The 56,596-nt window shown below is 72.3% G+C and carries 47 protein-coding genes and 2 pseudogenes (1 of these 49 cut by a window edge); 21 read left to right on the top strand and 28 right to left on the bottom strand.

Annotated features, from left to right (window positions below; genetic code table 11):
• From cydD to ACZ4Z1_RS09110, 3 genes are all read left to right on the top strand, one after another.
• A protein-coding gene (gene cydD / locus ACZ4Z1_RS09100) for a thiol reductant ABC exporter subunit CydD (protein WP_468485936.1) crosses the window boundary here: on the top strand, positions 1 to 1,542 show its 3' end. 2,133 nt of this gene lie to the left of the window's left edge; the window shows 1,542 of its 3,675 coding nt (coding positions 2,134-3,675); the start codon falls outside the window, past its left edge; the stop codon is at positions 1,540 to 1,542.
• Positions 1,543 to 1,832: 290 nt separating this feature from the next.
• On the top strand, positions 1,833 to 3,512 hold the full coding sequence (locus tag ACZ4Z1_RS09105; RefSeq protein ID WP_468486298.1) for a GAF domain-containing sensor histidine kinase: 1,680 nt from the start codon (positions 1,833 to 1,835) through the stop codon (positions 3,510 to 3,512).
• Between the two features lie 409 nt (positions 3,513 to 3,921).
• Entirely contained in the window at positions 3,922 to 5,205 is a 1,284-nt protein-coding gene (locus ACZ4Z1_RS09110; RefSeq protein ID WP_468485937.1) for a M23 family metallopeptidase, read from the top strand.
• A 100-nt stretch (positions 5,206 to 5,305) separates the two neighbouring features.
• On the opposite strand, the gene ACZ4Z1_RS09115 is transcribed toward ACZ4Z1_RS09110, so the two are convergent.
• Positions 5,306 to 6,199: a Cof-type HAD-IIB family hydrolase gene (locus ACZ4Z1_RS09115; protein WP_468485938.1), complete on the bottom strand. Its 894-nt coding sequence runs from the start codon at positions 6,197 to 6,199 to the stop codon at positions 5,306 to 5,308.
• Positions 6,200 to 6,570: 371 nt separating this feature from the next.
• Here ACZ4Z1_RS09115 and ACZ4Z1_RS09120 point away from each other — a divergent pair, with 371 nt between their 5' ends.
• The 4 genes from ACZ4Z1_RS09120 to ACZ4Z1_RS09135 all read left to right on the top strand — a co-directional run bounded on the left by ACZ4Z1_RS09120 (position 6,571) and on the right by ACZ4Z1_RS09135 (position 10,082).
• Positions 6,571 to 7,464 (top strand): LLM class flavin-dependent oxidoreductase, encoded by an 894-nt coding sequence (locus ACZ4Z1_RS09120; RefSeq protein WP_468485939.1) that lies wholly within the window; start codon positions 6,571 to 6,573, stop codon positions 7,462 to 7,464.
• Between the two features lie 264 nt (positions 7,465 to 7,728).
• Positions 7,729 to 8,628, top strand: a complete 900-nt coding sequence (gene htpX / locus ACZ4Z1_RS09125; protein ID WP_468485940.1) for a zinc metalloprotease HtpX — start codon at positions 7,729 to 7,731, stop codon at positions 8,626 to 8,628.
• An 85-nt stretch (positions 8,629 to 8,713) separates the two neighbouring features.
• Complete coding sequence (pspAB, locus tag ACZ4Z1_RS09130) at positions 8,714 to 9,286, top strand: PspA-associated protein PspAB (protein ID WP_468485941.1); 573 nt, start codon at positions 8,714 to 8,716, stop codon at positions 9,284 to 9,286.
• A 109-nt stretch (positions 9,287 to 9,395) separates the two neighbouring features.
• A complete protein-coding gene (locus tag ACZ4Z1_RS09135; protein WP_468485942.1) occupies positions 9,396 to 10,082 on the top strand; it encodes a TetR/AcrR family transcriptional regulator in 687 nt (228 codons plus the stop codon).
• An 82-nt stretch (positions 10,083 to 10,164) separates the two neighbouring features.
• Here the strand turns inward: ACZ4Z1_RS09135 and ACZ4Z1_RS09140 are convergent, their stop codons facing one another.
• Positions 10,165 to 10,800, bottom strand: a complete 636-nt coding sequence (locus ACZ4Z1_RS09140) for a PadR family transcriptional regulator (protein ID WP_468485943.1) — start codon at positions 10,798 to 10,800, stop codon at positions 10,165 to 10,167.
• Positions 10,801 to 10,902: 102 nt separating this feature from the next.
• Between ACZ4Z1_RS09140 and ACZ4Z1_RS09145 the strand changes: the two genes are divergently transcribed.
• The 3 genes from ACZ4Z1_RS09145 (at position 10,903) to ACZ4Z1_RS09155 (ending at position 13,319) form a co-directional block, all read left to right on the top strand.
• Entirely contained in the window at positions 10,903 to 11,493 is a 591-nt protein-coding gene (locus tag ACZ4Z1_RS09145) for a hypothetical protein (RefSeq protein ID WP_468485944.1), read from the top strand.
• Complete coding sequence (locus ACZ4Z1_RS09150; RefSeq protein WP_468485945.1) at positions 11,490 to 12,884, top strand: carotenoid oxygenase family protein; 1,395 nt, start codon at positions 11,490 to 11,492, stop codon at positions 12,882 to 12,884. The genes ACZ4Z1_RS09145 and ACZ4Z1_RS09150 overlap by 4 nt, the downstream gene beginning before the upstream one ends.
• Before the next feature lie 216 nt (positions 12,885 to 13,100).
• A complete protein-coding gene (locus ACZ4Z1_RS09155) occupies positions 13,101 to 13,319 on the top strand; it encodes a hypothetical protein (RefSeq protein WP_468485946.1) in 219 nt (72 codons plus the stop codon).
• A gap of 28 nt (positions 13,320 to 13,347) precedes the next feature.
• Here ACZ4Z1_RS09155 and ACZ4Z1_RS09160 read toward each other — a convergent pair whose 3' ends face one another.
• The 4 genes from ACZ4Z1_RS09160 to ACZ4Z1_RS09175 form a co-directional block, all read right to left on the bottom strand.
• On the bottom strand, positions 13,348 to 14,514 hold the full coding sequence (locus ACZ4Z1_RS09160) for a MerR family transcriptional regulator (protein WP_468485947.1): 1,167 nt from the start codon (positions 14,512 to 14,514) through the stop codon (positions 13,348 to 13,350).
• An 11-nt stretch (positions 14,515 to 14,525) separates the two neighbouring features.
• Positions 14,526 to 15,449, bottom strand: coding sequence for a metal-dependent hydrolase (locus ACZ4Z1_RS09165; protein ID WP_468485948.1), 924 nt, complete (start codon positions 15,447 to 15,449; stop codon positions 14,526 to 14,528).
• A gap of 92 nt (positions 15,450 to 15,541) precedes the next feature.
• On the bottom strand, positions 15,542 to 17,338 hold the full coding sequence (locus ACZ4Z1_RS09170; protein ID WP_468485949.1) for an SDR family oxidoreductase: 1,797 nt from the start codon (positions 17,336 to 17,338) through the stop codon (positions 15,542 to 15,544).
• Positions 17,335 to 18,213, bottom strand: a complete 879-nt coding sequence (locus ACZ4Z1_RS09175; RefSeq protein ID WP_468485950.1) for a M24 family metallopeptidase — start codon at positions 18,211 to 18,213, stop codon at positions 17,335 to 17,337. Before ACZ4Z1_RS09175 ends, ACZ4Z1_RS09170 begins: the two co-directional genes overlap by 4 nt.
• A 316-nt stretch (positions 18,214 to 18,529) precedes the next feature.
• Here ACZ4Z1_RS09175 and ACZ4Z1_RS09180 point away from each other — a divergent pair, with 316 nt between their 5' ends.
• The 4 genes from ACZ4Z1_RS09180 (at position 18,530) to ACZ4Z1_RS09195 (ending at position 22,363) form a co-directional block, all read left to right on the top strand.
• Entirely contained in the window at positions 18,530 to 19,672 is a 1,143-nt protein-coding gene (locus ACZ4Z1_RS09180) for an ABC transporter ATP-binding protein (RefSeq protein WP_468485951.1), read from the top strand.
• Positions 19,662 to 20,573: an ABC transporter permease subunit gene (locus tag ACZ4Z1_RS09185; protein WP_468485952.1), complete on the top strand. Its 912-nt coding sequence runs from the start codon at positions 19,662 to 19,664 to the stop codon at positions 20,571 to 20,573. Before ACZ4Z1_RS09180 ends, ACZ4Z1_RS09185 begins: the two co-directional genes overlap by 11 nt.
• A gap of 70 nt (positions 20,574 to 20,643) precedes the next feature.
• Positions 20,644 to 21,555: an ABC transporter ATP-binding protein gene (locus ACZ4Z1_RS09190; RefSeq protein WP_468485953.1), complete on the top strand. Its 912-nt coding sequence runs from the start codon at positions 20,644 to 20,646 to the stop codon at positions 21,553 to 21,555.
• A gap of 16 nt (positions 21,556 to 21,571) precedes the next feature.
• Complete coding sequence (locus ACZ4Z1_RS09195; protein WP_468485954.1) at positions 21,572 to 22,363, top strand: ABC transporter permease; 792 nt, start codon at positions 21,572 to 21,574, stop codon at positions 22,361 to 22,363.
• Between the two features lie 79 nt (positions 22,364 to 22,442).
• On the opposite strand, the gene ACZ4Z1_RS09200 is transcribed toward ACZ4Z1_RS09195, so the two are convergent.
• The 5 genes from ACZ4Z1_RS09200 to ACZ4Z1_RS09220 form a co-directional block, all read right to left on the bottom strand.
• Positions 22,443 to 22,895, bottom strand: a complete 453-nt coding sequence (locus tag ACZ4Z1_RS09200) for a VOC family protein (RefSeq protein WP_468485955.1) — start codon at positions 22,893 to 22,895, stop codon at positions 22,443 to 22,445.
• A gap of 645 nt (positions 22,896 to 23,540) precedes the next feature.
• Positions 23,541 to 24,821 carry a CynX/NimT family MFS transporter gene (locus tag ACZ4Z1_RS09205; RefSeq protein ID WP_468485956.1) on the bottom strand — a complete coding sequence of 427 codons (1,281 nt, stop codon included), beginning with the start codon at positions 24,819 to 24,821 and terminating at the stop codon, positions 23,541 to 23,543.
• Positions 24,822 to 25,034: 213 nt separating this feature from the next.
• On the bottom strand, positions 25,035 to 25,745 hold the full coding sequence (locus ACZ4Z1_RS09210; RefSeq protein ID WP_468485957.1) for a FadR/GntR family transcriptional regulator: 711 nt from the start codon (positions 25,743 to 25,745) through the stop codon (positions 25,035 to 25,037).
• A gap of 157 nt (positions 25,746 to 25,902) precedes the next feature.
• Positions 25,903 to 27,267: a diaminopimelate decarboxylase gene (gene lysA, locus ACZ4Z1_RS09215; protein ID WP_468485958.1), complete on the bottom strand. Its 1,365-nt coding sequence runs from the start codon at positions 27,265 to 27,267 to the stop codon at positions 25,903 to 25,905.
• A gap of 19 nt (positions 27,268 to 27,286) precedes the next feature.
• A complete protein-coding gene (locus tag ACZ4Z1_RS09220; protein ID WP_365836862.1) occupies positions 27,287 to 27,604 on the bottom strand; it encodes an SAV_915 family protein in 318 nt (105 codons plus the stop codon).
• Positions 27,605 to 27,999: 395 nt separating this feature from the next.
• Here ACZ4Z1_RS09220 and ACZ4Z1_RS09225 point away from each other — a divergent pair, with 395 nt between their 5' ends.
• Positions 28,000 to 28,824 (top strand): MerR family transcriptional regulator, encoded by an 825-nt coding sequence (locus ACZ4Z1_RS09225; RefSeq protein WP_468485959.1) that lies wholly within the window; start codon positions 28,000 to 28,002, stop codon positions 28,822 to 28,824.
• Positions 28,825 to 29,053: 229 nt separating this feature from the next.
• Here the strand turns inward: ACZ4Z1_RS09225 and ACZ4Z1_RS09230 are convergent.
• Positions 29,054 to 29,962: pseudogene (locus ACZ4Z1_RS09230) on the bottom strand (LysR family transcriptional regulator); the annotation flags it as partial.
• A 195-nt stretch (positions 29,963 to 30,157) separates the two neighbouring features.
• The gene (locus ACZ4Z1_RS09235) at positions 30,158 to 31,672 is read right to left on the bottom strand and encodes an MFS transporter (protein ID WP_468485960.1); all 1,515 of its coding nucleotides are present in this window, start codon (positions 31,670 to 31,672) and stop codon (positions 30,158 to 30,160) included.
• A 129-nt stretch (positions 31,673 to 31,801) separates the two neighbouring features.
• On the opposite strand from ACZ4Z1_RS09235, the gene ACZ4Z1_RS09240 reads away from it, so the two are divergent.
• Both ACZ4Z1_RS09240 and ACZ4Z1_RS09245 read left to right on the top strand, forming a co-directional pair.
• Positions 31,802 to 32,857: an Lrp/AsnC family transcriptional regulator gene (locus ACZ4Z1_RS09240; RefSeq protein ID WP_468486299.1), complete on the top strand. Its 1,056-nt coding sequence runs from the start codon at positions 31,802 to 31,804 to the stop codon at positions 32,855 to 32,857.
• Positions 32,858 to 32,911: 54 nt separating this feature from the next.
• Complete coding sequence (locus ACZ4Z1_RS09245; protein ID WP_468485961.1) at positions 32,912 to 33,607, top strand: rhomboid-like protein; 696 nt, start codon at positions 32,912 to 32,914, stop codon at positions 33,605 to 33,607.
• Here the strand turns inward: ACZ4Z1_RS09245 and ACZ4Z1_RS09250 are convergent.
• The 10 genes and pseudogenes from ACZ4Z1_RS09250 to ACZ4Z1_RS09295 all read right to left on the bottom strand — a co-directional run bounded on the left by ACZ4Z1_RS09250 (position 33,489) and on the right by ACZ4Z1_RS09295 (position 45,250).
• On the bottom strand, positions 33,489 to 34,229 hold the full coding sequence (locus ACZ4Z1_RS09250; RefSeq protein WP_468486300.1) for a hypothetical protein: 741 nt from the start codon (positions 34,227 to 34,229) through the stop codon (positions 33,489 to 33,491). The two genes, ACZ4Z1_RS09245 and ACZ4Z1_RS09250, sit on opposite strands and share 119 nt — an antisense overlap.
• A gap of 333 nt (positions 34,230 to 34,562) precedes the next feature.
• Entirely contained in the window at positions 34,563 to 35,408 is an 846-nt protein-coding gene (locus tag ACZ4Z1_RS09255; RefSeq protein WP_468485962.1) for an HAD family hydrolase, read from the bottom strand.
• Positions 35,405 to 36,694, bottom strand: a complete 1,290-nt coding sequence (gene serS / locus ACZ4Z1_RS09260) for a serine--tRNA ligase (protein ID WP_365836876.1) — start codon at positions 36,692 to 36,694, stop codon at positions 35,405 to 35,407. The genes ACZ4Z1_RS09255 and serS overlap by 4 nt, the downstream gene beginning before the upstream one ends.
• 783 nt (positions 36,695 to 37,477) lie before the next feature.
• Positions 37,478 to 38,404, bottom strand: coding sequence for a prephenate dehydratase (gene pheA / locus ACZ4Z1_RS09265; protein ID WP_468485963.1), 927 nt, complete (start codon positions 38,402 to 38,404; stop codon positions 37,478 to 37,480).
• A 239-nt stretch (positions 38,405 to 38,643) separates the two neighbouring features.
• A complete protein-coding gene (efeB, locus tag ACZ4Z1_RS09270; protein ID WP_468485964.1) occupies positions 38,644 to 39,951 on the bottom strand; it encodes an iron uptake transporter deferrochelatase/peroxidase subunit in 1,308 nt (435 codons plus the stop codon).
• Entirely contained in the window at positions 39,951 to 42,098 is a 2,148-nt protein-coding gene (locus tag ACZ4Z1_RS09275; RefSeq protein WP_468485965.1) for a copper resistance CopC/CopD family protein, read from the bottom strand. The genes efeB and ACZ4Z1_RS09275 overlap by 1 nt, the downstream gene beginning before the upstream one ends.
• Positions 42,099 to 42,297: 199 nt before the next feature.
• A pseudogene (locus ACZ4Z1_RS09280) lies at positions 42,298 to 42,738 on the bottom strand (copper chaperone PCu(A)C); the annotation flags it as partial.
• Positions 42,735 to 43,385 (bottom strand): SCO family protein, encoded by a 651-nt coding sequence (locus ACZ4Z1_RS09285; RefSeq protein WP_468485966.1) that lies wholly within the window; start codon positions 43,383 to 43,385, stop codon positions 42,735 to 42,737. The gene ACZ4Z1_RS09285 and the pseudogene ACZ4Z1_RS09280, both read right to left, overlap by 4 nt.
• A gap of 80 nt (positions 43,386 to 43,465) precedes the next feature.
• Entirely contained in the window at positions 43,466 to 44,266 is an 801-nt protein-coding gene (locus tag ACZ4Z1_RS09290) for a YcnI family copper-binding membrane protein (RefSeq protein ID WP_468485967.1), read from the bottom strand.
• A gap of 138 nt (positions 44,267 to 44,404) precedes the next feature.
• Positions 44,405 to 45,250: a hypothetical protein gene (locus tag ACZ4Z1_RS09295; RefSeq protein WP_468485968.1), complete on the bottom strand. Its 846-nt coding sequence runs from the start codon at positions 45,248 to 45,250 to the stop codon at positions 44,405 to 44,407.
• A 303-nt stretch (positions 45,251 to 45,553) separates the two neighbouring features.
• Here ACZ4Z1_RS09295 and ACZ4Z1_RS09300 point away from each other — a divergent pair, with 303 nt between their 5' ends.
• Complete coding sequence (locus ACZ4Z1_RS09300) at positions 45,554 to 46,045, top strand: ATP-binding protein (protein ID WP_468485969.1); 492 nt, start codon at positions 45,554 to 45,556, stop codon at positions 46,043 to 46,045.
• A gap of 293 nt (positions 46,046 to 46,338) precedes the next feature.
• Positions 46,339 to 46,980 carry a TetR/AcrR family transcriptional regulator gene (locus ACZ4Z1_RS09305; RefSeq protein WP_468485970.1) on the top strand — a complete coding sequence of 214 codons (642 nt, stop codon included), beginning with the start codon at positions 46,339 to 46,341 and terminating at the stop codon, positions 46,978 to 46,980.
• A gap of 97 nt (positions 46,981 to 47,077) precedes the next feature.
• On the opposite strand, the gene ACZ4Z1_RS09310 is transcribed toward ACZ4Z1_RS09305, so the two are convergent.
• Both ACZ4Z1_RS09310 and ACZ4Z1_RS09315 read right to left on the bottom strand, forming a co-directional pair.
• On the bottom strand, positions 47,078 to 48,550 hold the full coding sequence (locus ACZ4Z1_RS09310) for an aminopeptidase P family protein (protein ID WP_468485971.1): 1,473 nt from the start codon (positions 48,548 to 48,550) through the stop codon (positions 47,078 to 47,080).
• A gap of 227 nt (positions 48,551 to 48,777) precedes the next feature.
• Positions 48,778 to 50,574 (bottom strand): PP2C family protein-serine/threonine phosphatase, encoded by a 1,797-nt coding sequence (locus ACZ4Z1_RS09315; protein WP_468485972.1) that lies wholly within the window; start codon positions 50,572 to 50,574, stop codon positions 48,778 to 48,780.
• A gap of 647 nt (positions 50,575 to 51,221) precedes the next feature.
• On the opposite strand from ACZ4Z1_RS09315, the gene ACZ4Z1_RS09320 reads away from it, so the two are divergent.
• Both ACZ4Z1_RS09320 and ACZ4Z1_RS09325 read left to right on the top strand, forming a co-directional pair.
• The gene (locus ACZ4Z1_RS09320; RefSeq protein ID WP_468485973.1) at positions 51,222 to 51,941 is read left to right on the top strand and encodes a bifunctional DNA primase/polymerase; all 720 of its coding nucleotides are present in this window, start codon (positions 51,222 to 51,224) and stop codon (positions 51,939 to 51,941) included.
• Positions 51,942 to 52,165: 224 nt separating this feature from the next.
• On the top strand, positions 52,166 to 52,861 hold the full coding sequence (locus ACZ4Z1_RS09325) for a hypothetical protein (RefSeq protein WP_468485974.1): 696 nt from the start codon (positions 52,166 to 52,168) through the stop codon (positions 52,859 to 52,861).
• A gap of 436 nt (positions 52,862 to 53,297) precedes the next feature.
• Here the strand turns inward: ACZ4Z1_RS09325 and ACZ4Z1_RS09330 are convergent, their stop codons facing one another.
• The 3 genes from ACZ4Z1_RS09330 to ACZ4Z1_RS09340 form a co-directional block, all read right to left on the bottom strand.
• Positions 53,298 to 54,266 carry a DUF5926 family protein gene (locus tag ACZ4Z1_RS09330; protein WP_468485975.1) on the bottom strand — a complete coding sequence of 323 codons (969 nt, stop codon included), beginning with the start codon at positions 54,264 to 54,266 and terminating at the stop codon, positions 53,298 to 53,300.
• Positions 54,267 to 54,738: 472 nt separating this feature from the next.
• Positions 54,739 to 55,437, bottom strand: a complete 699-nt coding sequence (locus ACZ4Z1_RS09335; protein ID WP_468486301.1) for an ATP-binding protein — start codon at positions 55,435 to 55,437, stop codon at positions 54,739 to 54,741.
• A 216-nt stretch (positions 55,438 to 55,653) separates the two neighbouring features.
• The gene (locus tag ACZ4Z1_RS09340) at positions 55,654 to 56,496 is read right to left on the bottom strand and encodes a glycerophosphodiester phosphodiesterase (RefSeq protein ID WP_468485976.1); all 843 of its coding nucleotides are present in this window, start codon (positions 56,494 to 56,496) and stop codon (positions 55,654 to 55,656) included.
• Positions 56,497 to 56,596 lie beyond the last annotated feature (100 nt).

Here is a 56,596-nt window from a genome sequence, read left to right on the forward strand (position 1 = left end):
TTCCGGATGCTCGCGGACGTACGCGTGGCCGTCTTCCGGCGGCTGGAGCGCCTGGCACCCGCCGGGCTGCGGGAGCGCAGCCGCGGTGACCTGCTGTCGCGCCTGGTGGCCGATGTCGACGCCGTACAGGACTACTTCCTGCGGTGGCTGCTGCCGGTCGGGTCGGCCGTGGTGGTCGGCGCGGGTTCCGTCGGGTTCACCGCGTGGCTGCTGCCCGAGGCGGGTGCCGTCCTCGCCGCTGGACTGCTGCTCGCGGGTGCGGGGGTGCCCGCGCTGTCCGCCGTGCTCGCGCGTCGCGCCGAGCGGCAGCTCTCCCCCGCCCGTGGTGCGCTCTCCGCGCACGTCCTGGACCTGCTCACCGGCACGGCCGAGCTGACGGTGTCGGGCGCGCTCGCGTCCCGCGTCGACCGGACCCGGCGCGCCGACCGCGACCTGACCCGGATCGCGTCCCGTTCGGCGGCCGCGGCCGGTGCCGGGTCCGGGCTGTCCGCGCTGCTGTGCGGACTGACGGTGGCCGCGGCGTCCGCCGTCGGTGTCCAGGCCGTTCATGACGGGCGGCTGGCGGGCGTGTGCCTGGCGGTCGTGGTCCTCGTCCCGCTCGCCGCGTTCGAGGCCGTCGCGGGACTGCCGCTCGCCGTGCAGTACCGGCAGCGCACGCGCCGGGCGGCCGAGCGGGTCTTCGAGGTGCTGGACGCCCCGGAGCCGGTCCGCGAACCGGCCGGCTCGGTGGCCGTACCGGTGCCGGACACCCCGTTCCCGCTGGTCGTCGAAGGGCTCACCGCGCGGTACCCCGGGCAGCGGGTCCCTGCGCTGGACGGGGTCGGATTCACCCTGCCCGCCGGGCGGCGCCTGGCGGTCGTCGGCCTGTCCGGTTCGGGCAAGACGACGCTCGCCCAGGTACTGCTGCGCTTCCTGGACCGGGAGGCGGGTTCGTACACGCTGGGCGGTGTGGATGCGGCGGCCGCAGACGGTGACGCCGTACGCCGGCAGGTCGGCCTGTGCGCGCAGGACGCCCACCTCTTCGACAGTTCGGTACGGGAGAACCTGCGGCTCGCCCGTACCGGAGCGGGCGAGGACGAACTGTGGGACGCGCTCGCGCGGGCCCGCCTCGCCGACTGGGTGCGGGCGCTGCCCGACGGGCTGGACACGATGGTCGGTGAGCACGGCGCCCGGCTCTCCGGCGGCCAGCGGCAGCGGCTCGCGCTGGCCCGCGCGCTGCTCGCCGACTTCCCCGTCCTGGTGCTGGACGAGCCTGCCGAGCACCTCGACCTGGCCACGGCCGACGCGCTGACCGCCGACCTGCTGGCCGCGACCGAAGGCCGTACGACCGTGCTGATCACGCACCGTCTGGAGGGCCTGGAGGCCGTCGACGAGGTGCTGGTCCTGGACGGGGGGCGGCCCGTCCAGCACGGTACCTACGCGGAGCTGGCGGCGGCCGACGGCCCGTTCCGCCGGATGCGGGAGCGCGAGCGGGCCGTGGACGCGCGGGCCGGTGGCGTACGCGGGGTGGACACACAGCTGGCGGGTGCGGTGAACGGCTGAAGAACGACGGGTGCGGGCGGCCGCTGCGTACGGTGGCGGCGGACGCCCGGACCGGGGTGACGTGGCAGCCCGGGGCGGTCCGGGGTGGACCGGTCCGGCGTCCGAATTGCCGCATAGGAGGCTTTCCTCAGGAAAGCGACTATTAGGCTCGTCCCATGGCAGTCACGACAGGACCCTCCGACCCCATGGGCACCGAGGCGGACACCGGTACGGGCACCGGGGCGCGTACGGGCACGGACAAGGGCTCCGGGGTGCCCACCGGCCCCGACGCCGTGGCAACGCACGACCCCATGGAAGCGGCCACCGAGGCGACCCGCAGCCTCCAGGGCCTGTCGACCGAGCTGACCGCACGGGTCCCGCAGCTGCTGGAGGCGATGCGCACCGTCGGCGCGGGCCTGGACCTGCACATCACCCTGGACCGGATCGTGGAGACCGCCGCCGAGCTGGCCGACGCCCGCTACGCCGCGATCGGGATCATCGACGAGTCGCGCGAGGGCCTGTCGGACTTCGTGACGTACGGGGTCAGCGCCGAGGAGCACGCCCGGATCGGCGCGCTGCCCGACGGCCACAGGGGACTGCTCGGCGCGCTCATCCACGACCCGAAGGCGCTGCGGCTGGCCGACCTGACCCAGGACGTGCGGTCGGCGGGCTTTCCCCCGGGCCATCCGCCGATGCGGACGTTCCTCGGGGTGCCCATCCGCGTCCAGGGGGAGATTTTCGGCAACCTCTATCTGACCGAGAAGCGCGGGGGCGGCGAGTTCAGTGAGGGCGACCTGCACATGGTGCGGGTGCTCGCCACCGAGGCCGGCATCGCGATCGGCAACGCGCGGATGTACGCGGCGACGCGGCAGCGGGAGCGCTGGATCGACGGCGCGGCCGCGGTCACCACCGCGCTGCTGGCCGGCAGCGACGTGGACGACGCGCTCGCGGTCGTCGCCGAACAGGCCCGCAAGCTGGCGGACTCCGCGGCCGGTATCGTCCTGCTGCCCGCCGAGAACGGCGGCCTGGAGATCGTCGCGGCGTCGGCGGACGACCCCGCCGGCCTCATCGGCACCCACATGCCGTCCGAGAGTCCGGTGGCCGCGCGACTTCTCGCCGGGGAGCCGGTGTTCGTCGAGGACTCGGCCACCGACCCGCGGATGGTCACGGATGTCGCGCCGCGGTTCGGCCCGAGCATGATGCTGCCCCTCAAGAGCGGCGGCCGGGTACTGGGCACCCTGGCGACACCGCGGGAACGCGGCGCGCGTCCCTTCACCGCCGCCGAACGCACGCTGGCCACCCAGTTCGCGGCCCAGGCCGCGCTGGCGCTCGTCCTGGCCGACGCGCAGCGCGACCGCGAACGCCTCGCCGTCTACGAGGACCGCGACCGGATCGCCCGCGACCTGCACGACCTGGTCATCCAGCGGCTCTTCGCGACCGGGATGATGCTGGAGAGCGCCCAGCGCAGGTCGGTCGTGCCGGAGGTGCAGGAAGGTATCGGCAAGGCCGTCGACGAACTCGACGTCACCATCCAGGAGATCCGTACCGCGATCTTCGCGCTGCAACAGGGCCCGGCCGAGGCGCCGTCCGGGCTGCGGACCCGGGTCCTGCGGGAGATCGGCACCGCCGCCGTACCGCTCGGTTTCCAGCCGTCCGCGAACTTCATCGGCCCGGTGGACGCCCGGGTCGGCGAGCTGACCGGCAAGAACCTGATCGCCGCGCTGCGCGAGGCGCTGTCCAACGCCTTCCGGCACGCGAACGCCTCACGCATCGAGGTCGTCGTCGACTCGATGATCAAGCTGCCGGACGGCCGGGACGGCGTACGGCTGACGGTCGCCGACGACGGCGTGGGCATCCCGGACGGTGGCCGGCGCAGCGGCCTGCGCAACCTCGCGAAGCGGGCCGAGTCGCTGGGCGGGTCCAGCACGTACGGACCGGGCCTGGGTGAGGACGGGGCGGGGACGATGGTGACGTGGGAAGCGCCGCTCTGAGGGGCGGGGCGGGGCGATGGGGGAGGAGTGGCGGTCATGGGCGGTTCGTCGTGATGTGTCCGCACCCGTCAGATGTGCCGACGTCGTAGTGGTGTGCCCGTGCGGTTCGCCCGTACGCCCCAGCCTCGATTCGCCCGTACGGTTCGGCCGCTATTCGAGTATTCGAGTGATCTGTCTTGTTGCTGGAGCGGCTGATTCCGGCCATTCCGCGGGGGCCGGGTTGCTCCGTTCGGAGCCCAGCGGAGCGGAGTTGGAGAAACGTTTTCGTGGTTTTTGTGATGGTTCGGGCAACCATCCGACTATGTGTCCAGGTTTGCTGGATTGGTTGCGTAAGACGGTCCGGGGACGGTGGCGCCCTGCCCGGTGTACGTACGGGCGGGTCCCCCGCCGAGCCTCCTGGCGGCATGGAGTGCCGACGCGCACGGTGCGGGTGACGTTGTCGCTGGTGGTGGCGCTGACAGCGGCGGCGGGTACGGCGCCTGCCGTCGACGGGACGGCCCGTGCGGATGCCCCGGAGGTCGCCTCGGCCCCCGCCGGGCCGAGCGCCGTCGGCCACTTACCGTCGCTCCCCGCTCCCCGCCACCCCTTCCAGGCGCGCGGCCACGGCGCCGACCGGCTGGCCGACGCGAGCCTGGAGGTGCTCCGGCTCGGCAGCGCAGCGCACCGGACCGGCCGGTCGTACGCCAGGACCGTGCGCGAGGTACGGGCCGGCCGGGCACGAGCCGCACGGCTGCACACGGCACTGCTCCGGGAACGCCGCAAGGCCGGTGAACTGCGGCGGCTGGCGGGACGGATCGCCGGTGCGCAGTACCGCAGCGGCAGCCGCCTGCCGCTCACGCTGGGTGCCCAGGCACGTCACCGGGCTCAAGTACGCAACGGGGACCAGCCGAGCCAGGGAGCCCGGGCGGCAGGCCACGGTTCCCCGGCAGCAGGCCACGGGCCCCTGGCACATCTCGGCCCGGAGGGGGTACTGAACGCCTACCGGAAGGCCGAGCGCCGGCAGCGCCTGCTGGCGTCCCGCACGTACGAGGCGCTGCGGCTGAGCCGGTCCCTGGAGGCGGACAGCGCGGCCGTGCTGGCCCGTTCCACCGCGCTCGACGCCCACCGCTCCCGCCTCGACTCCGAACGCCGGCGCATCAGCCGCCGCCTGGGCGTGGTGCGCAGACAACTGCAGGCCCTGTCCTGGCAGGCGGCCCGGAGCGGGAACTGCGGCGGGCTGCCCGGCGCGGTGTCCGCGGCCGCGAAACGTTCCGAGCCCGTGGCGTCACAGGCGACGAGGCCGGGCGGCCGGTGGGCCCGGCCGGTGGAGCACTACGTGCTGTCCGCCGGTTTCGGCGGCTCGGGCCGCCGCTGGGCGCACGGCCACACGGGCCAGGACTTCGCGGTGCCGGTCGGCACCCCAGTACGGTCCGTGGGGTGGGGCCGCGTCACCAGTCTGACCTGCGGTGACGGCTTCGGGATCAGCCTGGTCGTCCAGCACGGCGCCGGTGCGTTCTCGCAGTATGCGCACCTGTCGGCGGCGTTGGCCCGTCCCGGGCAGCGGGTGCGGCCGGGCCAGCAGATCGCCCTCTCGGGTACGACCGGCAACTCCACCGGCCCGCATCTGCACTTCGAGGTACGCCGTACAGCACGGATGGGGTCGGGGGTCGATCCGGTGCCGTGGCTGGCGAGTCGGGGGGTGCGGCTGAGGTAAGCCGGGGCGGCTGGAGCGAATCGGCATGGATGAGGCGGTCTGGGCGGCTGAGGGGAAGCGGGACGGCTGAGGTGACGGAGCAGCGACCGGACGGGGACGGTCAGCGTTGCTCAAGAATGCGCTCGATGACGGCCGCGACCCCGTCCTCGTTGTTGCCGGCCGTGTGCAGGTCCGTCGCGGCCAGCACGGCGGGGTGCGCGTTGGCCATCGCGTACGCGGTGCCGGCCCAGGCCAGCATCTCGATGTCGTTGGGCATGTCCCCGAAGGCGACGACCTGGTCGGGGGTGATGCCGCGCTCCGCACAGCAGCGCGCCAGGGTGCCCGCCTTGCTGACGCCCAGCCCGCTGATCTCCAGGAGCGCGGTGGGGCTGGACCGGGTGAAGGAGGCGTACGAGCCCGCCCGCGCGCGGGCCAGGTCCAGGAAGGCGTCCGGGTCCAGGTCGGGGTGGTGGGCGAGGAGCTTGAGCACGGGCTGGTGCGGGCTCAGCGGGGAGTGACGTTCCTCCGGGCTCAGTTCGGCCAGGAGCTTTTCCGCGGGCGCGATGACGGCGGCCGGTTCGAGGTGGAAGGGCGGGTACGCCGGCTCGTAGTTGATGCCGCCGGTCCGCTCGACCGCGAACGTCGTACCGGGAGCGGCGGCGCGCAGCGCCTGCACGACGCAGAGCGCTTCCGGGCGTTCCAGGGGGCTGAGCTGGACGATGCGGCGGCCGTGGTGGAGATCGACGACGGCCGCGCCGTTCGCGCAGATCGCCAGCCCGTGCCCGTGCACATGGTCACTGACCACGTCCATCCAGCGGGCCGGCCGGCCGGTGACGAAGAAGACCTCGATGCCGGCCCGCTCGGCGGCGGCCAGCGCGGCGACCGTACGGCCGGACACCGTCTTGTCGTCGCGCAGCAACGTGCCGTCGAGATCGGTGGCGATCAGCCGGATCGTTTTACCGTCGGACCTGGGCGCCAGAGGTGGCTCTGCGGGGGCATCAGTCACGCAGTCCATCTTTGCGCATATGCGCGCACAGGCGTGCGGCGGGTCGCGCGCATGAGCTTGACGGAACCGGGGGGCGAGTCAAAGACATCGGGGCGTACTCCGGCGGGCGCTGGACGGCCGTACGGGAACGGGTACCCGGCCGCAGGGGTACGAGCGCAGGACCGTACAGGAGCGCATGCAGGATGTACCCGCCCAAGGACTGAGCCGGCCCCTGCACGGGTTCAGGCCGGCAGGCGTACGGATGCGGGGAGGGGCGTACGGCTGGGAGCGTGCGCGTGTGTACGGCGATGTGCACCCCGCGCGTACGGCTTGTGTCTCCCGCGTGCAGGTGTTCCCCACGGCTTCCGGGGCCGCCGTCGCGCCGCCGTAGGCTCGTACCCATGCGACTGAGCACCGTGATCCTTCCCGTCCGCCGCTGGTCCGAGGGTGGCCGGGAGGTGTGGCAGCGCGCCGAGGAGCTCGGCTTCCACACCGCCTACACCTACGACCACCTCTCCTGGCGGAGCTTTCGTGACGGGCCGTGGTTCGGCGCGGTGCCGACACTGACCGCGGCCGCCGCCGCGACGTCCCGGATGCGTCTGGGCACGCTCGTCACCTCCCCGAACTTCCGGCACCCGGTCACCCTCGCCAAGGAACTGATCTCCCTCGACGACATCAGCGACGGGCGGGTCACGCTGGGCATCGGAGCCGGCGGCTCCGGTTTCGACGCCACGGCGCTCGGCCAGGAGCCGTGGAAACCCCGGGAACGGGCCGACCACTTCGGCGAGTTCGTACCGCTGCTGGACCGGCTGCTGACGCAGGACGTGGTCTCGTACGACGGCGTGCACTACCGCGCCCACGAGGTGCGCAACATTCCCGGCTGTGTACAGCGGCCCCGGTTGCCGTTCGCGATCGCGGCGACCGGACCGCGCGGGATGCGGCTGGCGGCCGGGCACGGCCAGGCATGGGTGACCACCGGCGACCCGAAGGTCTCCGCGGCCGGCACTGCCGCCGAGTCGCTGGAGGCGGTACGCAGCCAGGTGGAACGTCTCGGCAAGGCGTGCGCCGAAGCCGGAAGGGACGCCGGCGAGCTGGACAAGATCATGCTTACGGGCTTCACGCCGGACCGCCCGCTCGCTTCCGTCGATGCCTTCGTGGACTTCGCAGGTGCACATGCCGAGGCGGGCATCGACGAGATTGTGCTGCACTGGCCGATCGCCGACTCGGTCTTCGAAGCCGATCTCGCGGTGTTCGAGCGAATCGCCGGGGAGGGGCTGGCGCAGTTGCGGCGGTAGGGCGACTGCGGGGCAGGCCGGTGCGGTACAGGGCGGCTGCCGGCCGGGGCGGTGAAGGGCGGGCGAAGGGCAGGCGTCGCCACTTTCGGGACAACGGCCCCGCCACTCTGACCGGCGGGGGCGTTCGCGGCTCCGCCGGCGGGCGGATCCATGGCCTGCGCTTTACGCCGTTAACAGCGGACAAGAGGGAGAATCGGGTCAGAGGCACCTACGCGGTTCCTCGGGTGGACTCCGTGGACTCTGCGGTTTGGAGGACTGAGAGGCATGGCACGAACCCGATTCGCCCCCGACCGCGGCCTGACGTCACGCATGGTCACGACGATGTTCTTCATCGGCCTGCTGTACGTGGTCGTGGTGGGCGCGCTGGTGGTGCTCCTCAAAGGCGCGTGGATCGTGGTGCTGCTCATCTCGGGCGCCATGTTCGTCGCGCAGTTCTGGTTCAGCGACCGGATCGCGGCCTTCAGCATGGGGGCCCGCGAGGTCACCCCGGAACAGGCGCCCGAGCTGCACGGCGCCGTGGACCGGCTGTGCGCGCTCGCCGACATGCCCAAGCCACGCGTCGCCGTCGCCGAGTCCGACGTACCGAACGCCTTCGCGACCGGCCGCAACCAGAAGAACGCGATGGTGTGCGCGACGACCGGCCTGCTCCGGCGGCTGGAGCCGGAGGAGCTGGAAGGCGTGCTGGCGCACGAACTGTCACATGTCGCGCACCGCGATGTCGCGGTCATGACGATCGCCTCGTTCCTGGGCGTGCTGGCCGGGATCATCACGCGCGCGGCCCTGTGGAGCGGTGTCGGCCGCAACAACCGGGACAACAACGCGGCGACCGCCGTCCTGGTCGTCACGCTGGTCAGCGCCGTGGTCTACGCCGTCAGCTTCCTGCTCACCCGACTCCTGTCGCGCTACCGGGAACTGTCCGCCGACCGGGCCGCGGCGGTCCTGACCGGCCGGCCCTCGGCGCTGGCCGCCGCCCTCACCAAGGTCACCGGGCAGATGGCGCAGATACCGACGCGCGACCTGCGCAAGGCGGAACCGTTCAACGCGTTCTTCTTCGTGCCGGCGTTCTCGAAGGAGAGCTTCGGGCGGCTGCTGTCCTCCCACCCGACGCTGGAGCAGCGGCTGGAACAGCTGGGTCGGATCTCGGCGCAGCTGGGGCGGCCGTAGGAAGGACGTAGCAGGGCCGTAGTAGGGCAGCAGGAAGACGGGACGACGAGACGGGTCGACGAGACGTTTCGAGGAGAGAGGTCGTATGGGATTCCTGGACACCATTCTCGGACGCAGCAAGCCGGTACGGCCCGACCTCGACCGGCTGTTCGCGCTCCCCTCCGCGGCCGTCACCCTCCAGGCCGCGGCCGGGTTCCGGCCCACCGGCCTGGGCTCGGTGTGCTTCGCGACCGTAGAGGGCGGCGCGTTCCGCGGCATCCGGGAGGAGGTACGCGATCTCCTCGGCACCCCGGCCGAGTTCAGCCAGGACGGGTACGGCTACACGTGGATGCTCGCGCGGCACACACCCGAGGACAGCGCGGGCCTGGTGAACGACCTGCACACGGTCAACAGCTCTCTGGAGAGCGCCGGTTTCGGCCCGCAGCTGCTGTGCTCCCTCATGGGCTTCCGGGACGACCGGGACAGGTCGCTCGCGCTGGTCTACCTCTACAAGCGCGGTACGTTCTACCCGTTCGCGCCGCAAACAGGACCGGGCGGGGCAGCCGAGAAGCGTGACAACGCGCTCGAACTGGAAGTACGGGCCATGCTCGCCGATGATCTGGGGATCGAGTCGGACCTGAGCCGGTGGTTCCCGGTGTGGGGGGCGCCGGGGTTGTGACGTTTTAGGGGTGCTGGGGCGGTGGGGCGCTGGGGCGGTGAGACGGGGTGCGGCGGGCCCGTAGGTGGTTGGTTCCGGTGTCGAGTGCCCGCTCGCGTACGTTGGCGGCATGGCTGAGGCAGTGGAGGCTACGGAAGCAGCGGGGACGCCGGGCCGGCGCCGCCGCGCGCCCGGGATGAGCGCCGACGAGCGCCGGGCGATGATCGTGAAGGCCGCGTTGCCGCTGGTGGCCGAGTGCGGCGCGGGTGTGACCACGGCGAAGGTGGCGCGCGCGGCGGGCATTGGCGAGGCGACGGTCTTCCGCGTCTTCGAGGACAAGGACGCGCTGCTGGCGGCCTGTGTGGCCGAGGCGCTCCGCCCCGACGCCCTGCTCGCCTCCCTGGCGGCCGTCTCCCTGCACCAGCCTCTCGCGGACCGGCTGGCCGAGGCGCTGGACGCGATGCGGGACCACCTGTCCCGCATCGGCTCGGTGATCGGCGCGCTGCATGCGACGGGACACCTACGAGGGCGTGCGGCACCGGCGGCGGGCGGCTCGGACCCGGGATCGCCCGCCCCCGGGAGCCGGGAGGAGGCGCTGGCGGCTCCGCTGGCAGCGGTCACCGCCCTCTTCGAACCCGAGCGAGAACGGCTGCGGATGGCGCCGGAAGCCCTGGCCAGGATCTTCCTGTCGCTGAGCCGGGCCACCGCGGTCGAGGCCGGGGCGGGGGACGATGGTCGCGCACGCGCGCCGGAGGCACTCGGCGCGCGGGAGATGGTGGATCTCTTTCTGCACGGGGCGCTGGGCGAGGAGTGCTAGACCGTAGAGCCGGAGCGGGCCTCTGACCCTTGCCGGGTCCCGTCTCCGCCTGCCCTGCCTACTTCTCGCCCTGCTCTCCGTCCTACTCCTCGGCCTGCTCTCCGCCCCGTGTCTGCTCCTGGGCCGGTGCCTGTGCCTGCTCCTGGGCCGGTGCCTGCTCCTGAGCCTGCCCTCTGGCCGACTCCCGGATCTTGCGGGCCTGGTCCGAATTGATCTCCTCAGCCGCCCAGCTGGCCCATTCCTCCATCATGGCGGTCTGCCGCAGGCCGAATTCCAGAGCCATCCGCCCGTACACCGCGACCATCTCGTCCTCCCAGTGCCCGGCGTTCGCCATGGCCTGGTAAGCGGCGTGCGCGCGGGCGGCCCGGTCGGCCTGTTGCAGGAGGTACGCACGGGCTTCCAGTGGCGTCAGGACGCCGAGGAAGAAGACGCGCAGCAGGCCGTCGTGGCGCTGCGGGCCGACGGGCTCCACTTCCGTCAGCCAGCGGTGCAGTTCGGCCCGGCCCGCCTTGGTGATGGCGTACTCCTTGCGGCCGCGGGGGCCGTGGGAGGCCACCTCGATGAGGTCGGCCGCGGTGAGTTTGTTCAGCTCCCCGTAGACCTGGCTCTGGGTGGCCGGCCAGACGTGCGCGAGCGACACGTCGAACGTCTTCATCAAGTCGTAGCCGCTGGCGGGTGATTCGGCCAACAGGCCCAGAACGGCATGGCGGAGACTCATGGCCGTCACTTTACCTTCCACTCTTGACACGTCAACGCAGGACCTTCTAACTTTGACATGTCGAAGTTGGAATGTCGCTGGATGGCGGGGGAGTAGAGAGTCATGACCTTCTTGCGGGGATTTTTCCCGTGGATCGCCTACGGAGCTGTGGCCTGGGCGTCGTGGCAGTGGGCCGCGCTGCTGGCCCTGGTGCTCAGCGGGGTGCTGCTCTACATGGACCGTGCCGACGGGTTGTCGCCGTCGTTCCAGGTGCTGGAGTACGGCAGTCTCGTGTTCTTCGCGGGCATCACAGCCCTGGCCTTCCTCCGCCCGGACAGCGGCCTGCGGGTCTATGACGGGGCCCTGTCCTCGGGCTGGCTGGCGCTGGTCGCCTGGGGATCGATGGCGGCCCGTCGGCCCTTCACCCTCGCCATAGCCCGCCGCAAGGCGCCGCCCTCGGTCTGGCGGACCCGGCTGTTCCTGCGGATCAACTACGTACTCACCGCGGCCTGGGCGGCGTCCTTCACGGTCGCCGCGGCAGGGCAGGCCCTGGCCACGGTCTACGGGCTCGGCCTGACCGCCATGATCTCCATCCACGTCGCCGCCTTTGTCATCCCGTTGCGCTTCACCGCGACCTATCCGGAGCGAGCGCGAGCGCGCTTCCTGGAGAAGGCCGGCGGACACCCCTACGTACAGGAGGCTCGTCCCGCATGACGACGACACACGCTGCCGGCTCCGCCGTGCCGGCGTCCGGCTCCAGTACCAATGCCAGCGCCAGTTCCGATTCCGGTTCCGCACCGGCCCCGCACCTGGCGGGGAACTTCGCCCCGGTGATGGAGGAGCTCACCACCTACGAGCTGCCCGTCACCGGCGCGATACCGCCCGAGCTGACGGGCTGGTACCTGCGCAACGGGCCCAACCCGCGGGACGCCGCGTCGGCGCACTGGTTCTTCGGTGACGGCATGGTCCACGGCGTCCGCCTGGAAGGCGGCAAGGCCGTCTCGTACCGCAATCGCTGGGTGCGCACGTCGACCTTCACCGACGGCGTACCGGCCCGTGACCGGTACGGGCGCCCCGACCTGACCGCCGGTGCGGCCAACACCCACGTCGTCCACCACGCGGGCCGCACCCTCGCCCTGGTCGAGTCCTCCTTTCCGTACGAGCTCGACCGCCGCCCGGGGCACGAGCTGGAGACCGTCGGCCCGTACGACTTCGACGGCCGGCTGACCACTGCCATGACCGCCCACCCGAAGACCTGCCCGACCACGGGTGAGCTGCACTTCTTCGGGTACGGAGCTCCGGAGCCGCCGTATCTGACCTACCACCGTGCCGACGCCTCCGGCGCGTTGGTGGTGAGCCGCCCCGTCGAGGTGGGGGCGCCCACGATGATGCACGACTTCCACCTGACGGCCGGGCATGTCGTCTTCATGGACCTCCCGCTCGTCTACGACCGCGGAGCACGCGGTATGCCGTACGTGTGGGACGCGGAGTACGGCGCCCGGCTCGGTGTGCTCCGCCGCGACGATCCGCACAGTGACATCCGCTGGTTCACCATCGACCCCTGCTACGTCTTCCACTCCCTGAACGCGTATGACGACGGCCAGGGGCGCATCGTCCTCTACGTCTGCCGCTATCCGGCGCTTGAGCTGAAGTCGCTGCCCACCCTGTGGCGGTGGACCGTCGACCTCGCTTCGGGGAAGGTCGTCGAGGAGCAGATGGACGACCAGTCGGGCGAGTTCCCGCGCATCGACGACCGGCTGGCGGGGCTGGACGCCAGGTACGGGCACATCACGCGGTCCGGGGGCCCGGGCGCCGGTCCGACGCCTGGCGCACTGATCCGGTACGACCTGCACACCGGCACCAGCACCCGCCACGACTTCGGCCCCGGCCGGACACCCGCCGAAGCGGCGTTCGCCCCTGCGGACGACCGGCCGGGCGGACCGGGATGGTTGCTCACCTATGTCTACGACGCCTCCAGCGACACCAGCGATCTTGTGATCCTCGATGCGGACGACATACCCAAGGGGCCGGTGGCCACGGTCCACCTGCCCCAGCGGGTGCCCTACGGCTTCCACGGCAACTGGATCCCGGACCCGGCCCGGTAGCGGACGCTACGGGGCGTCCCCGGGGCCGGTCCGGTACCGGTCCTGGTATCAGCCCCGGCTCCCGAGTGGACCGAGTGGATGCGGCTGAATGGCGGTCGGGGGTGCGGCGGTATCGGATGAGGGAGTCAGGCCCGGAGGTTCGTACGGGCCCGTCGGCTCCAGCAGCTCCAAAGGTTCCAGAAGCTCCAGCGGCTACAGATGAGGAAAGAAGCCCCCATGCGCATACGTACCGCCACCGCCCTCGGCGCACTGTCCCTGACCGCTGCCGCCGCCCTGCTCGCCACCGGCACGGCCGTCGCGGACAGTCACAGTGGCCGGGGCCCCGGTGCCGTCACCTTCGGCAAGCACACCTACGCACCGTCCGCCGCTTCGTACAACTGGGGAGGGAACAACTGGAACAGCAAGGTCGTCTTCGGTGACATGATCCTCGACTGAGCCGGGGCGGGGGAAGGAAGTCCGGCGGTCAGCGGGGTGGGGTGCGGCGGGCGGTCAGCTCGTCCATGGTCCGGGCGTGGACCTCGCGTTGGGCGGCGGCGGCGATGAAGGCTGCCACGTTCTCCTGGCCGACCAGGTCGCTTACGGCATGGATGGTCTCGGCGGGGAGCGAGACCATGATCGGTTCGGTGCCGGTGCCGGTGCCGGTGCCGGTGCCGGTGCCGGTGCCGGTGCTGGGGGTGGCGCTGGCGTCGGCACCGATACCGGTGGTGCTGGGGGCGGTGGTCGCCGTGGGGCGAGGCGTCTGGGTACGGGCCGGTTCGGTGGCCGCACCAGCCGCTGGCCCCCGGGGCGGGCTCGCGTCCCCGGTTCGTGCGCCGACTGCCTCACCCACGCGTTCGCCCACTGGGCCGCCGGCCGGGCCATTCCCCGATACACCCAGTGCGCTGATGTCGCCGAGGTGGTGGTGGATGTAACGCGTGGCCAAGGTGCGCATCGCACGGGCCAGTTCAGCGTCGACGGTTTGCTGGGCGAGGGGGCGGAGGCGGCGTACGAGGCCGGCGGCTTCGGTGGCTTCGGCGTCGGTGGGCTGGTGGTCGAAGTAGGGGTGGAAGACGTATTCGGTGGTGAAGTCGAGGAAGCGGGCCGCTATGTGCTCGACTTGGCCGCGGAGTTCGCGCAGGTGGCCGGAGATGGCGGTGAGGGGGACGCCCGCGGAGTGCAGCTCGGCGGCGACGGCCAGTTCCTGGGGGCTGGGGACACGGAAGGCGTCGTCGCTGCCGGGGAGGCGTTCCAGGACGCCCAGTTCGACGGCGTCCGCCAGGGCCTCTTCGTCCGGTGTGCCGCCGAACGCGGCGTCCAGTTCCTCGCGGGTGATGCGGGCCGCTTCCTCGTCGCTCCACGGGCCGTCGATCTCGGCGACCAGGCCCAGTACGCCGCCGAGGCCGCGGCCGGTGTCCCAGGCTTCCAGGAGTTCCTTGATGCTGGCGAGGGTGTAGCCGCGGTCGAGCAGGTCGGCGGTGCGGCGCAGGCGCTCCAGGTGCGCGTCGCCGTAGACGTTGGCCCGGCCGCGGCGCTCCGGTTTGGGGAGGAGGCCGCGGTCCTGGTAGGCGCGGATGGTGCGGACCGAGGTGCCGCTGATGTGGGCCAGGTCCTCGATGCGGTACTCGGCCGGCGGCGGCGACTGGTCGGTCAATGCGGTGCTCCTCACGAGATGGCCGCGCGGCCCACCGCACCCGCCGCGGCGCGGGCAGCCGGGGAGGACGCCAGGTATGCGACGGCCTTGCGCAGCGACCCTTCCTGTGAGGGATGGTACGACCGCTTCAGGTAGCGCGGTACGGCGGCGCCCAGCTCGCGCCAGGTCGGCAGGAGCTGGGCGCGTACGGCCCGGTTGTGCGCGCGCAGGGAGTAGCGCAGGCGGCCGGCCAGTTGCGGGTCGTGGCGTATCAGGTAGCCGGCGCCCCAGGCCCACAGGTACAGGAGGACGGGCGCGGTGACGGCCATGCCCAGGACGCGGCGGGCGTAGCGGGGCAGGCCCTCGCCGCCGGTGTGCTCGTACATGTCGAAGGCCACGGCGCGGTGCTCGACCTCCTCCGCGCCGTGCCAGCGCAGCAGGTCGAGCATGACCGGGTCGGGGCCGGCCCGGTCCAGGCCCTCGGCGTGCAGCACCCAGTTGCCGAGGACGGCCGTGAACTGCTCGATGGCGGCTATGAGGGAGAGCCGGAAGCGCAGCCACTCCTGGGTGGGTATCGGGGCGGCGAAGGGGGGCCGTTCGCCGAGGAGGTATTCGAAGAGGAAGTCGACGTGCTGGGTGTAGGGGGCGGTGTCCAGGCCCTGGTGGGCGAGGTGTTCCAGGACGTGGGCGTGCTGGACGCTGTGGGTGGCCTCCTGGCCCATGAAGCCCTTGACGTCCTTGAGGAGCGCGGGATCGCGGACCAGCGGCAGGGCTTCCTTGAAGACCTTGACGAACCAGCGCTCGCCCGCGGGCAGCAGCAGGTGCAGCACGTTGATGACGTGGGTGGCGGTGGGTTCGTCCGGTATCCAGTGCAGCGGGGTTTCGCGCCAGTCGAACGAGACACGGCGGGGTGCGATCGTGTGGTGCTCCTCCGGTTCGGTGGGGTTCGTGCTCACGCTTGGGCTCCTGACGTGGGACGTGAGGGGGGAGGGAGGCGCCGGGGCGGTGGTGTGCCCGCCCCGGCCTGCCCGCACTGTGGCGCACGCACTCACACGGGCGGCTCGATACGGGCCAGCGCGCGCAGCGCACGCGGGGCGAAGCGGGACATCAGGTGGGCGCCGCGCGCCTCGGGCGCGACGGGGACGACCGCCTCGTTGCGCACCACGGCCCGCAGGATCGCGTCGGCGACCTTCTCCGGCGGGTAGTTGCGCAGCCCGTACATCCGGGACGTCTTGGCCTGGCGGCGCTTCTCCTCGTCCGCCGAGACGCCCGTGAAGCGGGCCGTCGCGGTGATGTTGGTGTTCACTATGCCGGGGCAGATGGCCGTGACGCCGATGCCCTGACCTGCCAGTTCGGCGCGCAGACACTCGCTGAGCATCAGCACCGCCGCCTTCGACGCCCCGTAGGCGGACAGGATCCTCGACGGCTGGAAGGCCGCGGCGGAGGCGGTGTTGACGATGTGGCCGCCCTGGCCGCGCTCGGCCATCTGCCGGCCGAAGAGCCGACAGCCGTGGATGACACCCCACAGGTTGACGTCCAGGACCTTCTTCCAGTCCTCGGAGGTCGTGTCCAGGAAGGAGCCGGACAGACCGATGCCGGCGTTGTTGACCAGCACGTCGACGGTGCCGTACTCGACGGCGACCTTGTCGGCCAGCTTCTCCATGGCGGCCTCGTCCGAGACGTCCACCACCTCGGCCCACGCCTGCGGGGCGCCGACCAGCCGCGCCAGGTCGGCCGTACGGGCCACGCCCTCGGCGTCCCGGTCGACGGCGACGACGCGCGCGCCCGCCTCGGCGAAGGCGAACACGGTGGCCCGCCCGATGCCGCTGGCGGCGCCGGTGACCAGCACCAGCTGCCCGCCGAACCGGTCGGCGTACGGGCCGGCGGCGACGACGTCCTTGGCCGGGTCTCCTTCGCCGTCCTCCTTCGACGTCACGAACTCGCCGATCCAGGCGACCAGTTGGTCCGGCCGCGTGCGCGGCACCCAGTGTTTGGCCGGCAGGGTGCGCCGCACCAGCTGCGGCGCCCAGTGGTCGAGGTCGTCGTAGAGACGCTGGGACAGGAAGGCGTCGCCGGTGGGCGTGATCAGCTGCACCGGGCAGTGGGCGTACGCGTCGGCGCGCGGGCGGCGCAGCCGGGCACGGACGTTGTCGCGGTAGAGCCACGCGCCGTGCGCCGCGTCCGTGGGCAGGGACCCTGTCGGATAGTCGCCCGCCGGTACCTTCTCGACCCGCTGGAGGATCTTCGGCCAGCGCTTGCCGAGCGGTCCCTTCCAGGCCAGCTCGGGCAGGACCGGGGTGTGCAGCATGTAGACGTACCAGGACTTGGCGCCCTGGTTGAGGAGCTGCGCGGCACGGCGCGGGGTGGGGCGGGACGCGCGCTTCTTGATCCAGTGGCCGAAGTGGTCCAGCGACGGGCCGGACATCGAGGTGAAGGAGGCGATCCGGCCTTCGGTGTGCCGGACCGTCGCGAACTCCCAGGCCTGCACCGAGCCCCAGTCGTGGCCGACCACGTGGACCGGCCGGTCCGGGCTCACCGCGTCCGCGACGGCGAGGAAGTCGTCGGTCAGCTTCTCCAGCGTGAAGCCGCCGCGCAGCGGTTCGGGCGCCGTGGACCGGCCGCAGCCCCGGACGTCGTACAGCACCACGTGGAAGCGGTCGGCCAGGCCGCGGGCCACCTCCGACCACACCTCCTTGCTGTCCGGATAGCCGTGCACCAGCACCACCGTGGGGCGCGCGGCGTCGCCCAGCTCGGCGACGCACAGCTCCACCCCGCCCGTACGGACCCAGCGCTCCCGGGCGCCTTCCAGCCCGGCCTGACCCTGCCCCTGACCCTGCTCGCTCATGCGGCCTTCTCCTCCTGCCAGCGCCGCACGTGCGGCAGATCGTCGTCCAGCCAAAAGGCGCTCTCCTGCGGGTCCGCGGAGTCCGTCACGACGAGGATCTCCTCGAACTTCGCTCCCGTGCCCCGGAAACCGAGGTGCGGTTCGACCGCCCACAGGCCCGGCTGCGGTGGGTGGTCGGAGAACTTGTACGGGCTCCACAGCGGCGACCAGCCGTCGCGGTGGCCGTGCAGCGCGTCGGAGGCCAGACCCTTGAGCGACTGTGTGCCGAACCCGAACAGGGTGGGTGACCAACGGCGGGCCGTCACCCGGTCGATCTTGTGGGCTATGACGCCGAAGGGGTAGGCGCGGTGCCGGTTCACATGGCCCTGGCGCACCATGAGCCGCTCGACGTCCTCGTAGATCTCGCGCAGCGGGCGGCGCTCGCGCACCTCGCGCAGGATCAGTTCGCGGTGTGCTTCGAGGTCGGCCAGCAGCCGGTCGTGGACCGGGTTGAGCCCGAGGCAGCCGGAGTAACCGATGTCGGCGGTGTAGCCCTGGTGGACCGGCGCCATGTCGAGGATGAAGGCCATCCCGGGCTCCAGGCGCCGGTTGGTGGGGAAGAACTGCAGCGGTATGCGGAAGCCCGTGAACGCCGTACGGTCGCCGAACCAGGCGAAGGGGAGGTGGAACCAGTCCCGGACACCGCGCTCGCGCAGCCACTCGCGCTGCATCCGCGCCGCTTCCCGCTCCGTCACCCCCGGCCTGAGCTGCGCGGCGACCGCCTCGGCGCAGGCGTACGCCAGTCGCTGCACCTCCCTGAACCCCCGCAGCTCGGCGGTGAGTTCACGTTCCCCGCCGCCCTCCCGGGCCGCTGCGGCCCCTGTTGCTGAGGTCATCGCCAACCGTCCGTCCCGTAAACCGTTCATCGCGGTACGTGCCCGTAACTTGACACTGATGAATGTGACAATGCCTGGCGGCGGCGTCAAGGGGTCGGTCCGCGCCTGTGGAAAACCACGCTCGGGGAAAACCCGCCGGACGCGACCCGGGCACCGGATCAGCCACGCCGCTCGGCCCGTCACGCCGCGCGACCCGTCACCCTCCCCGCCCACCACACTCCCGCCCCCACCCCAGGGAGCCCAAAGCAGGACCTCCCCTACGGGCCCCTACGCCTGTGGTCGGACGCCGATCCAGCCGCCAGGTCTGACGACCGGTGTGGTGCGCGCCACTACCGTCGATGACGTGACTGTGATCGTGACCGAAAGCCTGAGCAAGCGGTACCCGAGGGTGACCGCGCTGGACCGGCTCACCGTTGACATCGGCCCCGGGGTGACCGGCCTGGTGGGTGCCAACGGCGCCGGCAAGTCCACCCTGATCAAGCTGCTGCTGGGCCTCGCCCCGGCCAGCGAGGGGTCCGCGACCGTCCTCGGCCTGGACGTGGCCAGGGAGGGCGGCGCCATCCGGGAGCGCGTCGGCTACATGCCGGAGCACGACTGCCTGCCGCCCGATGTCTCGGCCACCGAGTTCGTCGTCCACATGGCGCGCATGTCGGGCCTGCCGCCGACCGCCGCCCGCGAGCGCACCGCCGACACGCTGCGGCACGTCGGCCTCTACGAGGAGCGCTACCGCCCCATCGGCGGCTACTCGACGGGCATGAAGCAGCGCGTGAAGCTGGCGCAGGCGCTGGTCCACGACCCGCAGCTGGTCTTCCTGGACGAGCCGACCAACGGCCTGGACCCGGTCGGCCGTGACGAGATGCTGGGCCTGATCCGCCGTGTGCACACCGACTTCGGCATATCGGTCCTGGTCACCTCACACCTCCTCGGCGAGCTGGAGCGCACCTGCGACCACGTTGTCGTCATCGACGGCGGGAGGCTGCTGCGCTCCTCCTCCACCGACGACTTCACTCAGCTCACCGCCTCCCTCGCCGTCGAGGTCACGGACACCGACGAGCACCCGGACGGCACGGCGGCGCTGCGCGCGGCCCTGACCCGCGCCGGGGCCGCCGTGACCACCGCGGTGCCCGGCTCGGAGAGCGGCGCCTCCGCCGCCCACGTGCTGTACGTGGAGGCCACCGGCGAGGAGACGTACGACCTGCTGCGCGACACCGTCGCGGGCCTCGGCCTCGGCCTGGTCCGGATGGAACAGCGCCGGCACCGCATCTCCGAGGTCTTCCAGAGCGACGAGGCCACCCAGGGGGAAGACGCTTCCCGGAGCGACGTCCCCCGGAGCGACGACGCGGCGCGCACGGACCCCCAGGAGGCCCGCAGCCCGCACCCCACCGCCTCCCACCCCACCGCCTCCGCCACGACCGCCCACCGAGCCACCAAGGACGGAGGCGCCCCCGATGCCGCCTGAGACCAGGAACCCCGCCACCGCCGCAGCGGCGCAGGACGTCATCCACGACATCGGCTACCGGCACTTCGACGGCCCCCGCCTGGGCCGCGCCTACGCCCGCCGCTCCCTGTTCTCGCAGAGCCTGCGCGGCGCCTACGGACTCGGCCGCTCGCCGAAGTCCAAGGTCCTGCCGATGCTGCTGTTCGCCGTCATGTGCCTGCCGGCGGCCATCATGGTGGCGGTCGCGGTGTTCACGAAGATGAAGGACCTCCCGGTGGCGTACACCCAGTACGCGATCTTCCTCCAGGCGGTCATCGGCCTCTACCTGGCCGCCCAGGCACCGCAGTCCGTCTCCCGGGATCTGCGCTTCAAGACGGTGCCGCTGTACTTCTCGCGACCGATCGAACGTGTCGACTACGTGGCGGCGAAGTTCGCGGCCATGGCCAGTGCCCTGTTCATCCTGACCGCCGCGCCGCTGCTGATCCTGTACGTCGGCGCGCTGCTGGCCAAGATGGACTTCGTCGACCAGACCAAGGGGATGGCCCAGGGCCTGGTCTCGGTGGCGCTGCTGTCCCTGCTGTTCGCCGGGGTCGGTCTGGTGATCTCCGCGCTGACCCCGCGCCGCGGCTTCGGCGTCGCCGCCGTCATCGCCGCGCTGACGATCCCGTACGCGGCGGTGAGCGCCGTCCAGGGCATCGCCGCCGTACAGGGCCAGGAGGGGGTCGTGGGCTGGCTCGCCCTGTTCTCGCCCATCACCCTGATCGACAGCGTGCAGGCGACGTTCCTCGGCGGTACCGCGTCGTTCCCCGACGAGGCCCAGCCGTCCACCGCCGCCGGACTGGTGGCCCTCCTGGTCACCCTGCTCGCCGTCGCGGGCTCGTACGCCCTGCTGATGCGCCGCTACCGGAAGGCCGGCCTGTGACCGCCCGCCCCGCGCCCACGCAGGCGCACCCGACGCCCGCCACCAGCCCCCGAAGGAACGGGCCGCGCCCATGACGACCATCCAGATCGACCACGTCTCCCGCTGGTTCGGCAACGTCGTTGCCGTCAACGACATCACCATGACCATCGGCCCCGGTGTCACCGGCCTCCTCGGCCCCAACGGTGCGGGCAAGTCCACCCTGATCAACATGATGGGCGGCTTCCTCGCCCCGTCCGGCGGGTCCGTCACCCTCGACGGCCGCCCCACCTGGCGCAACGAACGCATATACCGTGACATCGGCATCGTGCCCGAACGCGAGTCGATGTACGACTTCCTCACCGGCCGCGAGTTCGTCGTCGCCAACGCCGAACTCCACGGCCTGGGACGGGACGCCGCGCGGCGCGCGCTGGCCACCGTCGAGATGGAGTACGCGCAGGACCGCAGGATCAACACGTACAGCAAGGGCATGCGCCAGCGCGTGAAGATGGCGTCGGCGCTGGTCCACGACCCGTCCGTACTGCTGCTGGACGAACCGTTCAACGGCATGGACCCGCGCCAGCGGATGCAGCTCATGGACCTGCTGCGGAGGATGGGAGCCGAGGGCCGTACGGTCCTGTTCTCGTCCCACATCCTCGAAGAGGTCGAACAACTGGCCTCGCACATCGAGGTGGTGGTCGCCGGGCGGCACGCCGCCTCCGGTGACTTCCGCAAGATCCGCCGCCTGATGACGGACCGGCCGCACCGCTACCTCATCCGCTCCGACGACGACCGCGCCCTTGCCGCCGCCCTGATCGCCGACCCTTCCACGGCCGGCATCGAGGTGGACCTCCAGGAGGGCGCGCTGCGCGTCCAGGCCGTCGACTTCCCGCGCTTCACCTCCCTGCTGCCGCGCGTCGCCCGCGACCACGGCATCCGCCTCCTGACGGTCTCGCCCTCCGACGAGTCCCTGGAATCGGTTTTCTCCTACCTCGTCGCGGCCTGAAAGGAGCCTGAAAGCGATGTCAGCGACCTCATCGGTCCGGCCGGACCCGTCCCCGGCGCCCGCAGCGGGCTCCTCGACGGCCTCGCCGGTCTTCAACCCCACCGTCGCCCGGCTCACCTACCGGGCTCTCCTCGGGCGGCGCCGCGCGCTGATCCTCTTCGCGCTGCCCGCCCTCCTGATCGTCATCGCCGTCGCCGTACGGGCACTGGCCGGAGCCGACGACTCCACCGCCAACGGCGTGCTGGGCACGTTCGCGCTCGCCACGATGGTGCCGCTGATCGGCGTCATCGCCGGTACGGGCGCGATCGGCCCGGAGATCGATGACGGCTCGGTCGTCTACCTGCTGGCCAAGCCCCTGCGCCGCTCCTCGATCATCTTCACCAAACTGGTCGTGGCCGTCGGCGTGACGGCCGCCTTCTCCGCGATCCCGGTGCTGATCGCCGGCTTCGTCCTCAACGGCAACAGCCAGCAGATCGCGGTCGCGTACGCGGTCGCCGCGGCCGTGGCCTCCGTCGCGTACAGCGCGCTGTTCCTCTTCTTCGGCACGGTCAGCCGGCACGCGGTCGTCTTCGGCCTGGTCTACGCCCTGGTGTGGGAGACCCTCTTCGGCAACCTGGTCCCGGGCGCGCGCACGCTGAGCGTCCAGCAGTGGGCCCTCGCGGTGGGCCAGAAGATCGGCGCGGAGGGCGCGATCACCTCCGAGGTGGACCTGCCGCTGGCGGTCGTCCTCCTGGTGGCCGTGACGGGCCTGGCCACCTGGTACGCGGCCCGCAAGCTGCGGGCGCTGACGCTGGCGGGGGAGGAGTAGGGGGCGGCCCGGCCGCTGCCGTCTTACGGCGCGGCCGGGCTTCCCGCTTTCACGCATACGCGAGCGCGCGTCAAGCGGCCTACACCGCGCAGAACTCGTTCCCCTCCGGATCCCGCATCAGCCACCAGTGCCCCTCAAGCCCCAGATCGACCTCGCGGACGCGCGTCGCCCCCAGCTTCTCCAGCCGGTTCACCAGTGCGTCGAGACCGCCGGTCCCGCTGTGGATGTCGATGTGCAGGCGGTTCTTCCCGGCCTTGCCCTCGGGCACTTCCTGGAAGAGCAGCCGCCGACCGCGGCCGACACCGCTGACCGCGTCGAACGGGTCCTCCGGGTGGCGGATCGCGGCGTAACCCCGGAAGGTCTTACGGCCCCGGTGCTCGGCAACGGCCTCTTCGCCGATGTGCCCGGCAGCCAGCAACTGCTCGACGAGGGCGCTGGGATCCTCCACCTCGTACTCCAGGGCCGCGGCCCAGAAGTCCGCGAGGGCGGGGGCGTTACTGCTGTCGATGACCAACTTCCACGTCAGTGCCATGGGGGTAGTTATACCTACCGTCACTGACAACGGGTCGGTATCGGGAGCGGGGCGGGCGGGGGTGGGCGAGGGTGTCATCGCCGTGGCCGTGCGCCGGACCCCTGCGGTATCTGGCAAGTTGGCTCAGTCGGCGACGAAGTAACCTCGACCGCTCACCACGTACACGAGCCCTTCGGCGCGAAGGCTGACGGATTCACTCAGTTTGCTACCGAGGTGGCGACATAGTCAGCTAGTCCGACTGTCCGGTGTCCACCGGAAACGAATGCGCCCCAGGGCGACCGGGCGAGGGTCGACTCCTGGGGCTGAGACGACTGACTAGAAGTCGACCTGATGCGCGACTTTGTCGCGAGGTTTCCGAAACTGGCCCAGTCGATGCAGGAGTTGTCGGCATGGCACTCGTGCGCACGATGTCGGACGGCCCCAGCTCACCGCCGAGGAGGTCTGGTTCATATTGCGCCGGACAGCTGAATGCCTGACGGACGCGCTGAACGTCGCTGAGCTACGAGGTGAGCGGTTGGCCGCAGCGGACGATTAGCGGCCTCAGTCAGGTAGCCCTGATGCCGTAACGCCGCAGAACTCGGCGAGCGCTGCCAGAGATCACAGGATCGCTGGCAGCGCTCGCAATGGAGGGCGGGGCCGTCCCCGTTACGCCTCCGTGCCGATCCGGCGGTCCCGCCCCGCGCCCAGTCCCAGCAGGACCAGCCCGGCACAGACGACCAGCAGCAGCACGATCGGCACCGTCCAGCCGTGTGTCGCCTGGTGGACCGCGCCGAGGACCAGCGGGCCGGCGGCGGCCAGGAGGTAGCCCCAGGTCTGGGCCATGCCCGAGAGGCGGGCGGCGGTGTGGGCGTCCCCGGAGCGCAGCACCATCATCGTCAGGGCCAGTCCGAGTGCGCCGCCCTGGCCGATGCCCAGGAGTACGGCCCAGATCCAGGCGCCCGCCACCGGGGCCACCAGGAGGCCGACGATGCCGCAGGCCATCAGGGCGGTGACGGCGACGGCCAGCAGCCGCTGCCGCCGCATCCGGCCGGCGAGCATCGGCACCACGAAGGAGCCGGCCATCTGCACCAGGGTGCTGAAGGCGAAGACCAGCCCGGCCGTGGCCTTGCTCATGCCGTGGTCGGTGAAGATCGTCGGCAGCCAGGCGATCATCACGTACGCGATCAGCGACTGCGAACCCATGAAGAGCGTGACCTGCCAGGCCAGCGGGGTACGGCTCAGGTTCGGCCCGTCCTCGGTGGCGTGCGCCGGTGTCGCGGCGGCCTGGCCGTGCCATGTACCGCGCCGCGCGATCACCGCCTGCGGGATCCAGACGACGGCGGCGACCGCGGCCAGCAGTGCCCAGGAGGCCAGCGAACCCTGCCAGCCGCCCAGCGCGTTCTCCAGCGGCACGGCGGAGGCCGCCGACACGGTGGCGCCCAGGATCATCGCCGTCGAGTACAGGGCGGTCATGCCCGCGGCCTGCTCCGGGAAGTCCCGCTTGATCAGGCCGGGCATCAGGACGTTCAGCAGGGCGATGGACGTACCGACCACCGCGCAGCCCACGAACAGGGCAACGACCGGCGGGGCGATGCGCAGCAGGATGCCGCCGCACAGCAGCACCAGCGCGCCGCACAGCACCGTCTCGGTGCCCCAGCGGCGGGCCAGCCGCGGCGCGGCGATCGAGCCGAGTCCCATGAAGACGAGCGGGATGGTGGTCACGAGGCTGCTCGCGGTGGCGGCCAGGTGGTAGTGGTCGCCGATCTCGCTCACCAGCGGGGAGACGCCGGCCAGTGCGGCGCGCATGTTCAGTGAGGCGAGCACGATGCCGAGCAGGACCAGGACCGGGTGGGCGCGCAGCCGGCGGCGGGCCGCGGCGACCGGCGGTGCCGGGGCCAGGTCCTCCTCGGCGTCGATCAGTGGTGCTTCGGGCCGGGTCCCTGACATGGGTGGGTGACTCTCCTTGCGTGTGTGGGGGTGTTGGGGTGTGGAGGTGTGGGGGCGTACGGGCCTGGCTCGGGGCCGCGAAAGGAGGGGAAGGAACGTTTCTGCGATGACGGTCCGGGCGTGGTTGCCGCTCCGTACGGCGGAGTGTGACACCGCACTCCCTGCGGAACGGACGTGACCGCGCGCCCCGTACTCACCGGCGTCCGGCCCCGCTCACCGCCCCGCGAGCAGCGCCTCCACCGCCCGTTTCGGAGGTTCCAGCAGCGCGCGGGCGGCTTTTTCGGCGGCCTCCGGATCGCCGGAGGCGATCGCGTCCAGGACGGCCCGGTGGTCGCCGTGCACGATCCGCGGCATCAGCTCGTCGCCGAGCGAGGAGACCAGCGCCTCGCGTACGGAGCTGCTGAACCAGGCGTACGTGGCGGTCAGCGCGGTGTTGTGCGCGGCCTCCACGACGGCCCGGTGGAAGGCGACGTCGTGATCGGCGTACAGCTCCAGGTCGCCGCCGAACGGCTGCCCGCCGGCGGCCTCCAGCGCGGCCTGGGCGTCCAGCGCGGCGCGCATCCGGTCCAGGTCCTCCGGCCGGTGCCGCTGGGCCGCGAGCCGGGCGGCCTCCGCCTCCAGGGCGATGCGCAGCTCCAGCACGTCCCGGACCCCGGCCCGCTGGACGCCGCGCATGATGTCGCCCGGGTCGGTGCGGGAGAGGACGAAGGTGCCCTCGCCCTGCCGGGAGCGCAGCATGCCGGCGTGCACGAGGACCCGTACGGCCTCTCGGACGGTGTTGCGGCCGACCTGGAGCTGTTCGGCCAGGGCGTGCTCGGTGGGGATGCGTTCGCCCACCGGCCAGGTGCCGGCGGTCAGCTGGGCGCGCAGGGCGTCGACGACGGTGTCCACCAGGGACTGCCGTCCCGCTGCCTGCAACGCCATGCGCGTCTCCTGTTCCGTTCCGGGCGGAAGGGCGGGCAGCCCTGATTCGCCCGGTTGCCCAGTCATCCTACAATTGGTGAGTGCAGTATGCACGGAGTTTTCGCTCCGCGCACACCGCACCCGTCCTCCCGGGCCGCCTCGACGCCCCGGGCAGGTCTCACAACCCGATGTCGCGCTCCTGGATGTCCGCCAGCGACTCCCGCCGTACGAGGACCCGCGCGTGCCCGTCCGCGACGGCGACCACCGGCGGACGGCCGACGAGGTTGTAGCCCGAGGCCATGGACAGGTGGTACGCGCCCGCCACCGGTACCGCGATCAGGTCCCCCGGCCGCACGTCCCCGGGCAGCCGGACGCCGGCGGCGAGCACGTCGCCCGCCTCGCAGTGCCGGCCGACCACGTTCACCGGTTCGGGCACGGCGCTGGACCGCCGGCCGACCAGCCGGGGCGCGTACCGCACCCCGTAGAGCGCGGGCCGGGGGTTGTCGCTCATCCCGCCGTCGACGGCCACGAAGGTGTGCCCGCCGGTCCGCTTGACGGACAGCACCCGGTACAGGACGACGCCCGACGGCCCCGCGATGGCGCGGCCCGGCTCGACGGTCAGCCGGGGCACCGGCAGCCCGGCCGCCGCGCAGCCGCCCGCCAGCTCCGCCCGTACCTTGGCGCCGAGCGCGGCGATGTCCATGCTGTCCTCGCCGGGCCGGTAGGCGACGCCGTGGCCGCCCCCGATGTCCAGCTGCGGCAGGGTCAGGCCGTGCTGTTCGTGGATCCGGGCCAGCAGCCCGACCAGCCGCCGTACGGCCGACAGGTACGGCTTCACGGTGGTGATCTGCGAGCCCAGGTGGCAGTGCAGCCCGACCAGTTGGAGCCGCGGCTGGCCCAGGATGCGGGTGATGGCGTGCTGCGCCGAACCGTCGGCCAGGGACAGGCCGAACTTCTGGTCGTCGGTGCCCGTACGGATCTTGGCGTGCCCGCCGGCGGCGATGCCCGGCACCACCCGTACGAGGACCTGCTGCCGGGTGCCGACGGGCACCGCGGCGGCCAGCCGGGCGATCTCGGAGGTGCTGTCGATGACGATGCGGCCGACCCCGAGGCGCAGCGCGGTGCGCAGGTCCTCGGGGCTCTTGGCGTTGCCGTGCAGCACGATGCGGGCGGGCGGGAAGCCGGTGGTGACGGCGAGTTCCAGCTCACCCGCGGAGCAGACGTCCAGGCCCAGGCCCTCTTCGCGCACCCAGTGGGCCATGGCGCGGCACAGGAACGCCTTGGCCGCGTACAGGACGTCGGCGTCGGGGAAGGCGCGCAGGTAGGCGCGGCAGCGGGCGCGTACCTCGGCCTCGTCCAGTATGTAGGTGGGGGTGCCGAAGCGGGCGGCGAGTTCGGTGAGGGGGACGCCGCCGACAGTGAGGTCGGCGTCGGGCAGTTCGGCCGTCGAGGCAGGCCATACGCCCAGGTCGGCGGGGCGGACGCTAGGCGGGTCGGTCCGCTGCCCCGCGGAGGACTGCGGTGTCGTGGTCGTCACGGTCATGGTGGTCCTGCGCCCCTTCTCAGACGGCCCGCAGCAGCGGCGTACGGGGTGTACCGGGGGCGAGGCGCGGGTCCACGGTCAGGACGGCGGCGCCGAGCGGTTCGGTGAGGGCGCGCAGCGCGGGCTCGGCGAGCCGGATCCACGGCTGGTCGCTGCCGAGCGCCGCGGCGAGCCGCTGCGGGGAGGTGAAGCCGACGGCGGTACGGCCGCCGAGCGGGGTGCGGAACAGGCGGGCCGTACAGCCCGCGGGGCCCGGCCGGACGGGGACGAACAGCAGTCCGGCCGGGACGGGTTCGGCAGGTTCGGGATCTTCCGCGTACAGGTGTTGCTGGGACACGGCGTCGCTCCTCGCGCAGGACTGGCCCCGGACCGGTGGGAAGGAGAGTGCCGGGGCTCCTCCTCGACGCTATGCCCGTACCGGCACGTGCACGGCGGCGTACTGACGCATCGTTGACGGCCCGTGGACGCCCCTTGACGGAATGCTGGTGCCCCGGCGCACGCCCCGGTGCACGGACTCGACGTGCGCCCCGGCGCGGGCCCGTGCATACGCCTCGGCATATGCCGAATCGCGGCGCGTCGCCGCCCCGCATCCACGAGGATCGCCCCGACCATCGCTCGTCCTCTACAGGGCTCCGTCCGCCGCCCGCGCTCTGCGGGGCCCGCCCGCCGCCCGCCCTCTTGACCTTCACACCGTGGCAAGCCCTGTACTGGGGCACTGCACTGGGAGACGTCATGTTCACCATCGGAGAGTTCGCGGGCCACGGCCGTGTGTCGGCCCGGATGCTGCGCCACTACGACGCCATCGGGCTGCTGCGCCCGGCCCGTACGGACCCGGTCACCGGATACCGCTACTACGAGGCCGGCCAGCTCGCCCGCCTCAACCGCATCATCGCCCTCAAGGACCTCGGCTTCAGCCTCCAGCAGGTGACGGCCATCCTGGACGAGCAGGTCAGCGCGGCGGAACTGCGCGGCATGCTGCGGCTGCGCCGGGCCGAGCTGGCGGCGGCGGTCACCGCGGCCGGCGCCCGCCTGGCCCGGGTCGAGGCGCGGCTGCGGACGATCGAGGGCGAGGGGCGGATGGCCGCCGACGAGGTGGTGGTCAAGCGTGTCGAGGCGGTACGGGTCGCGGAACTGACCGGCACGGCGGCGAGCTTCGGGCCCGAGGACGTCGGCCCGGTCATCGGCCCGCTGTACGACGATCTGTTCCGGCGGCTGGCCGCCGCGGGCGTCGAGCCCGCGGGCCCGGGCATCGCGTACTACGAGGACGTGCCCGGGGGCGGGGACCGCATCACGGTGCACGCGGCGGTCGTGGTCGCGGCCGCCCCGCAGCCGGCCCACGACTTCGCGATCGTGGACCTGCCCGCGATCGGGCAGGCGGCCACGGTGGTGCACCGCGGGCCCATGGAGCGGGTGCTGCCCACCGCCCAGGCGCTGGCCCGCTGGCTCGACGACAGCCCCTACCACTCCGCCGGGTACCCGCGGGAACTGACGCTGGAGTGCCCGGAGGACCGGGAGGGGTGGGTGACCGAGCTGCAGGAGCCGATCATCGCGGAGTGAGACCGGGGGCGTGGGCTTCCGGTACGTCGGCCGCGTCGACTGCGTCGGCCACGTCGGCGTCATTCCGTGCGCCCTCAGGTGCGCCGGCGCGTAAAGGGGAGCACTGGCTCACGTGTGCTTCGGTGCCGGCGATTCGCCGTGCGCGGGGCCTTGTGCGCGTACCGGTCACCGTATCGGCAGCCGTGCCCGGCGCTGTCCCCGATGCCGTACCCGATGCCGCGCCCGCGCCGAGCGACCCGTTCACCGTCTCGGCGAACTCCACCGCCACCGGGCTCAGTGCCGCCCACTGCCGTACCGCCCAGCCGGCCGCCAGCGGCGGCAGCCCCGGGACCGGGATCAGCCGCAGCGCCGGATGCCCGGCGCCCCGCCAGCCCGGCAGGTCCGGCACCACCGCGTGCCCGACGCCCAGCTCCGCCAGCAGGATCGCGGTGTCCCAGTCGGCGACGCTGGTGGAACTGGCGGGCGCGGCGGCCGGTCCCGGCACGGTCTCCGGACGTCCCAGGTGGCCGTCGAGCCGCATCCGGGAGACGGAGTTCTCCGGCAGCCGGATGTGCCGGATGCCGGACAGGCCGCCCGCCAGCTCACCGGGTTCGATGTGGTCCCGCGTGGCGAGCGGGTCGTCGGACCGTACGGCGAGCACCCACGGCAGCTCCAGCACCGGATGCTGCTCGATGCCGCGTACGGGCGGGCCGATGGTGATCCAGGCCAGTTCGGCGGTGCCGTCGGCCACCGCCTCGAAGCAGCGGCGGCCGGAGTTCTCGGTCTGGAACTCCAGGTCGACGTGCGGGTGACGGGCGCGGAAGGCGACCACCGCCGCGGACATGAAGTGCCGTACGGTCGTCGCTCCCGTGGTGATCCGCAGCGTGCCGCCGTCACCCCGGCGCAGGTCGGCCAAGCGGCGCAGGGCCAGGTCCAGTTCGGCGAGCGAGCCGGTCGCGGCGCGGCACAGGATGCGGCCCGCCTGGGTGGGGGCCACCCCGCGCGACTGCCGCTCCAACAGGGCGATTCCTGCCTCGCGTTCGAGCCGTTTGACGCGCTGGCTGACCGCCGACTGCGTACAGCCCAGGTCACGGGCGACGGAGCTGAGGCTGCCCGCCTCGCAGACGGCGACGAAGGCGCGGAGGTCGTCGAGAGTCACCGACCCAAGGTATAGCTGGGGCGTTTGGAAGAAAACCCGAGGATTGACTTGGGTGAGCGGACGGGACGAGGATCGGTGCAGGGCCCAGGGCGGCCACCCGGAACCGGCTACGGCGCCGTACGGTTCCGGGGGCCGACCCGCCATGGGCCGGCCCCCCTGGGGCAGGAGTGCCGTACGGACGCTTCCGTACGGCTCTTACCCCCGGTCGGCGCCGACGGGCACCCCAGCGGCGTGGTCCCGGCTGCCGGGCGCCGACCCGGTCGCACCGTCGCGCGCCTCCGGGCTCGAACCACTGCTCGCCGAGGCCGCCGGAGCCTCCCGCTCCGCATCCCGTTGCCGTACGACCACCAGCACCAGCAGCCCCGCCGCCACCGCCACCACGCCCGCGACCAGTGACACCCGGGTCAGGCCGTGCACGTATGCGGCACCGGGGGCGGCGTGCGCGCCCGCGGACCGCATGCCCTGGGTGAAGAGCGTGCCGAGGATGGCGATGCCGAGCGCGTAGCCGAGCTGGCGGAAGGTGTTCACCGCGCCGCTGGCCATGCCGGCGCGCTGGGGCGGGGCCGCGCCGAGCGCCGCCGAGACCAGCACCGGCATCGACATGCCGATGCCGAGGCCGCTGACGAGCAGGCCCGGGACGAGGACCGCCCAGCCGGAGTCGTCGTTCAGCAGCAGGACGTGCAGCAGCGGGCCGGCACCGATCAGCAGGAGACCGATGCCGATCGGCAGCCGCGGCGCCAGGCGGTGCAGGAACCGGCCGCCGAACATGCCCACGGCCATCGACGCCACCGCCATCGGCAGCACCGCGACACCGCCCATCACCGGGCTCAGGCCCAGGATGTTCTGCACCCACAGGCCCACGTACGTCAGGTACGGGAATGCCGCGGCCTGGAGCAGCAGCGCGGCCGCCATCAGCACCGCGAAGGTCGGGCGCCGCAGCAGCTTCAGGTCCAGCAGCGGCTGCCGCGCGCGGCGTTCCACGGCGACGAAGGCGAGCAGGGACAGCAGGGCCACCGCCAGCGCCAGCAGGGTGCCGGACTCCGTCCAGCCCTCTTCGCCGCCGCGCATCAGCCCGTACGTCAGTGCGCCCGCGCACAGAGTGAAGGCGCCGGCGCCCGGCCAGTCGATGCGCGCCGCACGGTTGCCGTGCGACTCCTGGACCGTCCGCAGGGTGATCCAGACCGCCACCGCCGTCAGCGGCAGGTTGACCAGGAAGATCGCCCGCCAGTCCACGTACTGGGTCAGTACACCGCCCAGCACCGGCCCGACCGCCGCCGCGGCGCCGCTCGTACCGCCCCAGATGCCGAAGGCCACGCCGCGGTCACGGCCCTGGTACGCGGCCATCAGCAGCGGCGTGTTGGTGGCGAACATGGCTGCCGCGCCCACGCCCTGCACCGCCCGCGCGGCGATCAGCACGCCCTCGTCGGGTGCCAGCCCGCAGGCGAGCGAGGCCAGCGCGAAGAGCCCGAGGCCCGCCAGGTACAGCTTGCGGCGCCCGAACAGGTCGGCCGCCGAGCCGGCCACCATCAGGAGGGCGGCCAGCGCCAGCGCGTAGATGTCCATCACCCACTGGAGCGAGGTGAAGGAGGCGTCCAGACCGTCGGCGATCCGCGGCAGCGCGGTGTTCACGATCGTGACGTCGACGAGCAACATGAAGTTGCCCAGGGTGATGGCGACCAGGGGCCACCATCTGCTCCGCCCGTTGTGCATCAAGAACCTCTGTGGTCGGTGAGTGTCATGTTCCGTTCCGTCCCCCGCACCAGATTCCGGTCCGTCCCCCCGCCGCTCCCAGCCACGGCGCTGCACGCGGCGTGATCCGACACGCGTTAGCCTTTGATGGTGAAATCCGACGGCTTCGACCCACTGGACCGGGGCCTGGTCCACGCCCTCCAGCTCGACGGCCGGGCGCCCTTCAGCCGTATCGCCGAGGTCCTCGGCGTCTCCGACCAGACCGTCGCCCGCCGCTACGGCCGGCTGCGCGGCGCGGGCATGATCAAGGTCATGGGGCTCACCGACCCGGCCGTACTCGGCGAGACCGAGTGGATCGTACGAGTCCAGTGCACGCCCGACGCGGCCGTCGCGGTCGCCGAGGCGCTCGCCCGGCGGCCCGACACGTCATGGGTGAGCCTGATGTCCGGCGGCACTGAGATCGTCGTGGTCTGCCGTTCCGCGAGCAGCCGGGACAGCGACGCGCTCCTTCTGCAGAAGCTGCCACGCACACCGAGCGTGGTCGGGGTCACCGCGCACTGCGTGGTCCACGAGTTCTTCGGCGGCCCGCTGGGGCTGGTCAACAAGTCCGGCGCGCTGACCGAGGAGCAGGCCGCACGGCTGCGCCACCCGGCGTCCGCGGCGGCCGATGCGCGGGCCGCCGACCCGCCCGGACGGACGGCACCCGTCATCCTCACCGATGCCGACCGGCGCCTCCTGGACGTCCTCGCCGAGGACGGGCGCACCAGCCTCGCCGAGCTGGCCGCGACCACCGGCTGGTCCCAGTCCACCGTCCGCCGCCGGCTCTTCGAGCTGCGCGCCGACGGCGCCCTCTATTACGACGTCGATTACGACGCCCGGCACTTCGGGCTCGGCGTGATGGTCTCCCTCTGGCTCTCCGTCGCCCCCAGCGAACTCGCCGCCACCGGCACGGCCCTGGCCCAGCACCCCGAGGTGGCCTTCGCCTGCGCCACCACCGGCCCGCACAACCTCTTCGCGTCGGTCCTGTGCCCGGACGTGCGCGCCCTCTACACGTACCTGACCACCCGGATCGCCGCACTGCCCGCCGTACGGAACATGGAGACGGCCCCGCTGATCCGCCGCCTCAAGGGCGCCGGACCCCACGGTTACGGACGCATCGTCTCCGGCCCGATGGCCCCCGCCCCGTCACCGGCCCGCGCGCGATGAGGCCGGTGCTGACACGATGAAACCGGCTGACGCGATGAAACCGGTGCTGACGCGATGAAGCCGATCCTCCCCTCCTCGCCCGCCGACCGGGTGGCCGCGTGGGTACGAGCCTCCCCCGGCACCCACATCTGGCTGCTGGTCATCGGCGTCACCAGCCTCGTGGTCGCCGGCGCCAGCGAGGGGCTGGAACACTTCCTCCTCCACCGCACCAGCAGCAACATCCACGAACTGAACCGGCACCCCCTCTCCTCCCTCCTCATCAGCGGCTTCTGGATCGAGAACCCGGCCTCCTTCATCCTCTACGCGGCCCTGTTCGAGCTGGTGCACGCCAACGTCGAGCGCTGGCTGGGCACCTGGCGCTGGCTGCTGACCGTCGGTGTCGCCCACATCACCGCCACCCTCGCCAGCCAGGAACTGGTCCTCCTCGCCATCGAGGGACACCGGCTGCCCCGCTCCATGACGCACGTCGTCGACATCGGCGTCTCGTACGGCCTGGCAGCGGCAGCCGGCCTGCTCACCTACCGGCTGCCACCGCCCTGGCGCCACCTCTACCTGGCGTCCGTCGTCGGCTTCTTCGGCGTCCCGCTCCTGTCAGGCGCCACGTTCACCGACATCGGCCACGCCATCGCACTCATTCTTGGTCTCGCCGCTTGGGCCTTGACCCCGGATGCCGGTGCGGACGGGGCTGGGGACGCGGCAGCGGACGCGGACCGGAACGCAACTCCCGGACATCCTCCGACAGATCACTGAGCCGCTCACTCATCGCGCACACGACGCGGTTGGTGGCGTCCAGCCGCCGGTCCAGCCGGTCCAGCCGCACGGAGATCCGGCCGATCACCGGTCCCAGTTCCCGCAGAGCGGGACCGATGTCGGCGAGCGACGATTCGACGTTCGTGAGCCGCCGGTCAAGTGACTCGACCGTCGGCGCCGGCCCGGCCTGCCGGGGCGACTCGACCCGTCCCCGCGCGTCCTCCTCGACGTCGAGAAGGTACGCACGGACCGCCCGCGCGACCTCGCTGTCGCGGAGGAGCATGGCGATGTTGAGGATGGTTCGGCGGGTGTAGAGGGTGAGATGGGCGCGGCCCTGTGGATAACTTCCGCTTGAAAGAGACAGGTTGTCGCTTTCAAAGGCCCGCAGGTCAGAGCCACGGAGCACGCGCATACCGTTCTCCCGAAGTTCTGGACGGTGACGCTGCATGAGCCTGTTGATAACTCGCTCACCCACCTCGAAGTACTCGGCGACCATCCGCGTGGTGACATGCAGCCCGTCGGGCAGCAGCGCCAGCGTCTTCACCTTCTCCAGAGCGCCCACGCGCCCCATCACACTGTCGCGCATCGCCCGCGACTCCAGCAGTACAGCTTCAGGTGGCATGTACATGCCCTCCACTAAAACCGGAACGGCTTCAGAGGGACATGTTGTCCCTCTGAACTGAACGCCCGTATCCAGGGCCCAGGAGCGGAGGCTGCTCACGGATGCCACTACCTCTGTGTCCGGTTCTCAGCCGTACGGTTGCACCGCTTCACGGCCGTCACCGGCAAACCCCAGCACTTCACGCACTCTCGACGCCTCGAACTCCAGTTGCCTCCACGCACAAGGGACAACGAGTCGATAAACGTACAGTTACCCCGTCCCGGGCATGACTTCGCGCGTACGTTCCGAAAAGAAGACCGACACAGAGGGCGGACGCGGACGGGCCGGGGTGTCTCAGGCCCCGTACAGTCGTTCCAGGACGACCGCGATGCCGTCCTCCTCGTTGGAGGCGGTGGTCTCGTCCGCGACGGCCTTGAGTTCGGCGTGGGCGTTGGCCATCGCGACGCCGTGGGCGGCCCAGCCGAACATCGGGATGTCGTTGGGCATGTCGCCGAAGGCGATGGTGTCCGCGGCCTTCACGCCCAGGCGGCGGGCGGCCAGGGAGAGGCCGGTGGCCTTGGAGAGGCCGAGCGGGAGGAGCTCGACGACGCCTTCGCCGGCCATCATCACGCCGACCAGGTCGCCGGAGACCGCGCGCGCGGCGTGGGCCAGTTCGTCGTCGCCGAGGGTGGGGTGCTGGATGTAGAGCTTGTTGATGGGGGCTGCCCACAGCTCGCCGGGGTCCTGGATCTCCAGGTTCGGCAGCGGGCCTTCCTGGATGCGGTAGCCGGGGGCGACCAGCACCTCGCCGTCCAGGCCGTCCCGGCTCGCGGCCAGGAACAGCGGGCCGACCTCCGCCTCGATCTTGGCGAGTGCCAGTCCGGCGAGCTGCCGGTCCAGGGTGACCGAGGTCAGCAGCCGGTGTTCGCCGGCGTGGTAGACCTGCGCGCCCTGCCCGCACACCGCTATGCCGTCGTAGTCCAGCGCATCGAGGATGTGCCGGGTCCACGGCACCGCGCGGCCCGTGACGACGATGTGCGCGGCACCGGCCGCCGTGGCCGTGGCCAGGGCGGCGCGGGTGCGCTCGGAGATCGTGTCGTCGTGCCGCAGGAGCGTTCCGTCGAGGTCGGTCGCGACGAGCTGGTACGGCAGCGGGCGGGCCTGGTCGGCCCGGTGCGCGGGCTCGGGGGCGGTGGTCACCGGGCGACGGGCTCCAGGATCTCCCGGCCGCCCAGGTACGGGCGCAGCATCTCGGGGACGCGCACGGAGCCGTCCGCCTGCTGGTGGTTCTCGAAGATCGCCACGATGGTGCGGGGCACCGCGCAGAGCGTGCCGTTGAGGGTGGCGAGCGGCTTGACCTGCTGCTTGCCGTCCTTGTTCGTCCGCATGCGGACCGACAGGCGGCGGGCCTGGAACTCGTCGCAGTTCGAGGCGCTGGTCAGCTCGCGGTACTTGCCCTGGGTGGGGATCCACGCCTCGCAGTCGTACTTGCGCGAGGCGGAGGCGCCCAGGTCACCGGTGGCCACGTCGATCACCTGGAAGGGCAGTTCCAGGCCGGTCAGCCACTGCTTTTCCCAGTCCAGCAGGCGCTGGTGCTCGGCCTGGGCGTCCTCCGGGTCGACGTACGAGAACATCTCGACCTTGTCGAACTGGTGGACGCGGAAGATGCCCCGGGTGTCCTTGCCGTACGTACCGGCCTCGCGGCGGAAGCACGGCGAGAAGCCCGCGTAGCGCAGCGGCAGCTTGTCCGCGTCGACGATCTCGTCCATGTGGTACGCGGCGAGCGGTACCTCGGAGGTGCCGACGAGGTAGTAATCGTCCTTCTCCAGGTGGTACACGTTCTCCGCGGCCTGGCCGAGGAATCCGGTGCCCTCCATGGCGTGCGGGCGCACCAGGGCCGGGGTGAGCATCGGCGTGAAGCCGGCCTCGGTGGCCTGCGCGATGGCGGCGTTGACCAGCGCGAGCTCCAGGAGCGCGCCGATGCCGGTCAGGTAGTAGAAGCGCGAGCCGGAGACCTTCGCGGCGCGTTCGACGTCGATGGCGCCGAGCGCCTGGCCGAGCTCCAGGTGGTCCTTGGGCTCGAAGCCCTCGGCGGCGAAGTCGCGCGGGGTGCCGACGGTCTCCAGGACGGTGAAGTCCTCCTCGCCGCCGACGGGCACGTCGGGGTGGACGAGGTTGCCGAGCTTCAGCAGGAGGGACTGGGTCTCCTCCTTGGCCTGGTCCTGCTCGGCGTCGGCGGCCTTGACGGCAGCGGACAGCTCCCCGGCCTTCTTCAGCAGCGCGGCCTTCTCGTCGCCGGTGGCCTTGGGGATGAGCTTGCCGAGCGACTTCTGCTCGGCGCGCAGCTCGTCGAAGCGGACGCTGGAGGTCCTGCGCCGTTCGTCGGCGGAGAGCAGTGCGTCGACGAGCGCGACGTCCTCTCCACGGGCGCGCTGGGACGCGCGCACACGGTCGGGGTCCTCACGGAGCAGGCGAAGGTCAATCACCCCACCAGGCTACCGGGGCAGGAGCGTGACCTTCGACGCCATATTCCCCGCGTGGCGTTATGTCCAGTTTGTTTATGTTTAGTGCGTTTGGTTATTCCGGGTGGTACGGCACGGTAAGGCGACTCGGCGGGGCCGCATAAGGGGTGCATAAGGGGCGTGCGGGATGTGGGTGCGGTGGGGCGGCGAGGAAGGCGCGAGGTGTGGGGAGTGTGGACGGGCGCCGTATGGGCGGGCGGAAAGTGGCGGAAAAAAGCGCCGGAAAAAATCTTGCGCCGGTGTCGGTGCAGGGGTAGGTGCTCTGCGCGCGCCGATCGGCTCCCCTTGCGGGAGGCCGGAGTTGGCGGGCGAGCCGGGGTGGAGGGTGACGAGGGTTGTACCCAGGGTTGTCCACAGGGTGGGGGAGTTACGGAATCTTATCCACAGGCTGTGTGTGGGATCTGTGGAAGTCGGAAGTGCGGGTTCCGTTTCAAGAATGCGTTGCCATGGATTCACCGACGAAACCCCTAGTGGACGCTCTTTCGTGTGGGATTTCCTCGCCCTAAAGGATTGTTCGCGTAATTTGTGCTGACGCGGAGCGGGGTGCGGTGCTGTGGAAGGCCCTGGGGGTCGGTAGAGCAATATGTCGACTCCGCCCGGGTCGCGGCGCCCGTCGTGTCGACTTATCCCCAGGTCGAGAACCGGGCCTGTGGATAACTTTGTGGACAACCCCAAGACCCCAGACCAGGCCCCCGGCGGAGCCCTCCGGAACGCCGCCCGGCCGCTCCGCCACCCCCTGCGGGCGCCTCAGGCCCGCCCGTCGAGGCAACGCGTCAGCCAGTCCGCCGCGTCCGTGAACGCCTCGTCGACCGTGTCCGGCCGTACCGTCGCCCGCACCTGATCGGCGCGCGGGTACGACCCGAGGAAGCGCACCTCCCGGCAGACCCGCTTGAGCGCCATCAGCACCTCGCCGACCCGGCGGTCCGTGAGGTGCCCCTCGCAGTCCACCGAGAAGCAGTAGCGGCCGATGCCCTCGCCGGTCGGCCGCGACTCGATGCGCATCATGCTGACACCGCGGGCCGCGTACTCCTGGAGCAGCTCCAGCAGCGCACCGGGATGGTCCTCGCGCAGCCAGAGCACGACCGAGGTCTTGTCGGCGCCGGTCCGCGCGGCCGGCCGGGCCGGCCGGCCCACCAGCACGAAGCGGGTGGCGGCGTTCTGCGCGTCGTGGATCTCGGTGACCAGCGGTTCGAGGCCGTACGTCGACGCCGCGAACTCCCCCGCGAAGGCGCCGTCGTAGCGGCCCTCCTGGACCAGGCGCGCGCCGTCCGCGTTGGAGGCCGCCGACTCCCACACCGCCTCGGGCAGGTGCCCCGCGAGCCACTTGCGCACCTGCGGCTGGGCGACCGGGTGCCCGGTGACCGTCTTGACGTCCGCCAGCTGGGTGCCGGGCCGTACGAGCAGGGCGAACGCGATCGGCAGCAGCACCTCGCGGTAGATCATCAGCGGTTCGCCGGCGGCCAGTTCGTCCAGGGTGGTGGTCACCCCGCCCTCGACCGAGTTCTCGATCGGCACCAGCGCGGCCGCGGCCTCGCCGGCCCGTACCGCGTCCAGCGCGGCCGGCACGGACACCATCGGGATCAGCTCGCGGGTGGCGGACTCCGGCAGCGTCCGCAGCGCCGCCTCCGTGAACGTTCCTTCGGGCCCCAGGTAGGTATAGCGGCTGACCGACATGTCCCTCTGACTCCCTCACGCTCCGGTGGGGACCGCCTTTCCGATCACCCGCTCGCCACGTTACCCGCCCGGCCACCCGCCCCGTCCGGGAAGTCCGGAACAGCTCACGGGCCCCGGGACAGGCCGCGGGCCCCGGGACAGGCCACGAGTCCCGGGACAGGTCAAGTGCCCCAGAACTGGCCTGGGGCCCCGCAACCATTCCCAGCCCCACCCAGCCCGCAAGACACCCGCCCGAACGTTCACCCCTCCAGCAACGGCTGCCCCACATACCCGCCCGCCACCGCGGCCGGCGGCACCGCGAACAGCCCGCTCGCCTCGTGCCGCAGGAAGGGCGACAGCGCGTCCCCCCGGTCCAGCTTGCGCTGGATCGGGACGAAGGAACGCAGTGGGTCGGCCTGCCAGCAGATGAACAGCAGCCCGGCGTCCGGTGCGCCGTCGTCCCGGAACCCGTCGTGGAACGAGAAGGGGCGCCGCAGCATGGCCGCCCCCTGGTTGGACTCCGGAGCCGCGATCCGCGCGTGCGCGTCGGCCGGGATGACCGGCAGCCCGTCGGGGCCGTTCTTGTCGAGGTCCATCGTGGTGTGCTCGTCGCCGCCGGTCAGCGGTGCGCCGTCGGCCTTGCGGCGGCCTATGACCTTCTCCTGCTTGGCGAGCGGCTGCTTCTCCCAGTCGTCCAGCAGCATCCGGATGCGGCGGACGACCGCGTACGAGCCGCCGCGCATCCAGGCGTACGGGCCGCTGCCGGCGTCCCGGCCGACGAAGATCCGCTCGTCGAAGTCCTGGTCCGTCGGCTTGGGGTTGTTGGTGCCGTCGACCTGGCCCATCAGGTTGCGGGCGGTCATCGGGCCCGCGGTGGCGCCCGGTGTGCGGTTGAAGCCGTTCATCTGCCAGCGCAACCGCGCGGTCTCCCCGGCCTCCTTCTGGAGGGCGCGCAGCGCGTGGAAGGCGACCAGCGCGTCGTCGGAGCCGATCTGGATCCACAGGTCGCCGTTGCTGCGGGCGGCGTCCAGCGCGTCCGAGGAGAAGTCCGGAAGCGGTTCGAGCTGGACCGGGCGGCGCGCGGTCAGCTGCGTACGGTCGAAGAAGGTGCGGCCGAAGCCGAAGGTGACGGTGAGCGAGGACGGGCCCGCGTCCAGTGCGACACCGGTGTCCGCGGCCGGTGTGCGCCCGGCCATCAGCTCCTCGGCCGTATGCGACCAGCGGCGCAGCAGCGCGGCCGCCTCCTTGCGCCCGGCGCCCGGCGCGAGGTCGAAGGCGACGAGGTGGCCGCGTGCCTGGAGGGGGGTGGTGATGCCCGCCTGCTGCTTGGCGTGCTCGTCGCGGAAGGCGACCGCGGTCGAGCCGACGCTGCTCAGCGCGGCGGGCGGGTCGTCCTGGGCGGCGGCGACGCCGATCGCGCCGCCCGCGGCACCGGCGACGAGGCCCGCGGCGCCCGCGGCGCCGACGGTGCCCAGCAGGCGCCGACGGGACAGTTCGAGGGGGTGCGGGTGGTCCGTCCCGGTGCCGGTCCCGGAGGTGCCGCCGGAGGGAGAAGCGGTGGTCGTCATCAGTTGATCTTCACGTTCCTGGTCTCGGTGACCTGGTCGATGTCGGAGGTCCGTACGACCAGGGAGAGCTGCCACTGTCCGGGCACCGGCAACTGGACGCCCCGCGCGCTCCAGTGTCCCTCGCTGACGTGGTCGAGGGTGACCGGCAGCGGCCCGAGGTCCTTGTCCTTCAGGGTGAAGGAGATCTTCACCTCGGGGACGTCCCGCGTCCGGCCGTCCGGGTCGGCGATCCGCAGGTGCAGGGCGTTGGCGCTGCCGCTGCGGCCGGGGTCCAGGTCGACGCGCGCGGTGCCCTTGCCGCGCGGGCCGCCGGTGTCGAAGGGGATGTTCAGCACCTGCGGCTGGTTGGCGTCGGCCGACTGCGCGGCGCCGCCGACCGCCTTCACGGCCTCCTCCGTACGCGCCGGTTCGGTGGAGGTGAGCACGGCGGTGACGGCCAGCACCACCACGGCGACCGACGCCTCGGCGAGGACCGAGCGGCGCAGCCCGGAACGCTCCGGGTCGGCGTCGCGGATGCGCTTCGTACGGGCGGTGGCCAGCGCGGCGCGCTGCCGGGCGAGCTGCGCGGCCCGCTCGGGGTCCACGCCCTCGGACGGTCCGGCGGTGTCGGTCGGCCCGTCGGTGTCCGCCGGTCCGCCGGTGTCCGCCGTGCCCGCGCCGGCCGGTTCCGTCCCCTCTGCCTGTGCCGTACGTGCCGCCACGCTCTCCAGTACGGCGGTGGCTTCCGCCTCGGGCGCCGGGCCCTCGCCCAGCCGCGCCGTCCAGCGCCGCGAGAACCAGGCGACGCCGAGGAGGACGGCCACCAGCGCCACCTTGACCAGCAGCAGCTTGCCGTACGAGGTGTCGGTCAGCGCCTTCCACGTGCCGACCTGCCGCCACGACTGGTACACACCGGTCGCGACCACCACCAGGACGGAACCGAACGCGAGCCGCGAGAAGCGCCGGACGGCGGAACGGGCCACGGACGGGCCCCGGTAGAGGGAGACCAGCAGCGCGGTCAGGCCGCCGAGCCAGGTGGCGACGGCCAGCAGGTGCAGGACGTCCACGGGCATGGCGACGGCGGTCTGCAGGCCGGTCGAGGCGTGTTCGGCCATGGCCCAGGTCGCGGCCAGCCCCACGGCGACGACGGCACCGCCGACGGAGAGCCCGGGGGTGAGGTCCTTGCGGAGCTTGGCTTCGGCGTCCGAGGCGTCCGAGGCACCCGGGGTGCCCGCGGCGTCCGGAGTATCCGGGGCCCCCAGCGACCCGTTCCCCGCGCCCCCCGCTCCCGTACGCCCCTCGTCCCGCTGCGCGCGGGCGTACGCGCCGAAGAGGACCGCCACGAACAGGGCCGCGGCGGCGAGCAGCAGCAGCCGGGAGACCAGCGCGGCCCCCGGCTTGGTCTCCAGGACCTGGCGGAGTCCGCCGAGGTCGAAGACGTCGGTGAGGTCCCCGGACGTGGTGTACGGGGTGCGCAGCAGTAGCATCGCGATCGTCGCGGCGGTCAGCGTGGCCCAGCTGCGGGCGACCAGGCGCTGCACGGACCGTACGCGGGCGGCGGCCGGGCGGCAGATCAGCACGAACGCCGCCCCGCCCACCAGGACGACGAAGCCCGCATACGCGAGGTAGCGGGCGATGCCGTACAGCGCGCCGACCACACCGCCGCCGGCTTCCTGCTGCGGCAGCGGGGCGCTCGTCTCGGAGGGCGCGCCCACCGAGAAGGTGAAGGCGCCGGAGACCGGATGGCTGTCGGCGGAGACCGCCTGCCAGGCGACGGTGTACGTGCCGTCCGGGAGCCCCGGCGGCAGTCCGGCGCCGTACTTGACCGTCTCGCCGCTGCACAGGTCGCGCAGCTTGCCGCGGTCCACCCGCTTGCCCTGCGGGTCCAGGACCCGGACCGAGTCGTCGCCCATCGCGACGCCCTCGGAGAAGGTGAGCGTGACCTGTTCGGGTGCGCTCTGCACCACCGACCCCTGCGCGGGAGTGCTGCCGGTCAGCGCGGCATGGGCGGAGGCCGGGGCGGCGCCGCCGAGAAGCGTGCCGAGCAGGGCCGCCGCGAGCACCAGGAGGCGCAGTGCGTACGACCGGCGGGCGCGCGATGCGCCGCCCCGGCGTGCGCTCGGAGCGCGGGCGCCGGAGCCCGGTGCGCAGAGGACGGTGGTGGTCATGGCGAGGCGCCCCCTACTTCTCGGCGTCGTGCTGCGAGTGGCCGTTCGTGGTTCCCTCGTGCTGCGAGCCGTCCTGCTTCGCCGAGTCGTCGTGCTGCGTCGAGCCATGGCCCATCGACCCGTGGCCCATCGACCCGTGGCCCATCGACCCGTGGTCCATCGCGCCCCCGCCGCCGGAGCCCGACGTCGTCCCGCCGCCCTTCGGGGTGTAGGTGGCGGACTTCACCGGGACCTCGACCTTGAGCGGCTTCGACTTGTCGAAGTGCAGCTCGATGGTGACCCGCTGGCCCTCGACGGGCTTCTTCTTCAGCCCCATGAACATCAGGTGGTTGCCGCCGCGGGCGAGTTCCAGCTCGCCGTTGGCGGGTATGTCGAGGGACTTGACCTGCTCCATCTTGTTGTTCTTCGTGGTGTGGACGGTGACGTCGTCGCTCAGGTCGCTGGTGACGGAGGTGAGCTTGTCGGCCGTACCGCCGGTGTTCTTGATGATCATGAACGCTCCGGCCATGCTCCGGTCGACCGGCTGCGGCAGGTACGCCCCGGAGACCTTCAGCTCGGGTGCGCTGTCCCCGCCACAGCCCGCGAGGGCGAATCCGGCGGTCAGGGCGAGTACGGCGGCGAGGGTGGTGCGGCGGTTCACGGGTTCTGTCCCTTGATGATCTTCGGAAGTGCCTTGGAGTAGTGGTCGACGCCGGCGTCCTGCATCCCCATCCAGTGGATCTTGTCGTCCTTGGGGGAGCTGAGCAGGACCTGCGCGCCGTGGGTGGAGACCACGTCGCCGTTCTTCTTCTTGACGGGCTTCTCGATGCCGATGTTCACGCTGCGCGCGCCGGCCTGGATGGTGTCGAAGGAGCCGGTCAGGCCGACGAACTTCTTGTTGATGCCGCCGAGCCACTTCTTGAGCGCGGCGGGAGTGTCCCGCTCGGGGTCCGAGGTGACGAAGACGACGCGCAGGTCGTCCTGTTCGGCCTTGGGCAGCTGCCGCATCGCCACGTCGATGTTGTTCATCGTCAGCGGGCAGACGTCCGGGCAGTGGGTGTAGCCGAAGTAGACCAGGGTCGGGTGGCCCTTGGTCTGCTCGATCAGGTCGTACTTCTTGCCCTCGGTGTCCGTCAGGACCAGGTCGGGCTTCTCCATGGGCCGGTCGAGCGTGACGACCGGCTCGGATCGGGTGCCGCCGGAGACGCTGGCGGCGGGCTTGCCGCTGTCACCGCCGCTGTCGCAGGCGGCCAGGGTCAGGGCCGAGACCAGCGCGATGCCGGCGGCGGTCAGATTCCTCTTGCGCATGTACGTGTGTCCCGTTTTCAGGAAGGGTGTGCCGGCCCGGCGCCGGGGAGGCCGGGCGCCGGGGCGGGCACGGGGTCGGGTCAGGCGCCGCGGCGCCGGCCGGCGAGCACGCCGAACGCGACACCGATGATGCCGACGACGATGCCGGCGCCGCCCAGGACGCGCGCCGTGGTGTCGCTGCCGTCCGCGGCGGCCTGCTGAGTGTCGCCCGCGTCGCCGCCGGCGTTCTTCGTGTCGGCCGTGCCGGAGCCGTGGCCGTCACCCGACGCGGGGGTCAGTTCGAGCACCGGCGCAGGGTTCTCCGGCTCGGGGCCGCCCTCCTTGGTCGGCTCGATCCACCGTACGACCTCGTTGTTGTCGTACGTCTGGAGGGCCTTGAAGACCATCCGGTCGGCCTTGGGCAACTGTCCGACGGAGACCGGGAACTGCTGGAACTGGCCGGGCTCGATCTTGCTGCCGTCCGCGGTCCAAGTGATCTTCGAGACGGCTTCGGTGAGCTTCTTGCCGTGCGTTTCCAGGGGCTTGTCGAGCTTGGCCTTGGTGACCTCGACCTTCCAGCCCGGCACCGGCTGCGGCATGGCGGACGCCAGCGGGTGCTCGGTCGGCAGGGTCACTTCGAGCTTCACGGTCGAGGCGTTGTCGCGCTCGTTGGGGACCTTGAAGTTGACCGTCGCGTAGCCGCCCTGCTCGGCCTGGCCCGGCTGCACGCTGACGTGCGCGAAGGCGGGGCCGGCGAGCAGCAGTACGCCGCCCGCGGCGAGGCCGCCGACGACGGGCAGGCGGCGGGCGAGCCGGCCGCGGCGGCCGGTGTCCGGGGTCCGCGCGGCGCTCTGTGACGCTGCGGCAGGAGACGGTGACGGTACGGCAGTGGTATCAGACATGGCGGGAATGCACTCCACAGGCAGGAGGGACGGGGAAGAAACGGCCGGCGCGCGTGCGGTGACGACGGCGCACGCCGCCTCCTCCCGTGCGCCGGGGCGTGCCCGGTCCTGCAAGGCGGGGAGTGCGGTGCGTGGTCGTCAGGCCGCGAGGGCCAGGGCGGGCGGGCCCCGCCTGACGACACTGTGCTGGAGCGCGAGTTCCTTCGGGCGGGCTTGCTCGTCCCCGTACGAAAAACGCGCCACGGGGCGTACGTCCGCCGTCAGGAGCCCGGCGCACAGGGAGCGTACGAGCGCGAGCGCGCCGCGCAGCGCGCCCACGAGTGCTTCCGCCACCAGCGTCGCCTCCCGCGCCGCGGGCGCCGAGAGCCGGACCAGCCGCCACAGGGCCGCCTCGCCGCGGCGCAGCAGCCAGCCGGCGGCGAGCGCGGCGAGCAGGTGCGCCAGCAGCATCGGCAGCGAGGGCAGCAGCCCGTGCGCCGCTGTGGAAGTCGTGGCGGCAGGGTCCATGGCGTGCCCGGCGCCACCGCCCGGAGCGGCGGGGCCGCCCGGGCCGGCGACCGAGGTGTGCAGGATGCGGCGCGCCTCGGCGCCGTCCAGCTGCCCGGCGCCGAGGCCGCAGGTGATGTGCCGTGCGAGGGAGATGGCGGCCTGGTCGGAGAGTCCGCCGCCGCCCGGTGCGGTGGCGGCCGGCGGTACGGCGGCCATCCGGTGCTGCCCGAGTGCGAAGACGGTGTGCAGCGCGAGCTGGCCGACGGCCAGCGCCACGGCGATGCCGGGCAGCGAGCGTTCCCGCCCGGCCAGCGGTGCCGCGACGGCGAACACCGCCGCACAGCCCACGCCCAGCGTCCACAGCGGGACGGCGGCGCAGGATCCGATCATGTGCCCGGCCGCGGACAGCGCGACACAGACCGCGGTGAACACCGCGGCCCTCAGCAGCCGCAGGTCCGCGGCGGCGCGCTCTTCGGGGTCGGACGGGGCAGTCATGGCCGCGCCATCATCCCACTGCCCCCACCGCCCGCGTACGGCAGGTCCGCCGCCCGGCACCCGGCGGATCGCGCCATTCCGGTCCGCCGCAGGTCAGTACGGGGCGCGGGGAGGAGGGGGCGGCGCCGGAGCGCTGACGCGGAGCGCCGGCGCGTACGCGGGCGCACGGACAGCGCCGTTACACCGGCAGGTGTCGGGGGCGCATCCGCCGAATGAGCGGAGTCACGCCCGGGGCACGCTTACGGACCATGCGCCCCGGCAATACGTATCGGTATGTCGAGCCGCGACCAGGAGGCTGCAGCGATGAGCATCTGGTGGTCCCTGCATCTGCGGCGCGAGGCCGCGAGTGTGCCGCTCGCCCGGCGGCTCCTGCTGGGAACGATGGAGACGGCCGGGGTGGACCCGGATGTCTCCCACGACCTGTCGGTCGCCCTCTCCGAAGCGTGTGCGAACGCCGTCGAACACGGCGGCGACGCCGCTACGGAGGACTACCGGGTCACCGCCTTCATCAACGGCGACACCTGTCGTATCGAAGTCACCGACTCCGGTCCCGGGTTCCGGGACCGGGCCCGCAGGTCCAAGCGCCCCGGGCGGAGCGCGTTGCCCGATCACGCGCCGCCCCCGCCCATGGCAGCCCCCGCCCCGGCCCAGGCCGAGCACGGACGGGGGCTGTTTCTGATCGAGGCCCTGACCGACCACGTCCGCTACCGCAACCGCACCGGGCGGCGCGGCGCGGTGGTCAGCTTCGACAAGATCCTCAAGTGGAAGGAGGAGGTGCCGCTGATGGCGTCATGAGGGCGCGGATGCGGCGTACGTACGGCTCCGGCCACCGCACCCGCACGTACCGGCTCAGGCCACCGCACCACCGGCTCCGGCGTGCCGGGAACGTGCCGAAGAAGCTCCGGGAACCGTGGCCCGGCCGGCCTCCGCCCGGTGGCGGATTGCGCGGTCCCGCAGGGGAAGGACGTCCCCCGCCGCGTCCCCGACTGCCGCGGGACCCACGCACACCCGACCTAACGCGAAGCGACTCGCGTTAGCGTGTTCTGGACGATACGTGGCCTGAACCCGCACTGCAATACGGAGCCGCCGTGAGCACAGCGCAGCACCCTCCCGGAGCGTCCCGGCCGGGGGGACGTACGGCGCGTACCAGACAAGCCGTACTGGACGCGGTCTTCGACGAACTGGGGGACGGCGGTTACGCCGCGCTCACCATGGAACGCATCGCCCAGCGCTCCGGCGTCCACGTCGCCACGATCTACCGCCGCTGGCGCTCCACCGAGGGCCTCGTCTGCGAGCTGATGGCCGACCTCAGCGCCGAGATCCCGCTCCCGGACACCGGCACCCTCCGCGGCGACCTGCGCGCACTGGCCCGCTCGATCGCCGCCTTCTACGCGGAACCGCGGTATCACGGGCTGCTGGAGGCGGTGGTGTCCGCGGCGGCCCGCCAGAGTGAGGCCGCCGACGTACTGCGGCAGTTCTTCGACCAGCGGCTGCGGCTGGCCGGCAGCATGGTGACCCGCGCCGCGCAGCGCGGCGAGATCCCCGCCGGCGCCGACCCGGACGAGGTCCTGGCCGCCCTGGGCGCGCCCTTCTACTACCGGCTGCTGATCGCCCGCAGGCCCGTCGACCTCCGGCTGGCCGACTGCGCCGCGGAGGCCGCCTGGGCGGCGGCACGGGCCGGGGTCTTCACCCACACCGAGAACGCCGAAGGCGGCCGGCAACTCCCGTAGGAGCCACCGGCCGCCTCCTGACGACTGTGATCAGGCCCGGGCGACCAGGTCCGGGCGGTCAGACCCGAACGATCAGGCCCGGGTCATCAGGCCCGGCTCAGGCGCGGCGCCCGGTCAGCTCCGCCATCCACGCCTCGACCTCGTCCGCGCGGCGCGGCAGCGCGGCGGACAGGTTCCGGTTGCCGTCCTCGGTGACGAGGATGTCGTCCTCGATGCGCACGCCGATGCCGCGGTACTCCTCCGGGACGGTCAGGTCGTCCGCCTGGAAGTACAGGCCGGGCTCGACGGTCAGCACCATGCCGGCCTCCAGCGTCCCGTCGACGTACGCCTCCGTGCGGGCGGCGGCGCAGTCGTGGACGTCCAGGCCGAGCATGTGGCCAGTGCCGTGCAGCGTCCAGCGGCGCTGCAGCCCCAGCTCCAGCACCCGGTCCACCGGGCCCTCGACCAGGCCCCACTCGACCAGCTTCTCGGCGAGCACGCGCTGGGACGCGTCGTGGAAGTCGCGGAACGCGGCGCCCGGCTTGACCGCCGCGATGCCCGCTTCCTGGGCCTCGTACACGGCGTCGTAGATCTTGCGCTGGAGGGCGTTGTACGTGCCGTCGATCGGCAGCGTACGGGTGACGTCCGCGGTGTAGAGGGTGGTGGTCTCCACGCCCGCGTCCAGCAGGAGCAGGTCGCCGGAGCGCACCTGGCCGTTGTTGCGGACCCAGTGCAGCGTGGTGGCGTGCGGTCCCGCGGCGCAGATCGAGCCGTAACCGATGGCGTTGCCTTCGACGCGGGCCCGCAGGAAGAACGTTCCTTCGATGTAGCGCTCGCTGGTCGCCTCGGCCTTGTCCAGGACCTTCACGACGTCCTCGAAGCCGCGCACGGTCGAGTCGACCGCCTTCTGCAGCTCGCCGATCTCGAAGTCGTCCTTCACCAGGCGCGCCTCGGAGAGGTACTCCCGCAGCTCTTCGTCGCGCTCGGCCGTGACCTTGTCGGTCAGCGCCGCCTCGATGCCGGCGTCGTGGCCGCGTACGACGCGGACCGGGCCGGTCGCCGCGCGCAGCATGTCGGCCAGCTCGCGCACGTCCGCGCAGGCCACGCCGAGCAGCGCGGCGGCCTCGGTCAGGCTGTTGCGGCGGCCGACCCACAGCTCGCCCATGCCGTCCAGCCAGAACTCGCCGTTCTCACGGTCGGAGCGGGGCAGACGGTAGACCGTCGCGTCGTGGCCCTCGCCGTTCTCGCGGGGCTCCAGGACGAGCACGCTGTCGTCGGTCTGGTCGCCCGTGAGGTAGACGAACTCCGTCGAGGCGCGGAAGTCGTACTCGGTGTCGTTGGAACGGGTCTTCAGGTTGCCCGCCGGGATCACCAGGCGCTCGCCGGGGAAGCGGCGGGACAGCGCCGCGCGCCGCCGGGCCGCGTTCGGCGCCTGCTCGATCGGCTCCAGGTCGCGCAGCTCGGTGTCGGCCCAGCCCGACTTCATGTTCTCCGCAAGCTCGTCCGACACGCCCGGGTAAAGGCCGTTCTTGCGCTGCTTGATCGGCTGCTCGTCCTCGTCCGGGGTCTCCGGCGTGAGCTCGTCGGTCACTATGCCTCCTTGTAAGACTGCACCGCATTCCATCGTAAGTGCGGACGGAACAGGGTCCAGGGGCCGGAAGCGGTGAGGTATCAGACAGTCCGGGTGGGAGTACGGGGGCGGGTCCGGGTGGCCGTACGGGTGCGGGGGCCCGGGTACGGAAACGGGTGCCCGTACGGGCACGCGCGCAGCCTCTGCCCCACATAGGGCCACTACAGCGGCCCGGCCCGCCGCCGCCCCTACTCGAAGTACACCGCGAGCAGCACCACGTCCTCCGGGGACTCCGGATCGTCGAGCCCGCCCGGCAGCAGGGTGCGCAGCAGGTGGTCCGTCAGCGCCTCCGGGTCGTGGCGTGCGGCCCGGGGGACGCCCGCGGCGGCGGCGTGCAGCCGGGCGAAGGCGCGGTCCATCGGCTCGCCGGTGCGGCGCAGCAGCCCGTCGCTGTACAGCAGAAGGGTTTCTCCTGGCGCCGGTCGCAGCTCCACGCTCGGCGCTTCCCAGCACGCCAGCATGCCCAGCGGCGCGGACAGCGAGGTCTCCACGTACTCGGTACGGCGGTCGCCGATGATCAGTGGCGGGCAGTGCCCGGCCCCGGCCAGCACGATCCGGCGCGCGGCCGCCGTACCGGAGAGCCCGGCCGCGCCCGGCACCCCGGCCCGGCCTCCCGTGTCCGTGCCCGGCCCCGGGCCGGTTCCTGGCCCTGTACCGGCTCCAGGCCCTGTACCGGCTCCCGGCGCGCCCGGTGGCGCCTCGGCGAAGGCGAACAGGGCCGTCGCGCTGCGGGCCGGTTCGGTCAGCCGCAGCAGCAGTTCGAGGTCGGAGAGGACCGCGACCGGATCCTCGCCCTCCATCACCGCGTACGCGCGAAGCGAGGCACGCAGCCGCCCCATGGCGGCCACCGCGCCCGGCCCTGCGCCGGTGACGGAGCCGACCGCCAGGCCCAGCGCGCCGTCCGGCAGCGGGAGCGCGTCGTACCAGTCGCCGCCGCCGAGCGGCCCGGAGCCGTGCCGTATCGCGAGCCGTACGCCGGGGACCCGGGGCAGCCTGCTGGGCAGCAGCTCCTCGCGCAGCGTGGCCACGGTCTGCCGCTGGCGGTGCAGTTCCAGGAGGCGGGCCAGGTGTTCGGTGGCGTACGAGAGGTAGAGGCCGATGAGGTGGCGCTGCCGCTCGGCGGGTTCGGCAGGTTCGTCGTAGAGCCAGACCGCGGCGCCGAACCGGCCGACGGACCCGGCCTCCAGCGGTACGGCATAACTGGCCGCGTATCCGAGGCGGGCGGCGACCTCCCGCAGGCGGGGGTCGAGGCCGGGCTCGCCGGGGATGTCGGGCTGGGCGATGTGGCCGTGGCCGCAGGCGACGCAGCCGGAGCCGTCGGCGCGCCTGCTGTTCGCCGCCGGGCGGCCGCTCTGGTCGCCGCTCTGGTCGCCGCCGGGGCCGGGACCGGTGCGGGTGCCGGTCGGTGTGGGGGCCGCGCCGCTGATGGGCGCCCCCGCCGGGCACCCGTCCGGTCTTTCCGGTCTCTCCGGTCCTGCCGGTCCTGCCGCTCTCTCCGGTCCTGCCGGTTGTCGTTCCGGTCGCTCCGGGGTGGTCCGGGTGCCGGGCGCCCGGCACCGCTCGTGCCCGTCCGGCACGGGCAGGCCGTCGAGGATCCGGCCGAAGGACAGCGCGCGGCGCGGCACGGTCTCGATGTGGCCGATGTCCGCAGGTCCGAGTCCGAGGCCGATGGTGGTGTCCGGTCCGTGCCCGTCGGGCGGTTCGAGGACCACCAGGCCGCGCCGGGCGCCCAGGAGGGAGGCGCCGGCGCGCAGCAGCTCCTGGAGGGCGGCTTCGAGGGGCCGCGTACGGGCCAGCTGCCCGGTGAGGTCGTGCAGCGTGGTGAGGTCGGAGATCCAGCCGGCGAGGCGGTCCTGTACGGCCGCGGGGCGGGTCTCGGGCGGGGTGTCCGCAGGGGCTGCTGCGGTTGCGGACTCGGCAGTGTGCGTGGGGGCGGGAAGTGCTGGTTCGATTCCAGCCACTTTCGGAACGTGAGGGGCGGTCATGGCCGACGGCTTACGTAGCGCCGGGTGAATCCCCAGGTCAGGCCGCTTGTTGGTGTGAGCTGCGGCGTTTTGTTGAGTGCTGTTGAGTAGTGTGCCGAACTGCGCAATTTCCTCAATAGCATCGCAAACCCCCATGTCATGCTGCTCCGCTATTAATGCCTCCACATGTACACGCCCTGGTGACACGATGTCCAGCATTGTCCTCATGGGGTTTGTGGTGTCAACGGGACTAGGAAGTTGGCCGGAAAATGTCCCCCCGAACGTCAATTTGAGGTCGACTGACGGCGTTCGACAGTGCGTCATCACCACCATGGCGGGTACGTACTCGGAAAGGCGCGGAGCCAGTTGGGGCCGCGCCGGAACTCTCCGACGGGCACGGGCGTCTAACACGGCGACGACCGCGCCGCACCGCACCCCCAAGTGGCGGATCTGCTTCACGGGACAGCAAGCGCCATGCGTGCGCCACCCTCCGCCACGTTCCACGCTCGGCGTATGGCGTGATGCGCTGCTCCGTACACGCAGTGACCAGAGATCCACGTGGCGTCAGGGGTTCGCAGGAGCCACCGAAGAACGCCACGCAGCGGCATGAACCGGCATGTAGTGCGATGGACATAGCCCTCGGCGTTAACGGAAAGGAACGAGCGCTCATGCGCGAGATCCTCGGAAGGCGACGCAAGCTCCAGCTCCGGCGCGGCGGAAGGTCGGCGCTGCTCGGTGCGGCGCTCCACTGCGCCACCGAGTGGCAGTGGCCCGTACTCCCGGGTGTCGGGCTGCGGACCGGCGGTAAACCGGCGGGCGGCAAGCCGTCCGGCGGATGGGGGCGCGCCGAGCGTGGCACGCGCCCGTGCAGTTGCCCGGACCCGGACTGTGTGGTGCCCGGCGCGCACCCCTTCGACCCCGGTCTGTTCGCCGCCACCACCGATGCCCGCATGGTGCGTTGGTGGTGGACGAACCGGCCGACCGCGCCCCTCCTGCTGGCCACCGGAGGCCACGCGCCCTGCGCGCTGAGCCTGCCGGCCGTCGCCGGGGCACGGGCGCTGGCCGCCCTGGGCCACTTCGGCGTCCGGACCGGCCCGGTCGTCGCCACCCCCACCCGCTGGTCGTTGCTGGTCGCCCCGTACTCCTTTGCGGAACTGGGCGAGTTGCTGCACTCCCGGGAGTGGGTGCCGAGCTCGTTGCGCTTTCACGGCGAGGGCGGTTACGTCGTGCTGCCGCCCTCGCAGATCGGTGCGGGCAAGGTGCGCTGGGAGCGGTCGCCGGGCACCGGCCCGGCCGCGCCCTGGCTGCCCCGGGTGGAGACGATCGTGGACGCCCTGGTCACCGCGAGTACCAGCGCGCCGGACGGCGGCAGCCGGCTCGCCTACTGAAGTGTCCGTGGCCCTCCCGTCGGTCACCTGTCCGGGGTATCCCCTTCCGCCGCCCGGCGCGGACGAAGAACGCGCGGGCGGTTCACTCGTACGGGTGTGAGCTGCCCGGTGTTGGCAGGGATTCGGGGGCATGAGCCCGATATGGGCCTGTTCCGGGTCGATATGTTCGGCGCACCGTCAATCCGGCGGTCAACTCCGTCGCCCTGACAACCCCAGGTGGTCCCATGGAGCGTGCGCCGAATCTCCGCATGATCGCGCTGGCGAGCACGGTCGCGCTCGCCGTCGCGCTGCCGCTGGCCGCCGCGACCGCCGGTCCGGCCGAATCCGATCGGTCGGCGGCCGACGGCTCCGCGAGTGCTGCACATCCGGATGCTGGTGTTCCGGTCGGTAGCGGGCCGTCCGCCGCGTCGGGGCCGTACGCGGCACCGGGGCCGCCCCGAGGTGTGCAGGCGGACCGGCGTACGGATGCGCGGACGGGCGCGTTGACGGATCCGGGTACGGGTGCGCGGACCGGCAACCGCACGGACGGACGTACCGGCAACCACTCGGACGGCCGTACCGACAGCCGCCGTGCCGCCCACTGCGGCCCCGAACTCGCATCCCCCGAAGGAGTGGAAGCCCAGACGTGCGTTCTCTCCGAGGGGGGCCGAACCTGGGGGCGTACGTACTACCGCAACACGTCCGGCAAGCCCCTGCACGCCGTCCTGACCCTGATGCGGCCGGACGGCCGGACCGTGCAGGCGCACTGCGCCCTGCCGGCCGGTGACGAGCCCGGGACCTGCGAAACCCCGCGCGAGGCGGGGGCCGGCGGCGTGGTGCAGTCCTCCGCGGTGGCGGAGGTCGCCGACGCGCGGGGCGAGCGGAAGCTGCTGCGCTCCGGCAGCAACCCGGCGCCGGAGCCGGGTGGTTCGGACCAATGACGGTACGGGAGCGGGGATGCGCTTCGAGTCGGCGCGCCGGCGGGAAGCCGAGGGCGGCCGGTGCCGCCCGTACGGAGGCGTGGGGGCCCGTCGCGGCGGGCGGGCCGACGGGAAGCGCGTGGCGGGCCGGGAACGGCGGCAGGCGGGCTCTCAGGGGCTGTGGCGGGCCGGTCGCGCCGGGACGGTGTCCTCGCGGCGTTCTCGTGACGTCCACACGGTTCCGGGGCCGTACGCCCGGCCGTACGGACGCGGGCATGGAAGCGCCCGGTCGCTGGCGACGGGGGATGCACCAGCGACCGGGCTCCTAGAACGGTAACAAGAGATTCGCGGTTCGCAAATTCGATCGTGGAATTCCGGACGCGTATTTACCGGTCGGTACCGCGACTTGTGACCGGAGTCACGCCCGGCGGCCCGTTCCGCGCCCCGGGGGCCACGGTCAGCTCAGCGTCACCTGACGGTTGGTGAGGCCGCCACGGGCGCGGCGCTCCTCCGGGGACAGCGGGGCGTCCGAGGCGAGCGCGGTGCCGAGCCGCTCCGCGAAGGCGGCGGCCGGCTTGGCCACGTCGTCGGCGCTCATCCCGGAGGGCAGGTCCCACACCGGCACGACCAGACCGTGCGCGCGGAACGAGCCGACCAGACGGGTGCCTTCACCGAGCGAGGACGTACCGGCCGCGTGCAGCCGGGCCAATGCGTCCAGCAGCTTCTCCTCAGGGTGGGCCATCACCCAGCGCAGGTGGTTCTTCTCGGGCGTCTCGCACCAGTAGGCGCCCTCCAGGCCGTCCAGCCGCTCGGTCGGGATGGCGGCGGCGTTCGCCCGCTCCAGGGAAGCGGCGACCTCACCCGTCGCGTTCTCGGCGTCCTCCACCCAGAACTCGAAGCCGCTGCGCACCTGCGGCTCGAACGGCGCGGCCGGGTCCAGCAGGTCCTGCAGGCGCGGACCGTCCGCGGCGGCGCGCTCGGCGGCGACCGGCGTGCCCGGCTCGGCGGCCAGCGCGCGGCGCAGGGTGTCGGCGAGGTCGCGGCTGAGGTCACCCGAGGCGGTGTCGTTCTGCAGGCCGAGCAGGACGGTGCCGTTGTCGCGGCGCAGCGCGGGCCAGGCCATCGGCAGGACGGTTGCCAGCGTCACCGACGGCACGCCCTCGGGCAGCCCGTCCTTGAGCTTCAACTCGACGGTGGCGGCGGGCACCAGCTCGCGCAGCGCCACCCAGTCGCACTCGCCCTGCAGGCCCTCGAAGGGGCGCTGCACCAGCTCGGTGGCGGCGTGCGCCGCGCTCCGGCCGTGACACGCCTTGTAGCGGCGGCCCGAACCACAGGGGCAGGGCTCACGCGCCCCGACGACGGGAATGTCGCCGTCCTTGATCTGCGGTGCTGCGGCCTTGGTCTGGGGACGGCGCTTCTTGGCCATGGCGAGGCTTTCTCCTGGTCGATCCTGGGCGTACGGACGCGTTTCGGCGCGAGCCTAGACGACTGGGACCCGCCCTGCGCCGCGCGCGGCGGCCGGTATCCGTGTGCTGCCCGGTGTCGCCCGGTGCTGCCCGGAAAAGGGGAGGCGGTGCGGCTCCCCGTGCGCCACCCTCAGGCGGCCCGCCCGCCGTCCGCTACCGGGCGGGCAACGGAACCGGTCCCGCGCGACCGCTTGCCGTCGTACGGCCCTGTGGGCGCCCGGGACGGCCGGGGTACGGCTCGGGCGCGGACGGGCGACCGCCGGGCGCGTAGGCGGGGCGGAGGCGGGACGGCGGCGGTGCCGGCCGGTTCTCCGAGCCGGGGTCGGCCTTGGACCGGCGGCCCCCCCCCCGGGGGCAGCGGCCCCCGGCCAGTGGCCCCCGGGCCAGCCGCCTCCCGGACCGTCCGCCGCCCCCCGGACCGTCCGGAGTGCCTCAGTTGGCCGAGTGGTCCAACTCCACCAGCACCAGCTCCGGCCGGGTGGCCGTGTCCCGCCGGGCGGCCGGTTCGCCGGCCCGGTCCGGTGCCGGGACCAGGTCGGTCCTCGGCAGGCCGGAAGCGCGCCCCGGGGCAACGCCGTTCGACCGCCCGGTCAGCGCGCCGTGCCCGGCGCCGGAGAAGTCGGCGGACAGCTCCACCGGCAGGTCCACGCGCGTAGCGAACGCGCTGCGCAGGCCGTGCAGGGTCAGCAGGGCCCAGACCGTGACCTCGCCCTCCGTGTCCTCCACGCCCCATTCCTTGGCGAGGGACCGGATGATCGCCAGCCCGCGGCCTCCCTTGGCGGTGACCGACGGAGTGGCCGGTTGTGGCCGGGTCGGGCCGCCGCCGTCGGTGACCGAGATGGTCAACTGGCCGTGCCCGTCGATGCACCACGCGGCGCGTATCGCGTCCGGTGTCGCGTCGCGGGCGGGGTCCCGTACGGAACCCGGCGCCTCCAGCACGCATATCGGACGTGCGTGCCGACATGAATTGCTCAGCAGTTCGGAAAGAATGAGTACCGCGTCGTCGACGACCGTGTCCTGAACGCCGCTTGCCAGCAGCTCCGTACGCATGCGCCGCCTGGCCGAGCCGACCCCCGACGGACCATGGGGAACGGCCATGACCGACGCCGTCGGCACCTCTTGTGCCACCATCAACGCCACCCCCGAGACCTCCTTCGCCCCACGCCACGGGATGGATGCCCCAATGGCCTGGACCGGAAACCGGCCAATCCCGGGGCGGTGACGCACTCGCAACGATCGAATACGGGTCGAATGCGCCGGTGCACTCCCTGTGACGGCTGCTAGGCCCTGTCGTCGGTTTTCCGCCTGCCGCGCGGTAGGCGAACGACGGGAATGTGACGACAGGGCCTAGCCCAGGGCGAGTTGGGCTCGTACCTGTTTGGGGCGGTTGGTGATGATTGCGTCCACTCCCAGGCGTTGACACAACTCGACATCCGCCTCGTCGTTCACGGTCCAGACGTGCACCTGGTGGCCCGCACGGTGCGCCCTGGAGACGTACTCGGGATGTGCGCGCAGGATGCGGACACCGGGTCCGGCGATGCCCACACCGGGCGGCAGTCGGCCGTCGCGGTGGCGCGGCGTCAGGAACTGCATCAGGTAGACACCAGGGATGCCGGGGGCCGCGGCCCGTACCCGGTGCAGCGACCGGGCCGAGAAACTCATGACGCGGACGGGCGGCGGCCCCTCGGCCGAAGCCCGGGTATGGCCGAATCTCTCCAGTAGGGCGACCAGCCGCTCCTCCACCTGGCCGGCCCAGCGGGTGGGGTGCTTGGTCTCGATGGCCAGCTCGACACGCCGGCCGGCGTCGGACGCGAGTTCGAGAAGTCGCTCCAGGGTGAGGACGGAGGTGCGTTCCGGATCCTCGTGCTGGCGGTCCGGCGCCTCCCCGGTGGCGTCCTCGTCCTCCTTCCAGGAGCCGAAGTCCAGCGCGGCCAGGTCGGCCAGCTCAAGGGCGGAGACTGCGCCGCGCCCGTTGGAGGTGCGGTTGACCCGGCGGTCGTGCACGCAGACGAGGTGGCCGTCGGCGGTGAGCCGTACGTCGCACTCCAGCGCGTCGGCGCCGTCCTCGATCGCCCGGCGATAGGCGGCCAGGGTGTGTTCCGGAGCGTCCTCGGACGCGCCACGATGGGCTACGACGGAAATGGGGGAAGCGCCCGGGGCGCGGTCCCGGAGCGGGTACGCGGTGGTCACCGGGTTATCGTGCCATCGCCCGCGGGAGGGATGCCGTGTGCACTACCTGATCCGCATAACATCAGATGCGCCTTTTTTGTCCGGCATAAAGGATGGGGAG

The organism is Streptomyces sp. NPDC030165, from assembly GCF_055573595.1.

Coding starts and splice junctions, on each gene's coding strand:
- ACZ4Z1_RS09105 (WP_468486298.1), top strand. CDS start 1,833: ATGGAAGCGGCCACCGAGGCGACCCGCAGCCTCCAGGGCCTGTCGACC.
- ACZ4Z1_RS09115 (WP_468485938.1), bottom strand. CDS start 6,199: ATGGACTGCGTGACTGATGCCCCCGCAGAGCCACCTCTGGCGCCCAGG.
- ACZ4Z1_RS09120 (WP_468485939.1), top strand. CDS start 6,571: ATGCGACTGAGCACCGTGATCCTTCCCGTCCGCCGCTGGTCCGAGGGT.
- htpX (WP_468485940.1), top strand. CDS start 7,729: ATGGCACGAACCCGATTCGCCCCCGACCGCGGCCTGACGTCACGCATG.
- pspAB (WP_468485941.1), top strand. CDS start 8,714: ATGGGATTCCTGGACACCATTCTCGGACGCAGCAAGCCGGTACGGCCC.
- ACZ4Z1_RS09135 (WP_468485942.1), top strand. CDS start 9,396: ATGGCTGAGGCAGTGGAGGCTACGGAAGCAGCGGGGACGCCGGGCCGG.
- ACZ4Z1_RS09140 (WP_468485943.1), bottom strand. CDS start 10,800: ATGAGTCTCCGCCATGCCGTTCTGGGCCTGTTGGCCGAATCACCCGCC.
- ACZ4Z1_RS09145 (WP_468485944.1), top strand. CDS start 10,903: ATGACCTTCTTGCGGGGATTTTTCCCGTGGATCGCCTACGGAGCTGTG.
- ACZ4Z1_RS09150 (WP_468485945.1), top strand. CDS start 11,490: ATGACGACGACACACGCTGCCGGCTCCGCCGTGCCGGCGTCCGGCTCC.
- ACZ4Z1_RS09155 (WP_468485946.1), top strand. CDS start 13,101: ATGCGCATACGTACCGCCACCGCCCTCGGCGCACTGTCCCTGACCGCT.
- ACZ4Z1_RS09170 (WP_468485949.1), bottom strand. CDS start 17,338: ATGAGCGAGCAGGGTCAGGGGCAGGGTCAGGCCGGGCTGGAAGGCGCC.
- ACZ4Z1_RS09175 (WP_468485950.1), bottom strand. CDS start 18,213: ATGACCTCAGCAACAGGGGCCGCAGCGGCCCGGGAGGGCGGCGGGGAA.
- ACZ4Z1_RS09185 (WP_468485952.1), top strand. CDS start 19,662: ATGCCGCCTGAGACCAGGAACCCCGCCACCGCCGCAGCGGCGCAGGAC.
- ACZ4Z1_RS09190 (WP_468485953.1), top strand. CDS start 20,644: ATGACGACCATCCAGATCGACCACGTCTCCCGCTGGTTCGGCAACGTC.
- ACZ4Z1_RS09195 (WP_468485954.1), top strand. CDS start 21,572: ATGTCAGCGACCTCATCGGTCCGGCCGGACCCGTCCCCGGCGCCCGCA.
- ACZ4Z1_RS09200 (WP_468485955.1), bottom strand. CDS start 22,895: ATGGCACTGACGTGGAAGTTGGTCATCGACAGCAGTAACGCCCCCGCC.
- ACZ4Z1_RS09205 (WP_468485956.1), bottom strand. CDS start 24,821: ATGTCAGGGACCCGGCCCGAAGCACCACTGATCGACGCCGAGGAGGAC.
- ACZ4Z1_RS09210 (WP_468485957.1), bottom strand. CDS start 25,745: ATGGCGTTGCAGGCAGCGGGACGGCAGTCCCTGGTGGACACCGTCGTC.
- lysA (WP_468485958.1), bottom strand. CDS start 27,267: ATGACCGTGACGACCACGACACCGCAGTCCTCCGCGGGGCAGCGGACC.
- ACZ4Z1_RS09225 (WP_468485959.1), top strand. CDS start 28,000: ATGTTCACCATCGGAGAGTTCGCGGGCCACGGCCGTGTGTCGGCCCGG.
- ACZ4Z1_RS09235 (WP_468485960.1), bottom strand. CDS start 31,672: ATGCACAACGGGCGGAGCAGATGGTGGCCCCTGGTCGCCATCACCCTG.
- ACZ4Z1_RS09245 (WP_468485961.1), top strand. CDS start 32,912: ATGAAGCCGATCCTCCCCTCCTCGCCCGCCGACCGGGTGGCCGCGTGG.
- ACZ4Z1_RS09250 (WP_468486300.1), bottom strand. CDS start 34,229: ATGCCACCTGAAGCTGTACTGCTGGAGTCGCGGGCGATGCGCGACAGT.
- pheA (WP_468485963.1), bottom strand. CDS start 38,404: ATGTCGGTCAGCCGCTATACCTACCTGGGGCCCGAAGGAACGTTCACG.
- efeB (WP_468485964.1), bottom strand. CDS start 39,951: ATGACGACCACCGCTTCTCCCTCCGGCGGCACCTCCGGGACCGGCACC.
- ACZ4Z1_RS09275 (WP_468485965.1), bottom strand. CDS start 42,098: ATGACCACCACCGTCCTCTGCGCACCGGGCTCCGGCGCCCGCGCTCCG.
- ACZ4Z1_RS09285 (WP_468485966.1), bottom strand. CDS start 43,385: ATGCGCAAGAGGAATCTGACCGCCGCCGGCATCGCGCTGGTCTCGGCC.
- ACZ4Z1_RS09290 (WP_468485967.1), bottom strand. CDS start 44,266: ATGTCTGATACCACTGCCGTACCGTCACCGTCTCCTGCCGCAGCGTCA.
- ACZ4Z1_RS09295 (WP_468485968.1), bottom strand. CDS start 45,250: ATGACTGCCCCGTCCGACCCCGAAGAGCGCGCCGCCGCGGACCTGCGG.
- ACZ4Z1_RS09300 (WP_468485969.1), top strand. CDS start 45,554: ATGAGCATCTGGTGGTCCCTGCATCTGCGGCGCGAGGCCGCGAGTGTG.
- ACZ4Z1_RS09315 (WP_468485972.1), bottom strand. CDS start 50,574: ATGACCGCCCCTCACGTTCCGAAAGTGGCTGGAATCGAACCAGCACTT.
- ACZ4Z1_RS09320 (WP_468485973.1), top strand. CDS start 51,222: ATGCGCGAGATCCTCGGAAGGCGACGCAAGCTCCAGCTCCGGCGCGGC.
- ACZ4Z1_RS09325 (WP_468485974.1), top strand. CDS start 52,166: ATGGAGCGTGCGCCGAATCTCCGCATGATCGCGCTGGCGAGCACGGTC.
- ACZ4Z1_RS09330 (WP_468485975.1), bottom strand. CDS start 54,266: ATGGCCAAGAAGCGCCGTCCCCAGACCAAGGCCGCAGCACCGCAGATC.
- ACZ4Z1_RS09335 (WP_468486301.1), bottom strand. CDS start 55,437: ATGGTGGCACAAGAGGTGCCGACGGCGTCGGTCATGGCCGTTCCCCAT.